We start from the raw sequence: 57,671 nt of genomic DNA, 5'->3' as shown, positions 1-57,671 counted from the left end.
GTGGGGGCTTCTCAACCAGTATGGCACCCAGACAAAGCTTTTGGCGCAGCTCGAGGTGACGTATGCCGACGGCCACGTTGATCGTGTTGCCACAGATACGGACTGGCAGTGGTCAAATGACGGCCCCATCCTCTTTGCCGACAACAAGGACGGCGAGATAGTCGACGCCACGCGCGCCCCCAGCTACGCCGGGCATGCCCGCGCTGCTCGCCATGACGTTGCCCCCACGGCCTCGAACAACGTGCCGGTCACGATGCACGAGCGCTTCTCACCTGCGCCCGTGACTGCCCCAAACGGACGGATGCTTTTTGATCTGGGCCAGAACATCGCAGGCTGGGTGGAGCTCGACTTCTTTGCCCACGAGGGAAAGCACGTGCTTCTGCGCTGCGGGGAGATGCTGGACAAGGAGGGCAACCTCACGCTCAAGAACATCCAGTGCGCTCGCGAGGGCTTTGCCACGCCGCTGCAGCAGGTGGAGTACGTGTGCCGGGAGGGCCACAACCACTACTGCACCACGTTTGCCGTGTTCGGGTTTCGCTACGTCGAGGTGGAGACAGACGCCAGGCTGGGCAAAGGCGACCTTACGGCCATTGCGCTCTACTCCGACATGCGCCAGACCGGGAGCTTCGAATGCTCCAACGAGCTCCTGAACCGCTTCTTCGAGAGCACCGTGTGGTCCACGAAGGGCAACTCGCTCGACGTTCCCACCGACTGCCCCACGCGTGAGCGCCACGGCTGGTCGGGAGACGCGCAGATCTTCTTCGAGACCCTCTCGTACCTCTTCGACTGCCGCTCGTTCGAGCGTAAGTGGCTGCATGACCTCTTCGACTGGCAGAAGAGGGATGGCAAGCTCCCCCAGGTGGCGCCTGCGGGCGGCGTCGACTCCTACATGCGCTTCCTTGACGGCTCGGTGGGATGGGCGGATGCCGGGATTCTCATCCCGTACCGCTACTGGAGGCACTACGGCGATGCTTCGGTGCTGGTGGAGCTCTACGACGGGATGCGCCGCTACGCGGAGTTCATGATTCGTCACTGCGGGCGGCGCGGCCCCTTCTCCAAGCGCGTTGGCATCCATGGCGAGGCAAAGAAGTACCTGGTCAACATGGGTCAGTGCTATGGGGAGTGGGCCGAGCCCGCAGACGTCCACAAGATGGACTGGAAGGACACCGTGGCACCGCATCCCGAGGTGGCAACCGCCTACACGGCCTACGTGCTGGGATGCATGGCCCAGATTGCCCGCGAGCTTGGGCATGAGGAGGACGAGGCCAGGTATCGCCGGTATTCCGAGGGCTGCAAGCTTGCCTACCAAGAGCTCTCGCGGCTGCCCGAGTTCTCGCTCGACACGGGCAGGCAGGCGCGTCTGGTGCGGCCTCTGGCCTTTGGCCTCCTGGACCCCCAGCAGACCGCATATGCGCGCGAGCGCCTGGTGAAGGCATGCGAGAGCTACGGGTGGCGTCTGGGCACGGGGTTTCTCTCCACGCCGCTCATCCTGGACGTGCTTGCCGAGTATGACCTGGATGCCGCCTACCGCCTGCTGGAAAACGAGGAGATGCCGGGCTGGCTCTTCATGCCCAAGATGGGTGCCACCACGGTGTGGGAGTCGTGGGAGGGCACACAGGCCCAGGGAGGCATCGCCTCGCTCAACCACTACTCCAAGGGTGCCGTGTGCGCGTGGCTCTTCCGCGTGATGTGCGGCATCACGCCCGACGGCGAGCGGCACTTCACGGTGGCATCGCGTCCGGGAGGCCGCTTCGCGTATGCAAAGGCAGGCTACGAGAGCCCCTGCGGGTTTGTCGGCTGTGGCTGGCAGCGTGTGGGGGACGGCTGGAGGTTTGCCGTGGAGGTGCCTGCCAACTGTGCGGCTACGGTGGTATTGCCGGACGGGTCCACCCGCGAGGTGGGTGCCGGTGTTCACGAGTTCGAGTGCGTCGCGCGTGCGGCAAGGGAGGGCTAGAAGATGGATTCCAAGTACACCAGGGCCGCCGAGAAGGCCGTGGGCGCACTGAGCGAAGAGCAGCTCGTGGACCTTGGCGTTGGCGCGGACTTCTGGAGGTCGAAGGGGTTTTCCCAGGCGGGGGTGCCAGCCCTCACGGTGAGCGACGGCCCCAGCGGGCTTCGCTACCAAAAGCCCGGCACCGACGCCAAGGGCATGACCGTCTCGGAGCCGGCAACCTGCTTCCCCGCGCTGGCGACGCTTGCCGCCACCTGGGACGCAGACGTTGCCGGGCAGGTGGGGCGCGCCATAGGGGCCGAGGCTCGTGCGCTTGGCGTGGGCGTTGTCCTGGGGCCGGGGCTCAACATCAAGAGAAGCCCGCTCTGCGGCCGCAACTTCGAGTACTTCAGCGAGGACCCGCTTTTGACGGGCACCCTGGCCACGCGCTACGTGCAGGGCGTCCAGTTCACGGGCGCGGGCTCGTGCATCAAGCACTTTGCCGTGAACAACCAGGAGTACAAGCGCTTCTCCAACGACTGCATCGTGGACGAGCGGACGCTGCGCGAGATCTACCTGCGTGCCTTTGAGATGGTGGTCCGCGAGGCCGAGCCCCAGATGGTCATGAGCGCCTACGTGATGCTCAACGGCATCTACTGCAGCGACAACAGCCACCTTCTGCGCGACATCCTGCGTGACGAGTGGGGCTTTGATGGCGTCGTGGTGACCGACTGGGGTGGCATGCACGATCGCGCTGACGCCTACGAGGCCGGCTGCGACCTGGCCATGCCCGGCGGTGGCAGGCACCTGCAGGGACAGGCGTCTGCTGCGCTGGCCTCGGGTAGGCTGCGCCGCGAGCGCGTGCTCGAGTCTGCCAGGCGTCTGGCCGCGCTGGCGATCGCGCATGCGAACGATGCGGAGGGAGCGCCTGCCGTGGACGTTGTCGCCAACCGTGCGGTTGCGCGTCGTGCTGCCGCCGAGGGGCACGTGCTTCTCGCCAACGATGGTGTGCTCCCGCTTGCGGCGGGCGCGAGCGTGGCGCTTGTAGGGCAGCTGGCTGAGAAGCCCCGCTATCAGGGTGGGGGCTCCAGCCACATCAACGCACGGCATGTTTCAAGCGTGCGCGAGCTGCGTCCTGGCTGGTCATACGCCGCAGGCTATAACGCCCGCACCGGGGAGACGACGGATGAGCTGGTAGAGGAGGCCGTGCGCACGGCCGGTGAGGCGGACGTGGCCGTTGTGGTGGTGGGACTGCCCGAGACCATCGAGTCCGAGGGCTACGACCGAGATGACATGCGCCTGCCCGAGGGGATGGACCGGCTCGTGGCCGCCGTCAACCCGCGCACCGTGGTGGTGCTGCAGTGCGGAAGCCCTGTCGAGATGCCCTGGGAGAAGGACGTTGCCGCGGCGCTGTACGCAGGTCTTGGCGGGGAGGCGGGTGCCGAGGCGACGGTCGACGTGCTCGAGGGCGTGGCGAATCCCTCCGGCAAGCTGCCCGAGACCTGGCCGCTGTGCGCGGGAGACGCTCCGTGCATGGGGTGGTGGGGCAACCCGCATCGTCAGTCGCAGTACCGCGAGGGCGTGTTTGTGGGGTACCGCTACTACCAGACCGCAGGCGTCCCCGTTGCGCACTGCTTTGGGCACGGGCTCTCGTACACGAGCTTCTCGTACGGTGACCTTGAGGTGGATGCCGCTAGCCGCACGGCGAGCTTTGCGGTCACGAACACCGGGGAGCGTGCTGGTGCGGAGGTGGCCCAGGTCTACGTTGGCGCGCCTGCGGATGGGGTGCCCCGGCCGCGCGTCCAGCTTGCGGGCTTTGCGCGCGTGCCGCTTGCGCCGGGTGAGACGCAGCGTGTGAGCGTGGAGCTGGACGAGAGGTCCCTCTCCGCCTGGGATGGTGGTTGGAAGATCTCCAGTGGCATTTACCAGGTCTTTGTTGGCTCCTCGGTTGAGGACGTACGGCTTTCGGGCACGCTGGAGGTGACAGGTGCCGGGGCCACTGCTCCCGATGCGCTTGCCGGCACGTGGTACCAGGCGCCCAAGGGAAAGCCCACCCAGGCAGACTTCGAGGCCCTGCTCGGGTACGCCATTCCCCCCGAGGCACGCCACACCAAGGGCAGCTACGACGAGACGGACTCGCTGCTCGAGATGGCCGAGACCTCCGGTGCCTGCCGCTTCTTCGCCGACCAGATCAAGGGCGCCATCGAGCGCGGCTATGAGGACAAGACCGACCCGCAGTGCCGCATGTCAATCATGTCCAGCGCGGGATGTGCGCTGTTTGGCCTGGTGAACTGCTCGGGTGGTGCCATGCCCGTGTGGCTGGCAAACGCGCTCCTGAACCTGGCCAACGGCCACGCGCCCTGGCACAGAAGGTAGGTGCAAGCGTATGGACCTGGGAAAGAAGATGGTGTTCGATGTTGCCGCAGGTGCCGTGGCGGTGCTTGTGGGTCTCGTGGTCACGGGGCAGCGCATAGGCTGGGGCCCGTTCGCGGGGCTGCGCGACTGGGAGCCCGACGTCAGGTCAATCGAGGACCGCTACGACGCGAGCTCGCGCGAGGGGGAGGTCGTCTTCTACGGCATGAGCAACTTCACGTTGTGGAGCCAGCTGGATGACGACTTCCCGCAGTACAGGGTCCAGAACCATGGGTTCGGCGGAAGTACGGACGAGCTTCTGGTCAAGTATGCGGACCGTCTGCTCTATCCGTATGACCCTGCGGTCGTGGTGTTTCAAACTGGGTCGAACGACTACACACAGATGGTGGGGACAGATGACGAGAAGCTTCGCAAGTGCATGGACTACAAGAGGGACATGTACGCGACGTTCCACGATAGGCTTCCCGATGCCAAGTTCGTGGTGATGAGCGGACTGCTGCTCCCGGGCCGTTCCGAGTACACTGCGCTGACGCAGCGTGTGAACGAGGAGCTTGCAAAGCTGTGCGAGGAGCACTCGGACTACATGACGTTCGTGGATGCGTCTGCGATGACGTATGACGCAGGCGAGTATCGTAGCGACCTCTTTAGGAGTGATGGCATCCACCTGAACCACGAGGGAGAGCTTGCGTGGCGTGACGGGTACATCCTGCCCGCTCTCGACGAGGTTGCTCCGCAGAGCTGCAGGAGGGGCTAGCCATGACCAGCGCGTTTGCACACCTGATGAACGTGGTCTTCCGGCTGATGCCGCAGGATGAGCCCGGCCAGTCCCACGATTACGTGGCCGAGAGGCAACGCAACGACCGCAAGCCGCCTCGTCCTCCCAGGGGCGTGGTGGTCGAGCAGATTGACCTTAACGGACTGGGTGGGGAGCGTGTCACGAAGCCCGGCAATCACCACGGTTGGGTGCTCTACATCCATGGTGGTGGCTTTACCGTGGGGTCCGCACGCGAGCGCCGCGAGATATGCCAATACATCGCCGACCGCTTTGGCTACAATTGCGTGAGCTGCAATTACCGGCTGGCGCCAGAGCATCTGTGGCCGTCACAGGTGGATGACGCGTTTGCGGCGTGGAAGGGCCTTCTCGCCCTAGGGGTCGATCCCAGCGAGGTTATCCTGGCAGGCGAGAGCGCTGGTGGCACGTTGGCGCTGTCGTTGGCGTTGCTGCTCAAGCAGCGGGGAATGGCACAGCCCAAGGGCATCGTCGCGCTCTCTGCCTCGGTGACGCAGGCTGAGGTGCTTGCCTCGCACAGGGCAAACGCGGATACCGACTACATGCTGCGGCACGCTGTCGAGCAGGGGCAGCTGCGTCTGGTCTACGGGAAGCACCGAGACGACCGGGCATTCCTGCGCGACCCCATCGTCTCGCCCCTGTACGGTGACTATGCGGGCTTGCCGCCGGTGTTTCTCAGCGCGTCAGACACCGAGGCTCTGCTGGACGACTCGCGCGAGCTGCACCAGCGGCTTTGCGACGCGGGGCACCCCTGCGCAATCGACATCCAGCACGGGTGTTGCCACGCGTTCCAGGTTTTCACCCGCATGCCCGAGGCACGTGCGGCGCTGGCTGCGGCGTTCGCGTTCATGGACGGTGGCGGCCGGTGAGTACTGGCTTGCGTGAGTTCGACGGGCTGCGGGGCCAGGCGGTGAACCCCTTCCTGCCGCAGGACGTCTACGTGGCTGACGGCGAGGTGCACGTCTTTGGCGGGCGCGCCTATCTCTTTGGCAGCCACGACGTCGAGGGCGGAAATGAGTTCTGCATGGGCGACTACGAGTTCTTCTCGGCACCGGTAGATGACCTCTCGGCTTGGACTAGCAGGGGCGTCAGCTACAGTCCGCGGCAGGACCCGCTGTGGAGCCCTCGGCGTCGCTACGCCTATGCCCCTGACGTAGTGCGTGGCAACGACGGCCGTTTCTACCTGTATTACTGTCTGGCCGGCTACCAGGGGCCAATCAGCGTGGCAGTGTGCGATGAGCCCGACGGCAACTATGACTACCTGGGGTTCGTTCGAAATGAGGATGGCTCGCTCCTGCGGCGCTTCGTGCCCTTCGACCCGGCGGTCATGAACGACGGCGGCACCATCCGCCTGTACTACGGCACGTGGTGGCCATTCGACCAGATGCCTGTCGTGCTGCGCCCGGTCTTCCGTCGCGTGGAGGCGGGCATGTTTGGCAAGACGCCGCAGCAGATAGCCGCGCAACCTGGTGGCGTCATGGGACCCGTCACCTGCACGCTGCAGGATGACATGCTGACGGTGGCCACGCAGCCCGTCCGGGTGCTACCCACAGACACCAGGCACACGCCGTTCGCCAGCCACTTCGCCATTCCAGCACTGTCTGCGGGGCATGGCATGGTGGGCCATGGGTTCTTCGAGGCGTCCAGCATACGGAAGGTGGGGGAGCGCTACGTGTTCGTATACTCCTCGGTGAACAACCACGAGCTGTGCTACGCCACAAGCGACCGCCCCGACGGGGGCTTCACGTATGGTGGAGTGCTGGTGAGCAACGGCGACGTGGGCGTGGACGGCCGCGACGAGCGCGACCGCGCCAATGCCACGGGCACCACGCACGGCTCCATTGAGCGCATCGGTGACCAGTGGTATGTGTTCTACCATCGGCTGACGCACGGCACTGACTGGTCTCGCCAGATGTGTGCCGAGAAGATCTTTCCACAGGCAGATGGCTCGATTGCGCAGGTGCCATTGACCTCGTGCGGACTTAGCGAGGGCAACCTGCGCGGGCGGGGCACCTATCCCGCCACCATCTGCTGCCACCTCACGAACGGGCACATGCCGCATACGGGCAACCGGGCAGTGCAAGGCATCCCCATGGTGACCCACGAGGGCGAGGGGTCAGATGCGGTGCGTTTCGTGGGAGGAATGTCTGGCGGCTGCTATGCGCTCTACCGCTACTTCGACCTGACGAGAACCCGTGGCGTCGGAGTTGTGGGGCGCGGCAGCGGATCGCTGGAGGTTCGAGTGGACGGTGCCTCTGTAGGGAGACTTCAGCTGGATAGTGCCGAGTGGCAGACCTCGCAGGTGGATGTGCATGGACTCGGCGCTCGCGTCTCGATTGAGCTTGCGTGCTTGAATGGGTGCCTGGACCTGCTGGCATTGGAGCTTGCCTAGGTGTTGCGGGTGCCCTTGGGGCCGTCTGGAACTGGTGCCTCTGAGATTATCGCGCGCAGCTTTTGGTCTCCTCGACGTTTGCCCAGTTGGGCGAGAAGCAACCGTAAAGTTACGTGCATTAATTGCTGCCGCCGAAGGTCTGGCGACACCAGGGCCACGGGGTGGCGTGCCGTGCTGGGAGTGGCGCACCCCGCTGGAGGCGGGTTGCCTTGCCCCATCACTCACTTGGTTGTGAGACAGGCTTCTCTCTACTCAGCCATGTCCGTAAGGCTTGCCTTGTCACGCGATGAGCTTCGAGGTTGGGGGCAGGCGATCTGGTCGGTTCCCATGGATGTGAACCCATCTGCTGCTCCTGCCCTTCGCTGGGCGGGAGGGGCTGTAGGTGGGGGCAGGGTCAGTTGGCGGCCTCAAAAGCCAGTGCGGCCGCGGTGCCGTGCTCAGCACGAGTTCGGCGCACCGTTCTTCTCCATAGGCAACAGGGCATCCACGCAAAACGTCACATCGCTAGCGGAGAAGCTGATGGTGCCGCCGTAGCGCTCTACGATGGCGCGCATGGAACGGGTGCCAAAGCCATGGTCTGCGGTAATGGCCTTCGTGGTCCGTGGGAGGCCGTCGTAAAACTCCAGGTCATGGGTACCCGGATCATAGTAATTCTCGACATGGACGCTTGCCATGCCAGCGCGCATGCGAACGATGAGCGAGATTGACCGGTGCGCTTGGTCGTCGAGCGCAGTCACCGCTCGTACCGCGTTGTCGAGGGCGTTTCCGAAGAAGGAGTAAATATCAGCGGGTGCCATCCCCGCTAGCGCCGTGCCATCGGCGATGCAGCTAAGTGTAATGCTGCTTCTCTCGCACACAAGGTTCTTCTCCGTGAGAATCGTGTCCAAGGCCTCGTTGCCCGTGCGCACTGCCGAGTCGTATACGCGAATCTCGCTGGCCACGCCGTCGAGCGCGGACCTGTCTACGGAGGTGCCACCGTCGGCGAGCGTCCTTATCTGGTGGCGCAGGTCGTGGCACTTGAGATTGATGGCCTCGATGTTCTCCCGACTCATGGCATATTGGCGTTCGCGCTCGGCGAGCAGGCGCTCTGCCGTGGCCTTCTCGCCCGCGAGCCGGTGTACCGCCACGACTTGCACCTCTGCGGCCATCACGAACGAGCAGACCAATATATGGATGAGACGCAGGCATATGACCGCATCCATGCGGAGTGCGCCAAGGACCACATACTTCAGGATGAGGTCGAAGCCAATCACGCCAAACACAACCACGGCAATCATGGGAAGAAGCGTTGGGTCGAGATGCCCGGCAAGCCCCGAGGGGTCAATGCGACGGATGAACACCTGCCATGCCATTGCATATACCAATGCGTAGTATGCAACGGTGAGAGCAAGGGGCATCGCTGTGAAGAGGCGATTCGCACCTACGGGAGTCAGGCCAATAAGCTCCCAGACGCTACTCGCCAGGTTTTGAAGCGCATACCCCGCTGTCGCGCAATAGGTCGCTGCGAGAAAGCTCATCTCGAAGCAGGAGGGCAACGCAGGTATGGTGGCAACGAGGGCCATGGCGCAAAACGCCAAGGGGGCGATGACCGCGGGGAGCTCCGCTCCGATTCTCCCAATCTCCATTGCGCACTGGATGTCCTCGGGACTGGCAACGAGAAACGTCACGCAGATCATGATTACAGAGATACCGAGAAAACCAACCACAATGGCCGCTGCGCGCACGGGCGCTTGAGATCTGCGTGGCTGCCCATGCGCAAACAGGCTGGATGCGCAGAGGACCTCCGCGAACATCGCGGTGGACGAGATGGCCTGGGCAACGATGTCTATGGGGATCGGCGTCATATGGTGCCACCCAGGTATCGTGCGAGCGTTTCCATGCCTGGACGCTTGCGCGATCGACTGAAGTAGAGCATCGTGCCGTCATCGAGCATGACCGCATCCCCGCGCACCGTCGCGATGTGCCCCATGTTTGCGATGCATCCCTGGCTCACGAGGAGGAACTTGTCCGTTGGAAGCTCATCTACCAGCGATTTTATGCTGCCTCGTCTCCGAAGGCCCCCTTGGATTCCGCACAGATGGAACACGAGGTCGTGCTTGGACAGCTCGACATAGATGATGTCATCAATCTCAACGAGTCGCATTCCGCCAGCGGTGGGAATCGCCACGGTCCTGCCTGCGTTCTTCTTCACGGCGCGCATGGCCCGGTCCATGCGCATCGAGAAGTCCCCATATGCGATGGGCTTGACCATGAAGTCCAGTGCATCGACCTGATAGCCGCGTACCGCATACTGAGCGAGGTTAGTCACAAAGATGAGTGGCGTCGTGGTGTCTGATTCGCGAAGCATCTCTGCCGCCTCCATGCCGTTGATGCCGGGCAGGTCGATGTCCATGAAGACGAGGTCTGCCTGAATGGCGTCGTTTACCAGCTCGAAGGCCGTGACCGAGCGCGTCGTGATGAAGCGGATGCCATGCACTTTCCCATAGTGCTCGAGGTGGTTGAGAAGGATGGTGGCCTCTTCATCGGAGTCCTCCACCATGAGTATCCTGCAGTCTGTCATGAGACACCCCTTCCATCCCCACCTCCTGTAGCGTACTAGATTCAACCGGTCCTGTCCTCACGGTCTGGCAGAGCGGCTTCTGTCGCGCAGCCGGCAGAATCAGTCAACACCCAAGCACCCAAGCCCAGCTGAAGCTATGTTTTCGCTGGTAAGGGCAGCATCGATACTCTGATGGGAGGGGCAATGGTCAAAAGGATCAGCACTGCCCGCAAGGTAGGGCGGGTCATAAAGAGCGTGCTAAAGACTGTGCTCGTGGTGCTTCTTTCCGTGCTTATGGTGGCGGGCAATACGGTGCTGCCGACCTATGCACGCATGTTGAACAACATGCTCGGCTACGAGCAGTCCTGGGACAACTCGAAGGTGGATACCGCAGGACTCGACCTCGAGTACAACAAGGCTGACTACACGACTGACACTATCAAAGACGCAGAGAAGTCGCTCGACGAGCAGATTGCTGGTGAGGGATACGTGCTGCTCAAGAACGACGGTAACACGATGCCTTTTGCGCAAGGCACCACATTCAGCTTCTTTGGCGAGTCGGGAAAGACGCTCTCTGGTCAAACGACCGCAAGCTCCTATCTGGGCACCAGCGGCTCGTATGACAGCCTGAACGAGGCGTTCGAAGCGGAGGGCATGAACGTCAATGCCACGCTCGAGGACTTCTACCTCACAGGTGCTGGCAAGGACTACAGCCTAGGCAACGGCTCCATCAGCTGGGGCGACGCAGAGGACTTCTCCATCAATGAGTGCCCGCTCTCTGTGCTCCAGGGTTCTGACGGCGTGCTCGACTCTGCCAAGGGCACGGTTCCTGTCTTCGTTCTGAAGCGCGTTGCCGGCGAGGGCAGGGATGCCGCACGCTCGATGTACAACCATGCAGGCAATGCAGAGGACCAAGCAAAGACGTACCTCGAGCCTGACCCCACGGAGCTCGAGATCCTGCAGTACCTCAATGACAACTACTCTGATGTCGTGCTCGTAGTCAATACCTCCCAGGCAATGGAGCTTGGCTGGCTCTCCCAGTTCCCGAACATCAAGAGCGTCCTCTATGTGCCGAGTACGGGTACGTATGGCGTGAACTCTCTCGCCGGCATCTTCAGTGGGCGCATCAATCCGAGCGGTCGCACGGTGGATACCTTTGCTGCAGATACGCTTGCAAGCCCGGCAGCCCAGAACTTCGGCGACTACGCCTATCTCAATGAGGATGGCACAGATACCGGCTACAACTACGTGAGCTATGCCGAGGGCATCTATGTCGGCTACTAGTACTACGAGACGCGCTACGAGGATGCTGTGCTCGGACAGGGCAATGCCGGAGACTATACGTATGCGGATGAGGTCGTCTACCCGTTTGGCTACGGACTTTCCTACACGACGTTCGACTGGTCTGGCTTCCAAACGAGTTGGGACGGCACAACCTGCACGGCAACGGTACAGGTGACGAACACCGGCGACGTTGCCGGCAAGGATGTCGTGGAGCTCTATGCACAGTCTCCCCATATGGACTATGACAAGGCAAACGGCGTCGAGAAGTCCTCTGTCGTGCTTGTGGGCTATGCAAAGACGGACGAGCTTCAGCCCGGCGAGAGCCAGGACGTGACCGTCACGTTCGACCAGAGCCAGCTTGCCTCGTATGACTCGAACGGCGCCAAGACCTGGATCCTCGATGCCGGTACCTACTACCTCACCGTCGCTCATACGAGCCACGACGCCGTGAACAATGTGCTTGCGGCAAAGGGTGCTACCCCTGCCGATGCGGCAGGGGACACTGTGATGGTTGCCACGTACGTCCCTGCCAACACCGAGGTCGACACGATGACGTATGCAACGGATACGCAGACCGGTGCAGAGGTCACGAACCGCTTCGACGATGCAGTAGGAGATGTGACCTATCTCACGCGCTCTGATTGGACGGGCACGTTCCCGAAGCACGATGGAGGGGTCACGGACGAGATCTCTACGTGGGGCAACGAGATCAACGATGCAGATGGCAAGAGCTATGTGTATGGCAAGGTAGCGAGCCAGTCACTTCTGGACAGGCTCAACTCGTACGATTCGGGCAACCCAGAGACGGAAAGCTCCGACTTCAGCGATACGCCCACGTATGGGCAGAAGAACGGCCTCACGCTCGCCGACATGCGCGGGCTTGACTACAGCGACTCCAAGTGGGACAGCCTCCTGGACGAGCTTACCGTCTCCGACTACGACATCAGCATCAACCGTGGCGGCTACGGCACCGAGTACCTCGAGAGCGTCGGCAAGCCCTTCGGCCTCGATGCCGACTCTGCGTCGGGCCTTATCTACGGAGGCTCCGGATCCATGGTGGCGGGAGGGGCCATGTCGTTCTGCAGCCCAATCGTGCTGGCGCAGACCTGGAACCAGGACCTTGCCACCTCCTTCGGCAACATGATTGGCAATGAGGCCATCCTCGGTGGCGCCTCTGGCTGGTATGCCCCATGCATGAACATCCACCGCACGCCGTATTCCGGCCGCAACAGCGAGTACTACTCGGAAGACCCGTTCCTGAGCGGCACCTGCGCATCGCTCGAGATCCGTGCCGCTGCCGAGAAGGGCATGTACTGCACGATGAAGCACTTTGCCCTGAACGACCAGGAAAACCACCGTGGTGACCGTGGTGATGGCGGAAGCCTCGTCACCTGGGCAAACGAGCAGTCCATCCGCGAGACCTACCTCAAGCCCTTCGAGATGTGCGCCAAAGCGGGCACCGTCGAAGAGAGCTATGTGAAGGACAACGGCGACGGCACCTACACGAACGCCACCCGCGAGCATCCTGCCTGCCAGGCAATCATGACATCGTTCAACAGGGTCGGTGCCACCTGGGCAGGAGGCAGCTATGCGCTTCTGACCGAAGTCGCTCGCAACGAGTGGGGCTTCGAGGGCTGGGTCATCACCGATGCAGCCAATGACGGCAAGTTCATGAGTGCCCAGCAGATGATCGAGGCTGGTGGCGACACGAAGCTCACGTACATGCCTACGACCGGCAACGAGTGGGCCTTCGATTCGAACGATTCCGAGCAGTACCACTATGCCCGCGAGGCCATGCACCATCTGCTCTATACGATCGTGAACTCCAAGGCCATGTGCGGCTCCATGCCGGGCAGCATCTATGTGCCGGGCGTTCAGTTCGCGATGAAGGTCCGTATCGGCATCAATGTCGTGGGCGTGGCCGGCATTGCCCTCATCGTCTGGACCGGCTGGAGGAACCACAAGAAGCGCGCAGCCGAGCGTGCCGCCGAGAAGGTACAGAAGTAGCGCCGGCGCCGAGTGCCGTCTTGGTAACGCTCTAAGTCAAGTAAGGCCTGGGATGCCGAACAAGCGTCCCAGGCCTACTCTCTAGCTATGTGGCCGCTTTCCTTGTCTCCTTGCTAGTCAGTTGTGTTGCGCTTGCGCCATTCGCTGGGGCTCATGCCGCACCACGAGTTGAATGCGCGCAAAAAGCTGTTGAGTTCAAGGTATCCCAGCAGGTAGGCAATCTGGTCGGTGCCCATGGACGTGGTTGTGAGGTAGTGCTTGGCCAAGAGCTCGCGCGTGTGGTTGAACTGCCTCTGGAACGTGGTGCCTTCCTCGCCCAGCTTGCGCTGCATGGTGCGACGGCTCATGCCAAGCCTGCGCGCTACGTCGTCCGCCCCGCACTCGCCGGCGGGCAGCATCTCTACCAGGGCGCTGCGGACGCGGGCGGAGAGGGACTCGTCCACCTCGAGCTCCGCCAGGCGCCGGCCCAGCTCGGGCTCGAAGTAGCTCCACATGGCATCGTTGTGGCTTACGAAGGGGACGTCCATGTCCGTCGAGACAAACGCCAGCACGTTGCGCGGGCCCTTCTGCGGCTCGCACCCAAGGAATGCCGAGAAGGACGTGCCCTCAGGCGGCTCCTGCATCTGGGCCTCGGCGGCGCCTATGTGCTGGCGCGTTGCCGTGTGCAGGAGGTTCACCAGGAAGGAAAACTCCACCTGCACGAGGAAGCCGGGCATGGTGAGGTCCGCATCGCCGCAGGTCATCTCGACGGAGAGGAGGCCGCCCTTCTCGTCCACGATGAACTCCATGGGGCCAATGAGGCGCTTGTAGCGCATGAGGCGCTCGATGCAGGCGCGGCCGTCACGTGCGCAATACGAGGCGAAGATAGGCGGGCTGAACTGCTCGATGCCCTGTGCGCTGGCCATGCGCACAGCGGCGTCCTCGCCGGCTGCCAGCTGGCCCACGGCTTCCATGAACGCGAAGTAGTCTTCGGCGGTCATGGTGGGCGTCTCCCGCACGAAGGTGTCCTCGGGAGCTCCCGCGCGGCGCAGGGCCTCCTCGGCGCTCACACCGAACGCCGCCAGCATGCGCGAGTACTCGCGGTCAAGGATGTATCGCTTCATGGTGGTCACCTCCGTCTGCCTAGCAGTTTACTTGTTGGCGCTGCCGGCGACCTGCTGGTCATACACAAAGTCCAGCATGGTCTTCTTGGGGAAGAGCGGTGCCAGTGCCATCATGGGACGCTGTCAGCCGGGCAGGCCGCTCGTCACGTTGAGTTCGCCCTTGAGCATTCCCTCGTAGCCGTCTCGTGCCACCTGCATGGGGTCGACCGCGTTTGCGAACAGCCTGGTGTCGGCAAGCCCGCCCGCGTTGGCGAAGCCCGTCTGCATGGCGCCGGGTATGAGGGCGGTCACGGTGACGCCGGTGCCCTTGAGCTCGCGCCAGAGGGCGTTCGACCAGCTGGTGACGTAGGCCTTCGTGGCGTAGTAGACGGCCTGCACCAAGCGGCGGGGTCTATCGTGACGGATGAGAGATCTGTGGGGTTAGTGCCGAGAGTGTCAGTCGACGCACCCGCCGTTGCAGCGCCTTCCGCGCCCTTGGCCGATTCCGAAGACTTGCTGTTGGAGCAGCCTGCAAGCGTGAGGGCTCCAAGCGCGCCACCAAGGACGAACGACCGCCTTGTGATTGCGTCAGCGGTAGTGCTGCTGTTGGACTTGGACATGGTATCCCCCAATCGCGTCACCGCGTCGCGCCAAGGTGTGAACCGGCTGTGGCACGTTCTTTGTCTGATGGGATAGCCTGCGGTTGTCTGGATTCTATCCAACAGCGGGGGCATCCTCTGCGGCTTCCTAGGGTGAACACGACAGGGGCATATGACTTAAGTTATCTGAAAATCTCGAGCACGATTGATGCGCCCAGGTACTGCGACATCCTCTCGACGCGATTCCCGCCTTGGCGTAAGGTTTGCCCATGGAGAAGAAACTAACATATCGTGACTATGCCCACTATGCGAACCTTTCATCGGCGGAACTTGCGCGCCAGTGCGAGGCGGAGGCATTTCGCGCTACGGGTCCGGGCGGACAGGGCGTCAACACGACAGACTCCGCCGTTCGCATGCGCCATGTGCCTACGGACATTACCGTGGTGAGCAGGGAGTCGCGTAGTCAGCTGCGGAATCGTGAGCGCTGCCTCGAGAAAATTCATGCCGAACTGGCCCGACGCTCACGCCGGCCAAAGAAGCGGCATGCGACCAAGCCCACGCGGGCGTCCGTGCGTCGGCGGCTGGATGAGAAGGGCCGACGCGCCGCAGTCAAGCGCCTGCGACGTCATCCTGGCATGAACGAGTAGCGAATCAAGGTCGCTCGCGTGGCCGGCGGTGGTGCGCCAAGCACTTCCTGCACAAAAACGTCCTATCGCTGGGAAATCTCGGGTACGGTGCACAAAAACGGGCTATCGCGGGGGCATTTGGGAGACCGATATCAGTGTTTGAACTTCTTGATACATAATAATGGAAATAATAGGTAAAATATTATAGAAACTGTATATGTAGTTGTAAATTTGATATTGGCTGGCTTTTAGTGTCCCGCGTTAGCGCGTTTTTGTGCAACGAGGTGCCGAATCCCCCGCGATAGGGCGTTTTTGTGCAGCTGCGGAAGTCTACCCATCCTCTTCGGAGAGGAAATCGAGCAGCCGTACGATGCGTAGGTCGGGCACAATCCACAGGAGGAAGGCCAGGGCAAGCAGCACAACGGCATAGTGTGAGCTGGGTAAAAGCAGCGTCAGCACCAGCGCTACCGTCTCAAATGCCAAGGTTAGCCGCTCCTTCAAGAGCGAGCGCTTTTCCATGGCGGCACGCTTTGCCATCTCGCTTTCGGTGGCTGCCGCAGCCGGAGTGCTCCCACTCAACTGGTGACGAATGATGCGCTCCAGATTCATATACGTAAGCGAAACAAGTATGTTGAGCAACATATAGCAGGTGGTGGGCAGTGCCGAGAATCCAGTCTTCTGCATCCAGTCGGTTGCGAGAGGGAAGAACGAGAGCATAAACAAGAAAGCGAGGTTGGCCCAGAGCATGCGGCCGTTCACGCGACAGACGAGCTTGAGCAGGTGATGGTGGTTGTTCCAGTATGTTCCCACGCCAACGAAGCTCACCGCATAGGCGCAGATGGCAGGGACAAGGCTGAGAAGGTCGGCGAGCGAATTGCCCTCCGGCGCAGAAATCCCAAGAACCATGATTGTAATGATGATGGCAATCACGCCATCGCTGAACGCCTCCATGCGATCTTTGTCCATGTGGTTCCCCTCGTTAACGCATGTGCGCACTCAGAATAGCGCAAGGAGCTCGCTTCCGCCGACGGTGCCCTAGGTTCGCGCCGGCGATGTCTCTCCTGGAGTCCTGGAGTTCTTTGGGTGCTACCCTAGAGTCCTATCCAGAGAGGGGAAGCCATGACAGGAAACGAGACCCGCGGAGGGGTCATCGACGCAATTCTGCAGCGCTACGAGGACCTTTCGGATGCCGAGAAGGCCGTCGCGGATTTCATTCTCAACCACAAGGGGACCGTCTCGTCGCTCTCGGCGGTCGAGATAGCCCGCCTCTCGGGCATCTCTAACACTACCGTTTCGCGTTTCGTCCGCTCGTTGGGCTACGCAAGCTTTGCGGACATGCGCTATGCCCTCGCGCGCGAGGAGACCGCGAGCAAGGAGCGCTCGTTCGATGACTCGCGCGGCATAGGCCTCTCCGATATCCGTGGCTCGCTCGACTATGTGCTCGAAACAAAGATCGAGGAGCTGAGAAGCACGTTCGCCGCCCTCAGCGAGGAAAGCGTCACCAAGGCGGTGGGCATGCTCTCGTCTGCGCGCATCGCGATGTTCGTGGGCGTGGGCAGCTCGCTTCCTATGGCGCAGAGCGCAGCCATCAAGTTTTCCCAGGCAGGCGTCAACGCCATTTCCCCCTCTACGAGCGACGGTGCCATGATTACCGCCTCGCTCATGCAGCCGGAGGACTGCCTGGTCGTGATCTCGAACTCCGGTCGGTCGGACCGCCTGCGTAAGATAATGAACAATGCCATCGACCGCGGCGTCTCCACCATCGTGGTCACGCGCAACGAGGGCTCACCGCTTGTCGAGCGCGCGGACGTCTTCCTCAAGGTTGCCTCCCGAGACTATCTGCTCGTAAACGACTTTGACTTTTCTCACAACTCGATCAACTACGTGCTCGAGTCGATCCTCCTGCTGCTCTTCCACAGCTCGCGTGACGCAAACGAGTACAACCTCCAGCTCTTTAACCGTACCATCGCTAGCGAGAAGAATGGCTAGCGAGAAGGAAGGCGGGCAAGCAGGAAGGCTAGCGAGAAGCGCCGGCCTTACCGGGCATCCGCTGTTTCATCGGGCGATGCTTCCCCGAGGGGAGTATCGCCCGCTTCTGTGCAATGGGGATAACGCCAATCCCTTCTATATCGCGCTCGCAGGGTCCACAGTACCATTGGCGGAAAATCATTTTCATATAATTTGATTTCTATGGCATTCTTTTTTATGAAAACGGCATGAGTGCCGCAGAGACTGGCCACATGAAGGGCCGCGTAAGCGGCGAACGAGTTTGCGGCCGGCAATCACGCATTTGGAGGGAGCAATCAGATGGGGATTGAACAGAAGCAGGTCACGCGCCGTGGTGCCGTTGCCCTTGCACTGTCTGCCGGCCTTGGACTGACGGGCTTGCACGGCGTTGTGGACTCCTGGAGGGGGACCATCGACTCCGCTCTGGGTACGACGAGCTCCGAGCAGACGGCGGATGACAAGTTCACTCCGAGCATCGCGACGACCGATGACCTGATTAAGGCACACGAGGATCTGGGGCGCCGCGTTGGCCAGGAGGGCACCGTCCTCATGAAGAACGAGGGCCAGGCGCTGCCGCTTGCAAAGGGTGCAAAGGTGACGCTCCTGGGGATGGGCTCCATGTACCCCTTCCTGGGCGGCAAGATGGGCTCAACAATTACCACTGACGCCGCGGTCGATCTGGTGACAGCACTCGAACAGGCGGGCTTTGAGCTCAACCCCACCATGACCGGCATCTACGAGACCCTTGGCGCCGTCGAGGACACCGCCGCCGCCAACCCGACGCCCTGGATGAAGTCCGTCTCCTACAAGTATCGCCCCGCTGGTTTTGCGACCCCCTACGTGCCTAACGAGCCGTCCTTCGACACCTACGTTAGCGAGGGTGGCGCAAGCGAGGACTTTGCCAGCAGCTTCGCTGAGTACGGAGACGCAGCGATCGTGGTGCTCTCCCGTCCCGGTTCTGAGGGCAGCGATTACTACCCCGGTGCCGCAGGCATCGACGCCGAGACCTATGGAACTAAGAACCCCTTGGGAATCTGCACCAACGAGCGCGCCCTCATCCAGCTCGCCGAGGAGCACTTCGACAAGGTGGTTGTGCTCGTCAATAGCGGCTCAACCATGGAGCTGGGCGACCTCAAGGACGCCTCCAAGATCACCGCCATCCTCAACATCGGCTTCCCCGGCGCGTATGGCATGCTCGGCGTGGCAGACGTCCTCGATGGTACCGTGAGCCCCTCGGCCTGCCTCCCCGACACCTTCGCTGTGGACACCGCCATGGCCCCCGCATCGCAGAACTTCGGTTCCATCAAAATCGCCGACACGTCCATGATCACCTGGCCAGGCTCGCTTATGGGCACCATGGGCACCGACATCGCGGGCGGCTTCCTCGGTGGCGAGAACAGCACGGCATCCGCCTACTACCTCATCGAGGCAGAGGGAATCTACACCGGCTACAAGTACTACGAGACCCGCTACTACGATGCCGTGGTCGGCGGAGGCAACGCGACCGGTTCTGCCGGAGCCTCCAACGGTGCCTCATCATGGGACTACGATAAGGAGGTCGCCTATCCCTTCGGCTATGGCCTGTCCTACACCACCTTCCAGCAGACGCTCGACGACGTCCAGGTGAACATGGACGAGAAGACCGTCACCGCAAAGGTTACCGTCACCAACAACGGCTCCGTAGCTGGCAAGCATGTCGTTCAGCTCTACGTCTCCGTGCCCTACACCGACTACGACAAGAAGGCGGGCGTCGAGAAGTCCGCGATCCAGCTCATTGGCATCGCGAAGACCGACGAGCTCAAGCCAGGTGACGACCAGCAGCTCACCATCACCGCCGACCTGTATGACATGGCCAGCTGGGATGTCTTCGCAAAGAGCGGCAAGGGTGGCTGGATTCTCGATGGGGGAGACTACTGCTTCCTCATTGCCGAGAACGCCCATGCAGCCGTGAACAACGTCCTGGCTGCCCAGGGCAAGGGCGCGGAGGGCGACGCGTCCATGGTGAGCATCAAGTCCATTGGCTCCGAGGGCACCGTCGATGACTCGACGCTCTCGAAGTCGAAGAATGGCACCGAGGTTACGAATCAGCTCGCGAGCGCCGACGTGAACTACTACAAGCCGGACTACGCCACCCAGCTCACGAGAAGCGATTGGAACGGCACTTTCCCCCGCACCTACGACGACCTGACAATCGACGGTGACAAGCAAGAGGAGTGGATCAAGAACCTCTGCTGCGAGCAGTACGAGATTACCCAGAACGGCGAGGTCACTGACATCGACGGCGCCTCGGCGGGCCTGACTCTCGCCGACCTCGCGGGAGATGACAACGTCGACGACTCCCAGTGGGACAGGCTCGTGGACGAGATCCCCGTGGACACGCTGTTCGCAAAGATCATCAAGGGCGGAAGCCAGTCCGACCTTATCCCCGAGATCCAGAATCCCGTCGTCTACCAGAACGACGGCCCCAATGGCTTCAACACTACGATCTCTGGCCGCGGCCTCCACACCGACGACGCAAATGCCTCCTATGTCCTCAATACCATGGCAAGCGAGACGGCCATCGCAAGCACCTTCAGCGAGGACATCGCAAAGAGCTGGGGCGAGCTGCTGGGCAACGATGGCCTCTGGAGTGGCAACTACCTGCTTTGGGGTGCCGCTGCCAACATTCACCGCTGCCCCTACAACGGACGCAACTTCGAGTACTACTCAGAGGATCCGGTGCTCTCGAGCGCCATGTCCGTCCGCACGGTTGAGGGTGCGCTCGAGTACGGCGTGATCATCGGCCCCAAGCACTTTGCCTTCAACGACCAGGAGTCGAGGCGCGGAGGCATTGCTCCCTACTTCACCGAGCAGAAGGCCCGCGAGGGCGAGCTGCGCGCCTTCCGCGCCTCCTTCGAGGATGCTGGCGCCCTTGGAATCATGACCGCCTTCGGTAGGGTCGGCGCGACGCCCGTCAACGGATCGTGGGGCCTCCTGCGCAACATCCTTCGCGGTGAGTGGGGCTTCAACGGTCTCATGTCGACCGACATGGTGAGCAACCCTGGCTACTTCCGTCCCGAGATGTGCATCTACGGTGGCGTGACGATGATGGCCGACTTCTCGACCGACGAGACCCTGGCAGACGTCCAGGAGAGCTGGCCTTACATGACCCACGACCTCATCGTCTCGGATGCGACGCTCGTCGAGTACGCCCGCCAGAACATGAAGTACCAGCTCTATGCGTTTGCCCAGAGTGCCGCCCAGAACATCAAGACCGTGAGGGTCACGCCCTGGTGGGAGGCCGCGCTCAACGGAGCCACGGTCGCCGGCTATGGACTTGCCGCCGTGTTCGGCGCGCTGTACGTGCGCGACGCCGTGAAGGGCGCGCGTGACGAGAAGGAAGCTAAGGAGGAGAACTAATGGGTTCTGAGAAGAAGTCTTTGGGGGCAGCGGGTGTGCTCTACGTCAGCGTCTGCCTGCTGAGCATCGTGACGTTCGTGCTCTATGTCATGAACGCGACCCGCGCGTACTATGTCGACCTCAGCCCCGTCATCGTCGTGCTTCTCGTCCTGGCAGTCGCCTGCGAGGTCCTGGTCATCGCGCTAGGGTGCGGCTCGCGAGGAGGCGCCAAGGCGGTCCTCTCCGACGTCCTTCGCGTTGCCGTTCCCGCCTTCGTCGCGGTCGCGGGCGTGATGTTCATCTCCGCACGCGTAGAGTCACTGGCCCAGGTCCTTGGCTCGAACCTCGAGCTTGGCAACGTTGAGGCCCACGAAGCCGCCATGCAGGCGGTTGCGATCATCGTGGTGTCCCTGGTAACCTGGCTCCTCTCTGTGGTCTCTGCCTTTGTGGGCAGGGGTAAGGGCACCAAGTAGCGAGCGCATGGCCGACGCCTTCGCGTCGGTGAGAATGGACAGCAGCGGGCGGGCAGGGGATGCGTCCCATGCCCGCCCTTCTTGAAATGGGGAATGGCATGCTGAGACTACGACGATTTGCCTGTGAGGGCCTTGAGAACGGCTGCGTGACAGACGAGACGCACCCGCGTTTCTCGTTCGCCTTCGAGAGCGACCGCAGCGGGGCGAGCCTGTGCGAGGTCACGCTCGAGGCCAATGGCTGGACATGGCGCGACACCGGTCGGGCGTCTGTGCGCTACGATGGTGCGCCTCTCTCGCCATGCACCACCTACCAGGCACGCATTTGCGCAACCGATGATGCTGGCGAGTCCGCGAAGGGCACGATCGAGTTCGAGACGGGGCTTCTCGGCGGTGCTTGGGAGGCAGAGTGGATAAGCGATGCCTCCTACCACTTTGGCGAGAGGGGCGTTGCGCCTGTGCCCATGGTCTTTCGGTATGGCTTCCCGCTCGAGGGCGGGGTGCGCCGTGCCCGCGTCTACGCCACGGCGCTTGGCATCTACGACATCTCCCTCAACGGCGAGCGCGTGGGCGAGCGCTACTTTGCGCCAGGCTTCACCTCGTACGCCTCTACGCTCCAGTACCAGGCCTATGACGTGACAGACCGGCTTGCTGCGACGAACGAGCTTGTGGTGACCGTCGCCGGCGGCTGGGCGGTGGGGCCGTTCTCCTACACGCGCGCGAACCGCGTCACCGCCGACAGGCAGGCGCTCCTTCTTGAGGTGCGCGTTGAGTATGAAGACGGGTCGACACAAGTCCTGGGGACCGGTGACGGCTGGGAGGTCACCGAGGACGGTCCGTGCCACATGGCCTGCTTCTACGACGGCGAGACGTACGACGCACGCGTGAGCTTGGACAACGCCGCCTGGCGCCCGGCCGCGCGCGAGACCCTGCACGTGAGCCCGGCGCTTCTCGCCGAGGATGGCGCGCCCGTCTGCGCCCACGAGCTCATGCGGCCCGAGAGCTGCACCAAGGTGGGCAACGAGCTGGTTTACGACTTTGGGCAGAACTTCGCAGGCGTCGTCGACCTCGTCGTGGATGGGCTCGAAGGCCAGACCATCGTCGTGCGCCACGCGGAGATCCTGAAGCCGGACGGAACGCTCAACACGGACTTCCTGCGCACGGCGAAGGCAACCGTCACCTACGTCTGCCGCGAGGGGCGCCAGGAGTTCTCGCCGCGTCTCACGTACATGGGCTTTCGTTATGTGTCGGTGAGTGGTGTGGACGAGGCGAACATCGAGGTGCGCGCCCGGGCGCTCTACTCCGACCTGCGCCAGACCGGCGAGTTCGTCTGCTCAGACGAGCGCCTTAACCGCCTGCAGGAAAACATCGTGTGGAGCTCGAAGTCCAACCTCATGGACATCCCCACCGACTGCCCGCAGCGAGACGAGCGCATGGGCTGGACCGGTGACATCGCGGTCTTTGCCCCAACCGCCTGCTTCAACTTTGACATGGGTCGCTTCCTGCGTAAATGGCTCCGCGACGTGCGAGTGGAGCAGTACCGCACGGGCGGCATCCCCGTGACCGTCCCGTCGCAGGGCTTTGGCTTCCCCACGACCATCCCTCCCATGGCGGTGGACTTCTGGGGCGACGCCTGCGTCCTGGTGCCGTGGGCGCTCTACCTGGCAGAGGGGGACGAGGAGGTACTGCGCGAGAACTTTGAAACCATGAGGCGCTATGTCGACGCATGCCGCTTCTGGGCTGGCTTTGGCGTGGGTGACTACCACTACATCTGGCACACGCCCGCGGTGCTCCACTTTGGTGACTGGGTTGCCCCCGACGTACCGAAGATGAGCCAGTGGCAGGGCCGCAGTAGGTGGACGGCCACGGCGAGCCTGCAGCACACGAGCGGCCTCGTTGCGCGCATTGCGAAGATTCTTGGCGAGAAGGACGCCGCCGAGAAGTACGGGCGTCTGAGCGAGCGCGTTGCCAGGGCGTATCGTAACGTCTTCACCGACGGCCACGGCAGGCTCAAGCGGGAGTTCCAGACCGCCTACGTCCTGCCGATTCAGTTTGGGATGTTCAAGGGCGAAGAGCTCAGTGCGGCGGTGGCTCGTCTCTCTCAGCTGGTCGAGCAGGGTGAATACCGCATTGGCACCGGTTTTCCTGGCACCCCGTACATCCTCTTCGCCCTTGCGGACCACGGCCAGAAGGACGTGGCCTTCAAGATGCTCGAGTGCACGGAGTGTCCCTCGTGGCTCTACGAGGTGGTCCACGGCGCAACGACGATCTGGGAGCGCTGGGACGGCCTGGACGAGAACGGCAGCTGCCCCATCGGCGACGACGGCACCGATCAGATGATCTCGTACAACCACTACGCGAGCGGAGCGGTGGGAGACTTCCTCTACCGGCGGGTGGCGGGCCTGGAGCCACTCGAGCCGGGATACCGCAGGTCCCGCGTGCAGCCGCTCGTCGGGGGAGGCCTCCGGTCTGCCAGCGGCACGGTGGAGACCCCGTTCGGCAGGCTTGGAAGCAGTTGGAAACTTGATGGGACGGCATTCTCGCTCGATGTCGAGGTGCCCCTGGGCACCTCGTGCGAGGTCGTGCTGCCCGATGGCAGCGCGCACGAGGTGTGGTGTGGTACGTACTCGTTCGTCTGCACGATGCCGGCAGCCAAGGAAGCGGGGGAATAGCGATGAGGGCCCAGTCGTTCAATGACGGATGGCAGTTCCGAAGGCTTGCCCTCGAAGGCGAGAAGAACGCGCCTCTCGAGGACGTCACGCTTCCCCACGACGCGATGATTGGCGAGAAGCGCAGCCCGCAGGCGGTATCGGCTCAGAACAGCGGCTGGTTCGAGGGGCGCGACTACGAGTACACCAAGACCTGGGTTCCGCCGGAGGAGTTGGCGGGCAAGTCGCTCGTTCTCGAGTTCGAGGGGGTCTACCACCTCGCGGAGGTGTGGGTCAACGACGCGCTCGTGGCGGAAAGGCCCTTCGGATACACGAATTTCTACGTTGACCTCGACGGGCTGGCAGAGCCCGGGAGGCCGTGCGAGCTGCGCGTTGTTGCAAGGAACTCGGACCAGCCCAACAGCCGTTGGTACTCCGGGGCGGGCATCTACCGTCCCGTCACGCTGTGGGTGGGTGAGCGGGTGCGGCTCCTGCCAAACGGCATCGCCGTGCGCACGCTCTCGCTGGACGGCAGCTGCGCCAGCGTCAGGGTTGCCCTCAGGGCGAGCGACACTGGGTTGGCAACGGTCGAACTGCTGCCGGAAGACTCCTCTGAGCCCGTCGCCGCTGGCAGCGTCGAGCTGGGTGCTGATGGCACCGGAGCGCTCACGCTCGAGGTGCCCCAGCCCCGCGTCTGGTCGCCGGAGCATCCGGACCTCTACCGATGCAGCGTCGCCCTTGCTAGTGAGGACGGCCGCATCGACCACGCCGAGACGCTCTGCGGCATCCGCACCCTCGAGTGGGGCGACGACGGGCTGCTCCTCAACGGCAATCGAATCGTGCTGCGAGGCGCCTGCGTCCACCACAACAATGGCGTGCTGGGCGCTTGCGCCTATGCCGACGCGGAGTGGCGCAAGGTCCTTCTCATGCGCGAGCAAGGCTACAACACCCTGCGCTCTGCTCACAACCCCTGCTCGAAGGCGCTGCTCGACGCCTGCGATCATCTTGGCGTCTTGGTGATGGACGAGTACGTGGACCATTGGTACATCCACAAGACGCTCCACGACTACGTCGAGCACTTCGACGCGTGGTGGCGCAAGGACCTGGAAGACATGGTCGAGAAGGACCGCAACCACCCCAGCGTCGTGCTCTACTCGATTGGCAACGAGGTTGCCGAGACGGCACAGGAGCGCGGCGTCCTTCTCACCCGTCAGATGGTCAAGCGCCTGCACGCGCTGGACCCCACGCGACCCGTCACCTGCGGCGTCAACATCTTCTTCAACCTGCTGAGCTCGCTGGGGCTGGGCCAGTACTCCGACGAGAAGGCACGTCGAGAGGCCGAGCGGGCCGCACGGCAGGACGTTGCTCCTCACCGCGCGGTAGGCAGCGAGTTCTACAACAGGCTGGCGGGACTTCTCGGTGCTGGGTTCATGAAGAAGGGCGCTGCGCTTCCCGCATGCGACCGAGTTACGCGCGACGCCTTCGCGCAGATGGACGTTGCCGGTTACAACTACGGCATCGACTGCTACAAGCACGACCTGCGAGCGTATCCGCACCGGCTCATCCTGGGGAGCGAGACCTTCTGCTCCGACGCGCAGCGATTCAGCGAGTTCGCCGAGAGGGAACCGCGGCTCATAGGAGACTTCGTGTGGGCGGGCATGGACTACCTCGGCGAGACGGGCGTTGGATCTTGGGAGTACAAGGACTACGCGCCGCGCGAGAGTGGTTTTGGCTGGCTCACGGCGGGGTCGGGTCGCGTGGATCTCACGGGCAAGCCCCTGGGCGAGGCACTCTACACGCGGGTAGCGCTTGCCGGAGAGGCTGGCCCCTACCTCGCCGTCTGTCCCGTGAACCACACCGGCGAGCGGCACTCGCCGAGCGCCTGGAAGATGTCGAACGCCATCGAATCGTGGAGCTGGGATGACTGCGAGGGGAGGGTCGCCAACGTCGAGGTCTACGCGCATGCGCACGAGGTGACGCTGCTCCTCAACGGCCGAGAGGTCGGGCGCAGGAGGCTCAGGGGCTCGTGCGTGGCCCGAATGTCCTGCAGGTTTGAGCCGGGAATGCTCGAGGCCGTTGCCTTTGACGAGGATGGACGCGAGCTGAGGCGGCATGCGCTGAGAAGCGCCGAGGGTCCAACGGAGCTTCGTGCCGAGGTCGAGTATGCCGGCGTGCCGGGCGGGTTTGTGCGCCGGGACGTGTGGCATGGTGGGGCAGACGAGAAGGTCGTCGGCGTTGGCGCTGGTAGGCTCGCCTTTGTCCGCGTGCGCTATACCGGGGCGGAAGGCGAGACGCGTCCACTTGCGAGGGGTGTGTTGAAGGCTTCCCTCAAGGGTGGAGACCTTCTCGGCTTTGGATGCGCCTCGCCCTTCAACGAGGGCAGCTTTGTCACGGGGGAGGCCCAGACCTACTTTGGTGAGGCCCTGGCGGTCGTGCGACCGACACCGGACTCGAGCGGCGTGCGCCTCTCGGTCACCGATGGCACGCTCTCAGCGACGCTGGAGGTTCCGGTCATTCGCTAGCGGGTTCGCCTCCAACTCCATCGATGCCGCCGCCGGAGGTGCTGCCGGCGGCGGTTTTAGTCGGCAGCAATCCCGCTCGGCTGCGATCCGGTTGTCGGCAATGCCGCGCGGTGGCAATATCATTCTTTTGCGAAATCCGTGAATCGAACTGGACGTTTCCGCAGTTCGTGAGTATCGCGATTCACGGATTCCGCAAAAGAAAGGCAGAGGGGGCTCCGAAAGGGGCCAGCGATGGGGGCTCCGGCAGGGGGCACAGCCGGCAGGGTTGCCTAGCGGCAGACGAAAAGTTCGGGCCCCGCAACTTGCCTGCGGTGCCCGGACTACTGCGCGATTCAATGAGGAGCTCTGCGCTATGCGCTCTCGGCCCCCGCTGCCACCCCCTCGTTGCGCCCCTTGAGGGTGGCCTGCTCCACCGGGAGGTTCTTCTCGACCGTGAAGAACAGAAGCAGCACCCCGCAGATAGCGAATGCCACGGTCTCGACCCAGATGTAGCAGCCGGCGATTGCCGTTTGGGCTGCGGCAGACTGGGCGGCAACGCCAAGCGCAATATCTGCCGCCTGGTCGTATCCCACACTGCCCAGGATGCCCGAGAAGATCGCGTTGCAGATGGGCGTGGCGGCAACTGCGATGCAGCTGTAGATGGACATGGTGAGGCCGTCGGTGCGGATGTGGTTCTTGTACTCGATGTGGTCAATTACATCAGCGAGCATGGCAAGGATCATGTAGCCAAGCGGAGCGGACCCAAGGCACTTGATGGCGACACCCGCTGCAACGGGCACGATGTTGCTTCCGCCAAGCCCGGCGATGATTCCGCCAATAACGCCGACCACCATGCCCACGATGCACACGCGCTGCTTGCCAAACTTGTTGCAGAGAGGGATTACGAAGAGGATGGCTGCCGCCATGGGAAGCGCGCCCATGATGCTGAGGAGCGACTGCGATGCACCCCATGCCTCTGCGGTCCCAAAGAACCCGTTGTCGAGGACCCACTTGCAGAAGTACACCATCGATCCGTTCTTGAAGGCACCGCTGAACTGGTAGAGCAGGTACGCGACGATGATGATCCACCACATGGGCTCGTGCGCCACGGAGGAGAGCTGGCGCGAGAGCGACGGCGCCTCCTTCTTCTCGCCTTCTGCCTGAGAGGCGCTCACCTCCTCGGTGATGCGTTCACGTGTAAAGCGAAACTGCAGGTAGACGGTGATGAGAGTAAAGAGTGCAATGGCGGACATCGCAGGGAGCCAGAGGCTCTGGTCTTCCTTGAGATAGAACGAGACGAGGATGGGGAAGACCATGGTGCCGGCGCCCATGACGCCAAATCCGGCGATGTTTGTGAAGGATGCCATGGTCCCGCGCTTCTCGGTGTCGCGCGTCGAGACCGCGACCAGCGTCGAGTTGGCAGTGTTGTAGATGGGATATGCCACCGAGTAATATAGGTTGAAGGCTATGGCAATCCAGACCATGCGCGCGGTGCCCTCAAACGGCACGAAGAACATGAGGACCGTGGACGCCGCAAGGGTAAGGGCGGAAAGCAGAATCCAAGGACGCGCTTTCCCGGCAAGGCAGTGCGTACGCTCTATGAGCTGGCCAACCATGAGGTTCGCTATGACGATGAGAACGGTCGAGACCAGCTGCAGCGCCGTGAGGAACGAGAGATCGAGGCGCAGGACGTCCGTGAAGTAGTTCTGCAGCTGGCTCGTGAAGATGCCTGAGGCGAGAAGTCCGCCAAACGGGCCGAGGAAGTATCCAAAGATGACCTCGGGCGGCGTGACGCGGTCGCGCTTCGCGAGCGAGCTGGTGAAGGGACTCTCCCAGAGTCCCTTCCTGGGCTTCTGGGACGTTGCTGTCTCTGCCATGTGCTTCCCCCTGTCAGGCGTTGTGGGCCACTGGCCCGAAATGATGACGAATCCAGCAAGTGCTTGGCTCGGTATGGAATATGTTAACAAGAATTCAGAAAAATATGAAAATAGTTTGCAGACGGTTGGGTTATGCCGGTGACAGGTTCCCTAGAGACGCTCGAATGCCGGTTGGAAAACAATTTCCAATGTTTAGCGAATTTATGGTATTAATTACCTAAGTCACAACCGAAAAGAGGGAACAGACAGGTATCGTAGACACCGACAGCGATATTCTGCCCAACACTCAGGGAGGCAACATGACTTCGCGCCACCTGGCAATAGACATCGGGGCGTCGAGCGGTCGCGCCATCGTGGGAGAGCTGGACGAGACGGGCCGCATCCGCCTCACGGAGGTCCACCGTTTTGAGAACGGCCTCACGCGCAAAGACGGGCATCTCTGCTGGGACATCGACGCCCTGTGGGAAAATGTCGTCGCCGGCCTTTCGGCCGCCCACCAGCGTGGCCTCACGCCTTCCACGGTGGGCATCGACACCTGGGGCGTGGACTTTGTGCTGCTCGACGACCACGACCGCCGCGTAGGCGGCGTGGTTGGCTACCGTGACCCCCGCACAGAAGGCGTGCGGGAGGAGCTGGGGCGCACGGGCGTGCTCGACTTCTCGGAGCACTATGCGCGCACGGGCATCCAGTATCAGCCCTTCAATACAGCCTACCAGCTGGTTGCCCTCAAGCGTGAGCATCCCGAGCAGCTGGTCTCCGCCCGAGCCCTCCTCATGGTGCCCGACTACCTCAACTTCCTCCTTACAGGCGAGAAGGCCAACGAGTACACTAACGCGTCTACAACCGCGCTAGTTGGGGCTACGTCGCGCGATTGGGACCGCGAGCTTCTCGCCCGCCTGGGCCTGCCGGCAGACATCTTCCAGCCTGTCCGCATGCCGGGCTGCTCGCTGGGCCGCCTTCGCCCAGAGGTCGCCCGTCGCGTGGGCTTTGACGCCGAGGTGGTGCTTCCCGCCACGCACGACACGGGCTCGGCCTTTTTAGCTGTCCCCGCGCGGGACGACCACGCCGCCTTCTTAAGCTCTGGCACCTGGAGCCTTTTGGGGACGGAGCTTGTGGCGCCTGTCACCACGCCCGTCAGCGCGGCGGCAAACTTCACGAACGAGGGTGGTTACCAGGCAAGGTATCGCTTCCTCAAGAACATCATGGGCCTCTGGATGATTCAGCGCGTGCGCCGCGAGTCCGCACGCCCGGATGGGACCCTCCCCAGCTGGGGCGAGCTTGTCTCTGCCGCCAGCACCGCTCACGAGCAGGGCTTCCGTGCGGTTGTGGACGCCGAGGACGCGCGCTTCCTCTCGCCAGCCTCGATGGTGGGGGAGGTGCGCGCCGCCTGTGAAGAGGCTGGCCTGCCCGCACCCAAGACAACGGGTGAGGTGGCCTGCGTGGTCTTCGACTCGCTTGCCGCGGACTACGCGCGCACGGTGCACCAGATGGAGGCGCTCACGGGTACGCCGTTTACCAGCGTGAACATTGTGGGCGGAGGCGCTGCCAACGCCTACCTCAACCAGGCTACGGCCAACGCCTGCGCACTTCCCGTCTACGCCGGCCCCACGGAGGGCACCGCCCTAGGGAACTTGATCGTGCAGTTCATCTTTGCGGGGGAGCTTCCAGACCTTGCCGCTGCCCGCGCGGCAATCGCTCAAAGCTTTGATATCAAGGAGGTCACACCACATGAGTAACACATCCACCGTCGCCGCACCCGCCGCCTACGAGGCGGCCCGCGCCCGCTACGCCGCCTACGGCATCGACACCGAGGCCGCTCTCGCGCGCCTGGCTGCCAAGCCCATCTCCATGCACTGCTGGCAGGGCGATGACGTGCAGGGCTTTGACCAGGGCGACAACCCCGCATCGGGCGGCATCATGACCACGGGCGACTACCCCGGTCGTGCCCGCAACTTCGAGGAGCTCAAGGCGGACTTCGCCTACGCCGCGAGCCTCGTCCCGGGTGCCAAGCGCGTGAACCTGCACGCCAGCTACGCGGTCTTCTCGGACGAGAACCCCTGGCACGACCGCGACAAACTCACCTACGAGGACTTTCGCCCCTGGGTCGAGTGGGCGCGCGAGCACGGCTTTGGCATCGATTTCAACCCCACGTTCTTCTCGCATCCGCGTGTCAACCATGGCCTTACGGTGAGCTCGCCAGACGAGGAAACCCGCGAGTTCTGGATTCGTCACGCCATCTGTTGCAGGCAGATCTCCGAGAGGATCGGCGAGGAGCTGGACGACGAGGTTCTTCTCAACTTCTGGATTCCCGACGGCCTGAAGGATACCCCCACCGACCGCTATGGCCTGCGCAAGAACCTGGTAGACGCGCTGGATCGCATCTATGCCGAGCCCGCGCCGCACGTGGTTGACTCCTTCGAGCAGAAGGTCTTTGGCATCGGCGTCGAGGGCTTTACGGTGGGCGACCAGGAACTTTACGAGGGCTGGGCAGCGCGCCACGGCGGGAGCGCCTGCGTGCTTCTCGACACCGGTCACTTTAACCCCACCGAGAATGTGGCAGACAAGCTCTCGGCACTGGCGCTCTTCTTTGACCACCTGCCGCTGCACGTCACGCGTCCCATGCACTGGGACTCGGACCACGTGACCCTCTTCAACGACGACCTGCGCGAGCTTGCGGGCGAGATCGTGCGCGTGCCGGGTGCCTGGGAGAAGTCGATGATCGGCATGGACTTCTTCGACGCCGCCATCAACCGCATTGGCGCATGGGCGTGCGGCATGCGATCCATGGAGAAGGCCCTGCTCTTCCAGCTGCTCCAGCCAAACGACCAGCTCAAGGAGATGCAGGACACGTTCCAAGACTCGCGCAAGATGATCGTGCTCGAGCAGTTCAAGTGCATGCCCTTCGGCGACGTGTGGGACGAGTACTGCCGTCGCGAGGGTGCGCCGGTCGAAAGCGAACTGTGGGACAAGGTCAAGGCATACGAGGATGAGGTTCTGAGCGCCCGCGCGTAGGCGGGTGGTCTGGCGAGAAGGGAAGCAGCGATCATGGCTATGGTCGATCTGGACTTTGTGCAGGGGTTCGCGCGCATGTGCAACGACGGCTGGCTGCAGGGCTGGCACGAGCGCAACGGCGGCAACCTCACGTATCGCCTGAGCGAGGAGGACGTGGAGGCCGCGCGACCGTTCTTTGACGAGCCGCGCAGATGGCACGAGATTGGCGTTGCCCTGCCCAACCTGGCGGGGGAGTACTTCGTGGCGACGGGCTCGGGGAAGTACCTGAGAAACGTCGCGCTTGACCCCGCGGCTAACATCGGCATCTGCGAGCTGGACGAGAGGGGCGAGCGCTGGCGCGTGGTGTGGGGCCTTCTCGGCGGCAGCGTGCCCACGAGCGAGTTCCCCACGCACCTCATGAACCACAGCGTGCGCAAGCGCGTGACCGGCGGAACCAACCGCGTGATCTACCACTGCCACGCCACCAACGTGATCGCGCTCACCTACGTGCTGCCGCTCACCGACCGCGACTTTACGCGGCCGCTCTGGCAGAGTGCCACGGAGTGCCCGGTGGTCTTCCCCGAGGGCGTGGGCGTGGTGCCTTGGATGGTTCCCGGCGGCGTTGACATCGCGCGTGCGACGAGCAAGAAGATGGAGACCTACCAGGCCGCGGTCTGGGCCATGCATGGCCTGTTCGTGAGCGGCGCAGACTTCGATGCCGCCTTTGGGCTTGCCCACACCATCGAGAAGAGCGCGGGCGTCTACGTGCGCGTTCTCTCCTGTGGCGGCGCGCGCCAGACGATTACCGACGATGACCTACGTGCCATCGCGCGCGACTTCGGCGTGATGCTCAACCCTGCGATGCTGGACTAGGGGAGGGGCTGGCCCTGGCTTGGCCAGCCGTTTGGCCAGCCCAAGGGAAAACTACGGCTTAATTGCAGGTCGTGGCTCCGCCAGGGGTGCAATTGAGTCGCAGGTTTGTCCCGACGGGCAAATAGTCTCAATCGTGCGTACGCATGAGTAAGTAAATCTGCCGGGACTCTGGTGTTTGCCCAGTTGGCCGAGAAGAACATGGTAACGAATCGAGGTCGTGCGTACGCACGATGGCGATTTTCTGCCATCACGGGACCTCTGGCAGGTGAAATTGACAGATAGTCGAGGTCGTGCGTACGCACGACCGCGATCTTCTGCCATCGGGGCGGTTGCCTGTCGGGCGGCATTGATGGTCGCTCTGATGGCTCCGCCCGCCTACCTCCTCCCTGTGTCCTTTGGGTCGTCCTTCGCGCCCTTCTCCGCAACATGCCGCGCGTTCTCCTCGAGCTCCCTTGCGGCGCCCTCGGCCTTGCGGCGCCACTCTTCGACCTTGGGCTTTCTCTTGGCGTTCTCGTACTGGGTGGCGATCAGCAGCGCAAGCCTCATGCGCTCCTGCGCGCTCTTGGCCTTCTCGTACTGCACTTCCATCTCGTCGATGTGGCTGTAGTCGCTCTCGGCAAAGATGTCCCACATGAGTCGTGACTCATCCGCCACGGACTTGTCGGCGGTCTTCTCAATCTCTTCCAGCAGGGGCTTGGCGTCCTTGTAGCGCTCGTGCTCCATGTAGTAGCGGTACGCCTTCACGACGAGGTCGGCGCGCTGCTTCTTGGAGGGCCGCATGGAGAACAGCAGGTCAAACTGCTTGGCGGCGCTCTTCTCGTCGTCATTCATGAGGTAGGCGTTGAGCTTCATGTACTCGCGGTTGTACGGCGGGAACAGCCACTTCGAGCCTGGGGTCTCGAGCAGGTCGAGCGCCTCGTCGTACTTGTCGGAGCGAAGGAGCAGCGCAAACTTCCCAAGCCTTGATGTGCGTAGCACCTGCTCGATAATGAAGTAGGCTGCGGCGACGCAGATGAGGACGATGGTGACGATATTGAACTCCATGGGGTCTCCGGTAGACGTAGGGTTACGGCTGCTAACAGTGTAGCCCGAGCGGAGTCAGCCCGCACGCAGATGCGGGGTGGTCCCGCAGTGACGGGCTCCGCAGCCCAAGATCCCAAATTTGCGAGCCTGGCTCGCGTGGAGTTTGTTCTCAGGCTATCTTCTATACCGACATGCGGGCTTACTACTTGCGGCGGGATGTGGCAATGGCAAAGGTGACGCTCAAGGATATCGCACGCGAAGTGGGACTCTCGTCTGCCACGGTGTCGCTCGTTCTCAACAACCGACCGTGCCGCGTGAGCGAGGAGAACCGCCGCCGCATCAAGGAGGTCGCGCTGCGCAAGCACTACATCCCCAACCAGATTGCGCGCAGCCTGGTGATGCAGCAGTCGCACTCGTTTGGGCTGGTCGTGCCTAACATCCAGAGCCGCTACTTTGCGTCTCTCGCCAACAACCTCGAGATTCTCTGTCGCGAGCGGGGCTACCTGCTGCTGATCACCAATTCTGTAGGCTCGTCCGAGAGCGACGCCGAGTTGGTCCGCCTGTTGGTGAACCGCGGGGTCGACGGCATCTTCCTCGTGGTTGCGGACGAGTTCACCACCGACCAGGAGCTTATCGACGCCCTTGCGCAGCTGCCGGTGCCGCTTGTGATGGTTGACCGCTTTATCGAAGGCGTGAGCCGAGACCGCGTGCGCTACGACAACGAGCTTGGCGGTTACCTGGCTACGGATCACCTTTTGCGGCATGGGCACCAGCGGGTGGCATGCATCATCAACCCAGGCTCCAACACGGGTCGACTGCGCCTTGCTGGCTATAGGCGCGCGCTGGCCGAGCATGGGATTGACTTTGACCCCAGGCTGGTCTTCGAGAGCGACTACTACATTCCCGACGCCTGGCAGGCGGCCGAGGGCCTTCTTGCCACCGATGCCACAGCGGCATTTGCGAGCAGCGACAACATTGCGTTGGGGCTGCTCAAGCGCGTGTACGAGCACGGCCTGCGTGTGCCGGACGACCTTTCGGTGGTGAGCTACGACAACAGCGCGGCCGACTCTCTCTTCGAGCCGGCGCTTACGTCTATCGAGCAGAACGTGCCCGCGATCTCCAAGGTTGCGGCCGACATGATGCTCGCGCGCGTGGGGGAGCACGGTGACGATGCAGAGGTTGCGCCGTCGGTCGAGCGCATGCTCACGCCACGGCTGGTCGAGAAGGACAGCGTCCGGTGGTTGTAGGCGGTGGGTTCATGGCGGTCGGCTGGCCGCGGGTGGCGTGCGTGGGGAACGGTGCGCATCCTTGCCGCTCAAGCGGGTTGACGACGCATGATTGCGCTGCCGTAAATTCCGACCGGTTACGACCGTCTAACCGGCGATGTTTTACGGAGAAGGTCTCTCTCGCCGCAAATCCCGAACGTTTAGCGCTGCCCGCCTGCCTCGCACTCCCCAATTGTGCAGACCTTACGCACCGCTTGAGAAATCCGATCTGTTCTCACGATGATAAAACGTTTTACCTACTACACTGTGAAATGTGCAGACAGTAGTAGTCGGTGGGTGAGCGGCACAGCATGCCGCCAGCGAGAGGAGAACGAGTATGGCTCAGCCCGTGTTGGGAACTCCCTGGAAGAAGCTCGACGGACCGGTGAGCGAGGACGAGATCGCGTGGGTCGACAAGTATTGGCGCTGCGCCAACTACCTCTCCGTCGGCCAGATCTACCTGCGCTCCAACCCGCTCATGCGTGCGGACTTCAAGAACCAGGACGGCCCCGTCGGCTTCACGCGCGAGGACGTCAAGCACCGTCTCGTCGGCCACTGGGGAACCACGCCCGGCCTCAACTTCCTCTTTGGCCACGTGAACCGACTCATCCGCGACCACAGCCAGAACGCCATCTTCCTCATGGGTCCCGGTCACGGCGGACCCGCCGGCACCGCGCAGTCCCTCCTTGACGGCACCTATCGCGAGATTCGCCCCGACATCACCAACGATGAGGCTGGCCTCCAGAAGTTCTTCCGCCAGTTCTCCTACCCCGGCGGAATCCCCAGTCACTACGCTCCCGAGACCCCTGGCTCCATCCACGAGGGCGGCGAGCTGGGCTATGTCCTCTCGCACGCCTATGGCTCGGTGCTCGACAACCCCAGCATGCTCGCGGTTGCCGTGGTGGGCGACGGCGAGGCCGAGACCGGCCCTCTCGCCACCAGCTGGCAGACGAACAAGTTCATGGACCCTCTCACCGACGGCATCGTGCTGCCGATCCTGCACCTCAACGGCTACAAGATTGCCAACCCCACCATCCTCGCCCGCATCTCCGATGCCGAGCGCGACGAGTTCTTCCGTGGCATGGGCTATCACCCCTACAACTTCGTCGCCGGCTTCGACGAGGAGGACCACGCCTCCATCCACCGTCGCTTTGCGGCGCTGCTCGAGGCCGTCTTCGACAAGATCTGCGACATCAAGCGTCGCGCGGCCGCCGGCGAGGCGTCCCGCCCGTTCTACCCCATGGTCATCTTCCGCACCCCCAAGGGCTGGACCTGCCCCAAGGAGATCGACGGCAAGAAGACCGAGGGCTCTTGGCGTGCGCACCAGGTGCCCCTGGCGTCCGCCCGCGACACCGAGGCCCACTTCGAGGTCCTCAAGGGCTGGCTCGAGTCCTATGGCCCCGAGGGCCTCTTCGACGAGAAGGGCGCCATCCGTCCCGAGGTCACCGAGTTCATGCCCGAGGGCGAGCTGCGCCTGGGCGCCAACCCCAACACCAACGGCGGCAAGCTCCTTGAGGGCCTCGACCTCCCCGACACCTCCAGGTACGAGATTGACGTCAAGGGCGGCGGCCACGGCTTTGGTGCCACCGAGGCGACCCGCGTCCTGGGCGAGTACACCGCCGAGCTCATCAACAACAACCGCGACAAGTTCCGCATCTTCGGTCCCGACGAGACGGCCTCCAACCGTCTGCAGCCCAGCTACCAGGTGACGGACAAGCAGTGGTTCAACGGCGACCTCAACGACGACCCTGCCAACGACGAGCACCTTTCGCCCGTGGGCAACGTGATCGAGCAGCTCTCCGAGCACCAGTGCGAGGGCCTTCTCGAGGGTTACATCCTGACCGGCCGCCACGGCCTGTGGTCGAGCTACGAGAGCTTCGTGCACATTGTTGACTCCATGGTCAACCAGCACTGCAAGTGGCTCGAGGCCACCGTGCGCGAGATCTCCTGGCGCAAGCCGATCTCCGGCCTCAACATGCTCCTCTCGAGCCATGTCTGGCGCCAGGACCACAACGGCTTCTCTCACCAGGATCCCGGTTTTGTGGACGTGCTTCTCAACAAGTGCTTCAACAACGATCACGTCGTGAACATCTACTACCCCGCCGACGCGAACCTGCTCCTGGCCGTGGCCGAGCGTTGCTATACCTCGGCCAACTGCGTGAACGCGGTCTTTGCCGGCAAGCAGCCCGCCCCCACGTGGCTCACGCTCGACGAGGCCCGCGAGGAGCTCGCGGCTGGCGCCACCGAGTGGAAGTGGGCGTCCAACACCGCTGACGACGAGGAGCCCGACATCGTCCTTGGCTGCTGCGGTGACGTGCCCACGCAGGAGACCATGGCCGCGCTCGAGCTCCTCGACAAGCTGGGCGTCAAGTGCCGCCTGGTGAACGTGGTTGAGCTGCTCAAGATCCAGAACGCCTCCGAGAACGACGAGGCCCTCACCGACGAGCAGTTCAAGGCGCTCTTCACCTCCGACAGGCCCGTCCTCTTTGCCTTCCATGCCTATCCCGGCACAATTCGCCGTCTGATCTGGGGCCGTCCCAACCACGACAGCTTCCACGTCCACGGCTACGAGGAACAGGGCTCCACGACCACGCCCTACGACATGCTGCGCCTGAACCACATGGACCGCTGGGCGCTCGCGGCCGACGCGTTGCGCATTATCGACGCCGAGAAGTGGGCCGACCAGATTGCCAAGTGGGAGAAGTTCCGTCAGGATGCCTTCCAGTTTGCGGTTGACAACGGCTACGACCACCCCGCCTTCACCGACTGGGTGTGGCACGACGCCAAGGACGCTGCCACTGCGGTCAGTGCCACCAAGGCCACGGGCGGCGACAACGAGTAGGCGTCTCTCTCGTTGCCGCGTGTTTTGTCTGGGTCCGTCGGCTTGCGTCGGCGGGCCTTTTCTTGTGCGGGGGCGGAGAGTGGGATCCCGTTTGGCACGAATTTACGGTTGGTGGCAGTTTTTCGGGATCGCTCCGAGTACAAAGCGGTTCTAGGTTTGATGAAGCGCAGGTCAGGGGTTTGCGACTGGCATCATGACATATAAGTAATGCAACGGATTCTGCCACCAACCGTCATTTCGCAAAACGGGGCTCGTGGCGATTTGGGCTCGGCGGCGGTGCCGCCCCTCCTGGTGGCAGTTTGTTGTCGTCGTGCGTACGCATAAATGCGGTTATCTGACGGCTGGGCCCTTTGGGGACCACACCCTGCCGAGAAAGCCGCATTGTGCGCACGCACAAGCCCCGCCTGTTGCCATGGGCCTCTCGCCCAACTGGGCGAACGCCGGGGCTATGCCGGGAATCCACGGTCGTGCGTACGCATGATTGCACCTTTCTGCCAGGCGGGGTTCCCGGGGGGCCCATTTCGGCGGAAAGTCGGCATCGTGCGTACGCACGAGCGTGCTTCTCGGCCAAGCAGGGTCTTGAAGAGGGCAGGCTTACTGGTTAGCGATCGTCCCACAGTGGAGTTATACAAGATTGCACAGGCCCCATTTGGGGTGGTTCTCGGGTTTGCCGTATCCTTCTTGCATAACCGCACGAAAGGATTAATATGGCCCGCAAGCTGACGGACGAGGAACGCAGGAACCTGGACCTTCTGAGGGAGGCCCTGTGCGCCGTCCTTGAGCCCTCGCAGAAGAACAAGGCTGCGTCGGTGGCAAGCGCGCTCGTGCGCGTGCGGAGCGAGGTTGTGACCGAGGAGGACCTGGCTCCCATCTTCAAGCGCTGCGGAAAGGATGCCCAGGCCATCGAGGCAGCGGTGAGGTCTCGGGCACTCAATCCCGTCGAGGGTCAGGAGGGCGTCTACACACTACGCGTTCCCGAGGGAAAGCCAATGGAGGAGGACTCGGAGGCCCCGGTTGCCCCGGCAGACGCCGCGCCAGAGGCAGGGCTCACGTCCGACCCAGCGCCAGAGCCTGCGGAGACACCAGAAGCCCCAGTTGTCGCGGCACCCGATGCGACTGAGCCTCCCGTCGAGGCTGCAACGCTCGCACCGCGCCACACTGCTCGCCGCCGTATCTCGAAGCGGAGGCCAGTGGCCGAGCCAGACGATGCTGCGGTTGTGCCAACAGAGCCCAGCGCGCCCGAGCCTACCGCGCCTGATTTCGTTGCGCCACAGGAGACGAAGCCCCCTGCGCCCGACGCACCTGCCAGGCCGCCCGTTCGCCAGACGCACGGTCGCGTCCGCCGCATGGGGAAGGGCTCGCCCTCAAAGCCGGTGCAGCTCTCGGACGTCCCCTACGTCCGTCGCGGTGGCCCTGCCGAGACCGAGATGCGCGCCAAAGTTCTGGAGCTTGACCAGCGCTTCTGGATGAACGGTTGGCTTCTCAGCCACCCCGGTGCCTACACGCTCTTCGAGCGCCAGCTCACCGCGCTCAACGACGCGCTGGTCAACGGCGCGCTGCCTGGCGACATCACGCGCCGCCAGCTTGCCTACCAGATGGGCGGAGACGAGAAGTTCTTCGAGTACGGCTCGGATGGTCACCGCCTCCTGCGTGCCATGGGCATGGAGGACGTCATTCGCCACAGGCCCATGCCCAAGCCGGACCTTCTCTATCACGCGCCGCGCCGCAGGAAGCACATGCGCGTGCTGGTGACCGAGAACCTCGACCCCTGGCTTGATGTGCATGACCTTATGTACGAGGAGGGACGAACCACCATCCTGGGCGAGCGCATTCATGCCGTGGTTCTGGGCGGAGGCACGCCCATCCTGGAGCACAACCGCCTGGCGCTGCTGCTCGACACGCTAGGCGCGGACTCGGTGGAGGTTCTCTACTGGGGAGACATCGACCGCGCGGGCATCGACATCATGGTGCGTCTGCGCGATGTCTTGGGCGAGCACTACCCGTTTGCGCCATTCATCCCCGCCTACCAGCTCATGATTGACAGGGCGCAGGAGCGCTACCCCAATCCCGCCGACAACGAGCAGACCTGCCAGGTGAATATCGGCATGCCTGACATGTCGCCTCTCCGTGACGGCCTCACCGAGGAGGCCGCGGTCTATGCGCGCACCGTGGTGGAGGGCTGCCGCCTCATCCCGCAGGAGATTCTCACGCGGAGAGATTTGTAGGCGGCGGATGCTGGGCGTTGAGCGGCATGCATCATTGATCAAATCTACAAGGAGAATACCATGTCCGACCTGCTTTTCGTTGAGTACCCCAAGTGCACTACGTGCAAGCGCGCAAGGGCGTGGCTGGACCAGCACGGCGTTTCTTACACCGACCGTCACATCGTGGAGGACAACCCCACCGCAGTCGAGATCGCAGAGTGGCAGGCCAGCTCCGGCCTTCCCGTGCGTCGCTTCTTCAACACGAGCGGTCAGCTCTACCGGCAGATGGGCGTGAAGGCCCGGCTTGACGCAGGGATGAGCGACGAGGAGGCCTTTGCCCTTCTCGCCACCAACGGCATGCTGGTCAAGCGCCCGATTGTGGTGGGGGATGACTTCGTGCTTGTCGGCTTCAAGGAGCCTGAGTGGTCTGATTGCCTGCTGTGAGACAAGGGGACAGCCCCCTTGGCTCATTCGAGCGGATGGCCCTTGGCCAGCTCGTCCACAAGCTTGTCCAGCACGCGGACTCGGTGCATGGTCGGGTCCTCTATCTGGGAAACATCGATGCCGCAGGCCTTGCCGCGCACGAGGCTTGCCGCCGGGTTGTACGCCGGCGCGTCATCGAGCCACGCAGCAAGGCTTGCCGCCGCCAGCCTCTCGTCAGCAAGGTCTGACGGCACATAGCCGAGAAGCCACTCGATCACGGCCCAAAGCTCTTCTCGGCTGCGGCCCTTTCGCTCGACCTTTGCAAGGTAAAGGTCAACGTAGCGCCTGGCGGGCCCGTCTATCTGCGCGCAGACGAGAGAAACGTCCACGCCACCCCCCGGTCCTTGCCAATAGCAGCGTGAACCTTGATGCTCCCCGCTCCAAATGCCTTAGGGAGATCGAGAGGCACCTGCACAAACGCACCGTCGATTCCCTCGACCTTCTCGATTGTTGCGGTAAAGCTGTAGGTCTTCACGGCCTTCTCCTCCACAATGAGACAAAGGGAAACTCCCCCTGCCCCATTGTGGAGCAGATGTGACGCTTGCGCCGTGGCAATCGCGTCGGGAAATAACTACTCACTCTGTGTAATACTTCACAAGGCGTGAAATAGTACTCACGGTGTGAAGAATCGGGGGCAAAAGACTTGAGCCAGACTGTCAGCGACGTCCCGCGAGGGGCTGCAACCGACCTCCCGCAGGTCACCGACCGCCGCACGCGCAGGACGCGCCTCGCGCTCCGCGACGCGCTCGCGGAGGAGATCTGCTCCGCGGGCGACCTCAGCCGCGTCACGGTGACCGCCGTGACCAACCGCGCGGGCGTCACGCGTCGCACGTTCTACTCGCACTACAAAGACATCCCAGACCTCGTAAACTGCATCGAGAACGATACGGCTGCAGAGCTTCGCCCGCTGGTGGCCAAGCTCTCCCAGGTCCACCTCGACGAGCTTGCCGAGGCAATCAACCACCAGGAACCCTGCCCGGGCTCGCTGGAGCTTCTCTCGTACTTCAAGGAGCGTGGCTCCTACCTGCGCCCGCTTCTGGGCGAGGGGGGAGACCCCGCGTTCTCGCAGCGCATCCGGTCCATGGTCCACACGGTCGTGGCCGACCGCGCGCTTGACGGTATCGACGTGCGCGCGGTGGGCGCGTTCTTCGACTACTACCTCACCTTTGCGATATCCGCCGAGGTCGGCGTGCTTCTGCGCTGGCTCGACGGTGGCATGCGCGAGAGCGTGCGCACTATGGCGCGTATCATGACCGCCCTCATGTTCGTGCGTCCCGGTGACCTGTACGACAGTCCAATCGAGCTCGACCTGCCCGGCTTCGCGCTGGCAGTCATGCTTCCCGATGAGGAGGACAACAACTGATGACCGAGAACAACTCAACCGCCGAGCCCCTCGAGCTTACCCAGAACGGCGCCGAGCTCTATCCCGCAATGCCACAGGACCTCACCGGCACACGCCTGCGCCTGGGCATCGACGTGGGCTCGACTACGGTCAAGCTTGCCGTTATCGATGAGTCCGGAAGCCTGGTCTATGCCAACTACGAGCGCCACCACACAGACATCCGCGCCACGGCCAAGGAACTCTTCGCCGGCGCCCAGCGCATCGTTGGCAACGTCCCCATGCGCGTCTCGATCACCGGCTCCGGCGGCATGCTGCTTGCCAAGTGGCTTGACCTCGAGTTCGTCCAGGAGGTCATCGCCTCCAAGCGCGCCGTCGAGGCGCTTATCCCCCAGACCGACGTAGCCATCGAGCTGGGCGGCGAGGACGCCAAGATCATCTACTTTGACAACGGCATCGAGCAGCGCATGAACGGCACGTGCGCCGGCGGCACGGGTGCCTTCATCGACCAGATGGCAACGCTGCTCAAGACCGATGCGATGGGCCTGAACGAGCTGGCCAAGGGTGCCACGCAGATTCACCCCATCGCAAGCCGCTGCGGCGTCTTTGCCAAGTCAGACGTCCAGCCATTGCTCAACGAGGGCGCCCGCCCCGAGGACGTGGCCGCCTCGATCTTCCAGGCCGTGGTCACGCAGACCGTCTCGGGCTTGGCGTGCGGACACCCCATCAAGGGCTATGTGGCCTTCCTCGGCGGACCGCTCCAGTACCTCTCCGAACTGCGCCACCGCTTCTACGTCACGCTCAACCTCGACGAGGAGCACCGTGTGGTGCCCACCAACGCGCACCTCTTCGTGGCCACGGGTGCGGCGCTTGCCGGCGAGTCCGACAAGCTCGTGACCTTCGCGGACGTCATCCGCTCACTCGAGCAGCTCAAGGACGTCCAGGGCTCCGAGGTCCAGCGTCTGGACTCGCTCTTTGCCACTGAGAAGGACTACCAGGAGTTCAAGGAGCGCCACAACAGGGAGGTCGTGCCCAAGGGCGACCTGGCCAGCTACCACGGCCGCGTCTTCATCGGCATCGACGCCGGCTCCACCACCATGAAGTGCGCCGTTGTGGGCGATGCCGGCGAGCTTCTCTACACCTGGTATGGCAGCAACGACGGCGACGTCCTGGGCACCGCTCGCCACATCATGGACGGCATCTACGACGTGATGCCCGAGGGCACGACCATCGGCCACGTGACCACCACCGGCTACGGCGAGGGCATCCTCATCGAGGCCCTGCGCGCCGACTCCGGAGAGATCGAGACCGTCGCGCACCTGCGCGGCGCGAAGGCCTTCGTCCCCGGTGTCGAGTTCATTCTCGACATCGGTGGCCAGGACATGAAGTGCCTGCAGGTGAGAAATGGCGTCATCGAGCACATCATGCTCAACGAGGCGTGCTCCTCGGGCTGCGGCTCGTTCATCGAGAGCTTTGCCAAGTCCATGGACATGACCGTCCAGGAGTTCGCAAAGGTGGCCGTTACGGCCAAGGCCCCCGTTGACCTGGGCAGCCGCTGCACCGTCTTCATGAACTCGCGTGTCAAGCAGGCCCAGAAGGAGGGCGCGACCATCGGCGACGTGGCCGCGGGCCTCTCGTACTCCGTGATCAAGAACGCGCTGTTCAAGGTCATCAAGCTGCGCGACTTTGACGAGATTGGCAAGTACTGCGTGGTCCAGGGCGGCACCTTCATGAGCGACGCCACCCTGCGCGCCTTCGAGCTGCTCACCGGCCGTCAGGTCATCCGTCCCGACATCGCCGGCTGCATGGGCGCCTATGGCGCGGCCCTCCTCGCCCGTGACCGTGCGGGCGCCACGGGTACCTCGGCGGTCCTCTCGCGCGAGGGCGTCGACAACCTCAAGGTCAAGCACACCAACGTCCACTGCGGACGCTGCTCGAACAACTGCCTGCTCACCATCAACGACTTTGGCGGCGACCACCGCTTCATCACGGGCAACCGCTGCGAGAAGGGTGCCGGTCGCTCGGGCAAGACCAAAAACGACGCCCCCAATCTCTTTGAGTACAAGAACAAGCTGCTCTTTGACCGTCCCGTGCTCGACGCCGACACGGCACCGCGCGGCACGGTGGGCATTCCGCGCGCGCTCAACATGTACGAGAACTACCCCTTCTGGCATGCCTTCTTCACCAAGCTGGGCTTCTCGGTGATGATCTCGGACCAGACGTCGTCGAAGACCTACGATGACGGCATCGAGTCCATGCCGTCGGAGTCTGCGTGCTACCCGGCCAAGCTCAGCCACGGCCACATTATGGACCTCCTTTCCAAGGACCCGGACTTCATCTGGATGCCCTGCATCCGTTGGGAGCGCAAGGAGGACGACACCGCCACCAACCACTACAACTGCCCGATCGTGATGAGCTACCCGCAGGCTCTGGGACTCAACGTGGACGAGCTCTCGGACCCGAGCGTTGAGTATCTCGCCCCCTTCGTGCCGTATGACGACAAGCGCGAGCTCAAGCGCCGCCTCTACGAACTCATCTCGGTCCAGCGCGAGGAGGACGCTGCCAAGGGCAAGGGTCGCTTCCGCGGTCCCCACATCACACGCTCCGAGATCGACGAGGCCGTGAACGTTGCCTGGCAGGCGGACCTCGACTTCAAGAGCGCCATGCACCGCGCCGGTGACGAGGCCCTGAGGTGGATGGAGGAGCACAACGCCCATGGCATCGTGCTGGCGGGTCGCCCCTACCACAACGACCCCGAGGTCAACCATGCCATCCCCGAGCTGGTGCACTCCTTTGGCTTTGCCGTGCTCACCGAGGACTCGGTGGCGCACAAGATGGGCCCCGAGCGACCCATCCGCGTGGTTGACCAGTGGATGTTCCACAGCCGGCTCTATCGCGCCGCGCGCTTTGTAGCGACGAGAAACGACCTTGACCTCATCCAGCTCTTCTCGTTTGGCTGCGGCCTTGATGCCCTGACCACCGACCAGGTCCAGGAGATCCTCGAGGCCTCGGGCAAGATCTACACGGTGCTCAAGATTGACCAGGTCTCGAACCTTGGCGCCGCGCGCATCCGCATCCGCTCGCTCATGGCGGCACTCAAGGAGCGGCAGGAGCAGCTCGAGGAGGAGACCGCCGAGGGCGAAGCGCACGAGATGGAGCCCGTGGGCGTGCACCTGGCCGACGGCTCGCTCGAGCACGCCCGCAGGACCGACCTCTCACGCCGTACGCCCGTCTACCGCGGTGCCAAAAGCGCGGCCTTCCAGAAGGTGCGCTACACCAAGGAGATGCAGGACGCCCACTACACCATCCTTGCTCCGCAGATGAGCCCTGTGCACTTCGACCTTGCCGAGGCGCTGCTGCGCGACTATGGCTACAACCTGGTGCTTCTGCCTTCCGTTGACCAGGGCGCGGTGGATGCGGGCCTTAAGTACGTGAACAATGACATCTGCTACCCGTCCATCCTCACGGTGGGCCAGATCATGGAGGCCGTCGAGAGCGGCGAGTACGACCTCTCGCACACGGCCGTTCTCATCTCCCAGACGGGCGGCGGCTGCCGAGCCACCAACTACATCGCCCTCATCCGCAAGGCCCTGCGCGAGAGTGGACACCCCGACATCCCCGTGATCTCCATCAACATGGCAACGGGCCTCGACGAGGACAACCCTGGCTGGTCCATCAAAGACCCCGCGCTTCTCACCAAGGCAACCTACATCCTCCTCTACGGTGACCTCATGATGCAGTGCGTCTATCGCACCCGTCCGTATGAGGCCGAGAGGGGCTCGGTTGATGCGCTGCACGACAAGTGCATGGCCCGCATGAAGGAGGCCGTGCACACGCTCAACAGGCGCAGCTTCGAGGCAATCTGCCGGGATACTATCACCGCCTTCGACCAGATTCCCCTGGTGAATGACCGCTCCAAGCCACGTGTTGGCGTGGTGGGCGAGATTCTCGTCAAGTTCCATCCCACGGCCAACAATCAGTTGGTCAAGGTCATCGAGGCTGAGGGCTGCGAGGCAAACGTGCCTGGCCTTGTCGACTTCTTCCTCTTTGGCCTCATGGGCCCCATCAACATGAAGGGCGAGCTTGGCTCCAAGGCCTCCAAGCGCTTGACGCACATGGCGGGCATCAAGCTCATCGAGGCCGCGCGCAAGCCGATGGACCGCATGCTGGCGCAGTCGTCGCGCTTCGAGCCCTACGAGGACATCTTCGACCTTGCCGACAAGGCCGAGCAGGTCCTGTCGCTGTGCAACACCATGGGCGAGGGTTGGCTGCTCACGGCCGAGATGGTCGACCTCATCGAGCATGGCACGCCCAACATCGTGTGCGCCCAGCCGTTTGCGTGCCTGCCCAACCACGTGGTGGGCAAGTCCGTGATCAAGCGCCTGCGCCAGATGCACCCCGAGAGCAACATCGTGGCTGTGGACTACGACCCCGGTGCGTCCGAGGTGAACCAGCTCAACCGCATCAAGCTCATGATCAGCGTGGCCAAGGAGAACTACCGCAACGACCACTCGCGCGGTTTCCGCCTGGAGAACCCCAACGACCCTACGGTGAACGATGCCGTGACACCGTACGTGGACGAGTCGCGCTACCGCCACGACTCCATCGTGAACGGGGGCGGCATGGGGTACGACCTGGGCCACGATGTGTCGGCGATTCGCCTCACGGACGAGCAGCTCGCCCAGATCGAGGACGCCAAGCGCCGCGCCGGCGTGAAGTGAGACAAAGGGACAGCCCCTTTGTCTCATCCGGTGTTGCGCGCTGCTTCCGCGGGCGCGTAGGTGCTGGGCGTGCCGTAAATCCCGAACGGTTATCTGGCCCTAACCGGCGAGAATCCACGAGTTGGGCCACGGGCTGGCGAGAAAGTCTGGTCATGCGTACGCACGAGCCCCGCCTGTTGCCAGGCCCCTCTCGCCCACCTGGGCGAACGCCGAACGGCTGTCAGAAAGCCTCACTCGTGCGCACGCATGAGCCGTAAAACCTGCCAGACCGGCCTCCTTGGGGGCCCTTCTCGGCAAAAGACCCGACTAGTGCGTACGCACGACCGCACGCTTTTGCCGGGGTTCTCCGCCCGTCCCTCACTCGCCGCGCCACCGAGACCCGCGCCCCACAACGGTGTAGACTTTCGCCTGATGAGAAATCGGGCCCACGGGCTGCGGGCCGTCACACGCAAGCCGAAAGGAAGACCGCATGAGCGATGTCCTCGAGCGCTTCTTGCGCTACGTGCAGGTTGACTCCCCCTCCGACCCGGACAACGAGGAGGAGGTGCCCTCGAGCCCACTGGAGCACGGCATGGCCCGTCTTCTGGCGGACGAGCTCATGGAGATGGGCTGCCAGGACGTGAGCGTCGACGAGCACGCCTACGTCCTGGGCACGGTACCGGCGTCTGAGGGCGCCGAGGGGCTGCCCGCGCTTTGCCTCTGCTCGCACCTTGACACCACCACCGACGCACCCTCGCTGGGCGTGCGTCCGCACGTGGTCCGCTACGAGGGCGGTGGCCTCGTAGCCGGCATCGTGGACGGCCAGCCTGTCGTGACCACGCCCGAGCAGGTGCCAGATCTCGAGGACTTCGCGGGTCAGGACATCGTGTGCTCTGACGGCACGACGCTTCTGGGTGCAGACGACAAGGCCGGCGTCGCCGAAATCTGTGCGCTTGCTGCCCGCCTTCTCGCAAATCCAACCATCCCTCACCCCACCCTCAGGCTGGCCTTTGTTCCCGACGAGGAGATCGGTCACGGTGCCGCCCTGCTCGACCTCGAAAAGCTCGGTGCCGCTTGGGGCTACACGGTCGACGGCGAGGCGCTGGGCGAGTTCAACTACGAGACGTTCAATGCCGCCGAGGCCCTGGTGCACGTGTACGGTGTGATGGTCCATCCGGGCATGGCCAAGGACGTGATGGTGAACGCCATCGCCTTGGCTGCCGAGTTTGACCAGCTTGTTCCCGCCGCCGAGCGCCCCGAGCACACAAGCGGCCGCGAGGGCTTCTACCATCCCACGGTAATTCGCGGCACTGCAGCCGAGGTCACGCTTGCCTACATCGTGCGTGACCATGACGCCCAGGCCTTCGAACGTCGCCAGCAGACGCTGCGAGACATCGCTGCGTTCCTGAACGAGCGCTACGGCGAGGGCACCGTCACGGTGACGCTGCGCGAGCAGTACCGCAACATGGTCGAGGCCTTTGGCGACTGCCCGTTCCTCATCGACGATGCTCTCGAGGCAAACCGCGAGGCTGGCGTGGAGCCCGCAGTTGTCGCTGTGCGTGGCGGCACCGACGGCTCGCAGCTCTCGCTGCGCGGCCTGCCGTGCCCCAACATCGCGACCGGTGGCTACAATGCGCACTCGGTGCGCGAGTTCATCCCGGTCTCCTCGCTTGAGACCACGGTCGAGATACTCCAGAACCTGGTTGCCAAGTTCGCCGTCCCGCAGAAGGTAGTGCGATGAGTCCCCAGGTGGCAGACCTCTTCTCCGTGGCGGCTGCGGTGTTGCCGGTGCTCGCAGGCCTTGTCGAGTGGGTGGGCAGCGTTGATATCTCGGAGCGGCACCACAGCCATCACGACACCTTTGTGATCTCCTCGGCGCTTTTGCGTTCCCTGGCGTTTGCGATGCTGCTCATGGGGGCCATCGGGCTCATGTTGGGCTGGCTCTGCAACGTTGGCGCATTCAACGCCAGCGCAGACATCGTGGTGCCGTTCTTCTCGTCATTCGTGATCGTGGTCTTTGCCCTGTGGGCGTTCATGCGTCGCTACCGGGTCTCGCTCTACGACGACTTCATGGACGTGAGGCCCTACATTGGGCCTCTCCGCACGGTGCGATACGACCAGATAGAGCGCATGGAGTGGCGCGGCGTGCGATGCGGCACGGGCTTTAGGAGCCTCGAGATCCGCCCGGCAGGGGAACGTCCGGTAAGGCTTCCCGGCGTGCTCGACCTGGAGCACATCCTTGTGCGCATCAACCGCGACGACGCGCTGGTGGGCGGCATGTCGCAGGTCCGCTAGGCGAGAGGCCCGCCGTGTCCTGATTGTCTGCGCCCTCTCGCCACGGTACGCCTCCAGCGACCCGCTTGCGCGGAGCTTGCCTGCTCCTGATATCTGTCGTTCGTTCTGCGGCCGCGCACCCCTATCATGGTACGTAGTTGCACAATCGCGTTTTCGGGGGTTATCGCCGTGATCAAGCTCGTTCTCTCCGACATGGACAACACGCTCGTCCCGTTTGGGGCGCAGCACGTCTCGCCGCGCACGCTTGAGGCCATCCACGACGCCACCAACGCCGGCATCCATTTTGGTCCTGCTACCGGCCGCGACTATGTTGAGCTCATGCGCTTCTTCCATATGGACGAATCGTGCTTCATGACGGGCATCATGTCCAATGGCAAGCGCGTGCGCGTGGACGGGCGAGACGTGTGGACCTACGTCATCCCACACGAGTGGCTGTGCCGCATCGCGGATGCCCTTCGGCACGAGCGCGGGATGTTTCTCGTGTGCTTCCCTATGGACTCGAACCTCATGAACCCCGCCTATGCCGTGCACGCCACGGAGGAGGAGATGAGCAAGTACGAGCGGCTCATCCACTTCAATGGCGGCCGCGTGGACGAGGTGCCCGAGATCGACTTCATTGCCGCGGCGATTGCCTGCAACGGGGACGAGAAGCGACGCGCGTATTGCGAGAAGCTCATCGCCGAGGCATGTCCCGAGATGGAGACCGTGATGGCGGTTCCCAACTGGTTTGACGTGCTGCCCCGTGGGATTAACAAGGCTTCGGCGCTCGATACCATTCTTGATGCCGTGGGGGCGACGCGCGACGAGGTCGTGGTCTTTGGTGACTCCGGCAACGACATCGCGCTCTTGAGCGAGGTTCACTACTCCGTTGCCGTGGCCAACGCGACGCCCGAGGTCAGAGATGTTGCGAACTTCTCCTGCGGCGCGTCCGCGGACGAAGGCGTGGCAGATGCGCTCTTCGAGATTGCCCGTGCGGCGCGGTCGCACGAGATGCCGGCGTTTTTGAAGGAGAGACAATGATACGACTCATCGCGACCGACATGGACGGCACGCTGCTCGACGAGAACTCACAACTTCCGGTGGAGACGTTTGAGCTGATAGAAGCGCTGCGCGAGCGAGGCGTCATGTTCTGTGCGAGCTCCGGGCGCAGATACGACACGCTGCGCTGGATGTTCGAGCCCGTGGCGGACAGGGTTGACTACGTGGCGTCTCTCGGCGGGCAGGTCTATGCGGATGGGCAGCTGCTTGGCCGCGAGGTCTTCTCGACGCGGGCGGTGCTGAGGCTCTTCCGCACCTGCCAGGAGTTCGACTGCTTCCACCTGGTGCTTTACGACCGGACGCACACTTTCCTGTTGAATGACCAGAGCAGCTACGTGCGCGAGCTGGACAAGGACCTGCCCAACGCCGAGCGCGTTTTTGACCCGCCGTCACCGGACGTGAGCATCATTAAGGCCGCAATCTGCTACGACCGCCCGCGCGAGATCATGGACATGGTCTATGTGCTCGAGCGCGAGCTGGGCGATGTCTTCTCGTTCATGCCGTCGGGAAACACGTGGATTGACGTGACGCCAAAGGGGATAAGCAAGGCCACGGGCCTGGAGACGTTGATTGGCTATTACGGAATTGACCGTGCGGACGTGGCGGCGTTTGGCGACTCGATGAACGACTACGCGATGCTTCGGTATGTGGGGCATCCCTACGTGATGGGCAACGCGCGCTACGCCGTGAAGCAGATTGCCGAGAAGGTCGTGGGGACCAACGTCGAGCACGCCGTGCAGAAGGAGATGCGCGCGATTCTCAAGGGGTTGGAGTAGGGGAGCGATGATGGTGTGCGTCTCTCGGCTCTCGGTTCAGCTGCGGCGTTTGTCCAATCTGTGAAGATGCTGCATTGCGTTGACCGTCTGTTCCTGCGAGCTTATAGTTACTTCTTGCGCTGAGGCGCAACCCATTGCGGGGTGGAGCAGTTTGGTAGCTCGTCGGGCTCATAACCCGAAGGTCGTAGGTTCAAATCCTACCCCCGCGACCATAAAACACTTGGTAGGGACTCGTGAGGGTCCCTACTTTCTTGGTACTACATTGGCCCTGCGAATGAGGCCGGAACGGCCTTGGAATGAACCTCGATTTGGCTGGGCCCATTTTGTGTGGCGGCCCAGCATCTGGGAATTGGACATGAACACCGAGGCGAGGCTGCGCCCTATTGGGGGATGGCAGGTGCGATCGCTCCGTTTTCTTTGGTGTCGCCAGGAACCGGACGCAGGTGCTGCGACTATCTCCTCGGGGGGCGAGACGCCTCGGAAGCAATCTCTGTACCTTTGTGACCTTAGAGGTTGGACACCCTGTCCACCTACTCGTCAAGCGCGGCGACAATCGGTCCTACGATAGAAGAATCCTCAAGTTTGGTTATTGCAAAGCTCTTCTTGCCTGCGTCCTTAAACGAGGCGCCGACGAAGTAACCCTCGGCGCCGTCCAGGATCAGGTAGCGGTCGTGGAACGTCGTGGTCCGGTGGACTCCCAGGTTCGGGTACTGCGCGTTGAAGGTCGCGGCATCGCCCTCGGTGAGGCTGGTCTTTGGGTGCGTCCACACGGTGGCGGCAACTCCTGACGCCTTCTTGGCGAGGATGTTGAGGCCCCCCGTGCCCACGTAGCCGTCGATCAGGACGATCTCGCGCCTGGCCCTCTGCACGAGGGAGGCCAAGAGCCCGAACGCGTCATAGACCTGGCCCTCGAAGAAGACCTTCTGGCTCGGTGCCTCGTGGGCCTCCATGTAGTCGAAGACGCGCTCGAAGCGCTCGTAGGTCGAGCGCTCGAGGTCGCTTATGCGATGTCCCATCTTCGCCTGGAACTCAACCTGCCTGCGGTCGATGGTCCTAATTTGTTTGAACAAATGAGCGTTATCGGCGATGAAGTGGCGCATTTCTACGAATGCACGCATGATGCGGACGCTCGTATCGACTGCTACTTTGCTGCGGAGCACGCCTGAGAGCATCGCTACGCCTTGTTCGGTGTACACGCGGGGGAGGTACGTGCGGCCGACTGAAGAATCGGTGCCCTGCCCTGCTAAGGTGCCAATCTGGCACCTTAGATTGTCCAGCTCCTCTCTTGTAAGCCGGAAGCGGAAGTCCTCGGGGAAGCGGTCCTCGTTGCTCTTGGCAGCGCGATTGAGTGCCTTCGTCTCAACTCCGTATAGTTCGGCAAGGTCGCTGTCGAGCATGACCTGCCGGCCCCCCGCACGGTGTAGATCATGTCCCTGATATGCGCATCGCTGGAAGCGATGATTGCCGTTTCGTTCCCGTCGAGTTCTCTGTCGGGCGTGGCTTTAGTCTTTCTCCTCGAACCGTTGATGCAATTCTATCAAGCGCGCTCACATCCACCGCGAAACGGCGCGGAAGAGCCAGCGCACGAAGCGCCAGACGAGCCTAAGGACGCCCATGGGAAGCCTCCTATCTTTTAGTTGTTGCATTTGAGAGCTGAATATCGAATGCTTCCAGATGCAATGCAGAATCTGGCGGGTAGGGATGCCGACATGTCAGCTAAGGCTACAAGACCTCGCGAAGGAGAGTGGCATCCTACCCCATCTAGAGCAGGCCGCGAATGAGCTGGATGAGGAACTTCGCTTCTCGTTACCTCGGATCTCTTTTAGGAGGTTGCGGTTCTAGGTGCTGGGTAGGCCCGCCGCAGTCACAGGAGGAGGTCAGGATGATCTACGCAGGTGTGGATATCGCAAAGATAGACCACGTGATTGCGGCAGTGGACGAACATGGAAAAGAGCTTGGCAAGCCAATGGGCTTCAAGAACTCGGTCCAAGGCCTCGAGCGTGCTGTAAGCTGGCTCGAGGGGGTGGCCGAGGAGCCGAAGGACGTGGTCATCGGCATGGAGGCCACCGGCCACTACTGGATGGCCCGCTACGCCTACCTTTCGTCCCGCGGCTATGCGGTCTGCGTCATCAACCCCATGCAGGACAGGGCCGTCCGCAGGCTCAAGGGGCTTTCCGGCGCCAGGAACGACCGGGTGGACAGCCGCCTCATGGCCGAGACCCTGCGCATAGGGCAGTTCGACACGACCAGACTCGCCACCGACGAGGTGCAGCCGCTGCGCACGCTCTCGCGCTACCTGCAGTCGCTCAAAGCAGAGCTTGCTGAGATAAAGACCCAGTGCATCTGTCTTATGGACTCCTACTTCTCCGAGTTCGACGGCGTCTTCCCGGACATGTTCTCCCAAGGCGCCAGGGCCGTGCTCTCAAAGTCACCTTTGCCCTTCGGGCTCAGGCGCAGAAGGCAGGGCTCACTTGCCCGAAACATCCAAGATGCCTCGAGGCGGGGGGAGGGGGGCCGCCCGTAGCAAGGCAGAAGAGCCCAGACGACGCGCCAGGGCATCAGTGGGCATTGCGCTGGGACAAGAGGCCGCATCGTTTCAGGTGCGCTCCCTCGTGCGCCAGATGGACTTCCCGGACGAGGAGTGCGCCAAGGTCTCAAAGCTTGTGAGGGGTCTCCTCGAGAAGGGTCGAGCCCCTCATTTTGACCATCCCCGGCACCTCCTACGCGACCGGTGCCCAGATCGTCTCAGAGACCGGCGACATCTCCAGGTTCAAGAACGCCTTCGCCCTCGTGAGCTACGCAGGGCTGAACTCACAGGTGAGCCAGTCGGGCAAGTTCGACAGTGGGGGCGCCCTATCACCAAGCATGGCTCGCCCTACCTCAGGAGGGCAATCTGGCTTGCGGCCAGCAGAGCCTACCAGTACGACTTGAAGCTCAAGGTCTCCTGCGACAAGAAACGCCGCGAGGGAAAGCCTCACAGGGTGGCTGTGACGGCAGTAGCAAGGAAACTGTGCAATATCGTCTTCGCTGTCATGCGCGACCAGGCTCCCTACGACCCCGATCGCTAGGAACGGTCTCTGGAAGCATTCGATATTCAGCTCTCAAGGTGCAGTAAACGCCTGCTTGTCTAAGATTGGAAATTTAGTATTCAGGTCTTGACTTCATATAGCTGGTCTCCTTCGGTTCCGGCCCGCCCCCGTGACGAGCCTGCGAAGGTCCGAGGAAAGTCCCGGGAGGGACGCGGCAGGGGAGGCCAACCGGATGCAGGGCATGGCAGGCGATAGCGGCTCCGGAGTCCTGGCAGCGCAGGGGACCCGGGGGATGGACGCTGGCGCCTCGACGTTGCATGCGATGTCGCATGGAGGGCGGCGCTCACCACCCTTGCCCACCGCGCCGGCCGGCTATGGGCTACGGAAGGGCCCTCCGCCGCCCGTCGCGGTGGAAAGCGCGGGGAGCGCGTTTCTCGCAGCAGCCCTAGCCGATATGACGGGCAGACGGCCCGACGAGCGTCTCAAGTTGGCTGCGAGGTACTGTAGAATGTGCGTACCGAGCTATTTGGAGACGTGCATGCAACAGCCAATAAACGAGAACAACCCCGTGCTTTTCTCCACCGAGAGGGAGAACCAATACTTCGACCGCAAGAGCGCCCGCCTGAACCCGAAGGAAACGGCCCGGCACATTTGCGCCTTCGCCAACGCCTCGGGCGGCAAGCTCGTCATCGGCATCGAGGACAATGGGGAAATCACGGGCTTCAGGAGGGATGGCGCCCGCAACATCGAGGAGTTCGAGCAGGGGCGCTCATGGGGTGCGAGCCAGTGCCCGAGGTCCATCCCATGCGCATCCCGGTCGTCAACTCGCACGGCGAGGACGATTGCATCCTCGTGCTTGAGATAGGTCCCTCATCGGGCCATGTCATCTCCAGGCGCAGCGACAGGGCGGTCTTCCTGCGCCAGAAGGACAGCAGCGTCGAGCTCGAGCGCGATCCGGTGCTGGCGCTCGAGTACGACAAGAACCAACGCCGCTACGAGGACGAGGTGCAGGAGCGCTCCTCGATGGGGGACGTGGACCCCGAGGTGATGTCTCGCTACAAGACCGAGCTTGGCACGGAGGCGAGCGACGAGCTGGTCCTTCGGAGCTACGGCTTCCTCCAGGATGGTCACCTCACCAACGCGGGGGTACTCCTCTTCTCGGAGAACCCCGCCAGGTTCATGCCATGGGCTCGGGTGCGCGTCATCCGCCTCGACGGCAGCAAGATGGAGACGGGTCGCAGGCTCAACATCGTAAAGGATCGGACCTTCGACGGGCCGCTCCCCAAGACGATCGAGGGTGCGAAGGAGTTCATCTCGAGCCAGCTGAGGGAGTTCCAGTACCTCGGGGCCGACGGGAGGTTCAAGGTCATACCGGAGTGCCCGGAGTTCGCCTGGTTCGAGGGGCTCGTGAACGCGGTCACGCACCGCGACTACGCGATGAGTGGCGACCATATCCGCGTGATGATGTACGACGACCGCCTCGAGATAACGAGCCCGGGCAGGCTCCCCAACATCGTGACGCTCGAGAACATGAAGTTCACCCGCCGGTCGCGCAATCCCACGATCGCGCGCGCCCTGGTGGAGTTCGGCTGGGTCAGGGAGCTCAGCGAGGGCGTGCAGCGCATTTACGATGAGATGGCGAGCTTCTTCCTGAGGGAGCCCACCTTCTCGGAGCCGAACGGCGCCTCGGTGCGGCTCACCCTGGAGAACAGCGCGACCTCGCGCGTCCTGCGCCGGGGCGATTCGATTGCGAGTGACCTCGGCGAGGACGTGGTCGGCGCCCTGGGCGAGTACGAGCGTGCCGCCCTCCAGTACGTGTACGGGAGGGGGAGGGTGACGGTCAAGGAGCTCGCCGGCCATCTGGGTCGTAGCGCCAAGGGTGGCACGCGCGGCGCTGAAGTCGCTCTCGAAGAAGGGTATCCTCGGCTGGCACGGCACGAGTCCGACGGACCCATCCCAGTACTATGACCTCTACAGGGCATAGTAGGGCAGAGCTCGGTCATAGCTTCCGGGCGTTTCGCAGGTAAGGGCAGGCGCAGGGCTATTACCAGAAGGGCATAGTGGGTTAGAGTAAAAACGGCCCGCCCGAGGGGCCCGCAGGTCCGGTAGCCCACGGAGGTCGAACCTCGGGTTCGAGCAGGTTCAAGTAGGTTCGAGCAGAAGCCTGGTTGCATGAACTTGAGCGCTATGCGCGCGACGGCCTTCAGCAACTGCAGCAGTGCTCTAAGCGCTCTCATGGTCGGCTTCCCTCCACTTGGCTTCGGCGAGCATGGCCTCAAGCTGCCCAACGGTGAACGTGGGGCCCTCCGGCTCGGCGACTGGCTATGCAGCCTGCGGTCCCCAGAGCGCCGTCGAGCTCATGTCAATGCCGAAGCTCTCGTCCGCCTTGCCCACGGCGGCGTGCTTGGCCTCCGAATCAAAGCCTGCGTATATGTCGAGCGTCAGTATTACCTCAGGGTTTTTGCGCTTATTGTGGTAGTGGTTGTTGCAATGATTGTGGGTAGTGTCGAGAATGTTGGTGTATCGGACATTTCGTTGAGACCTATGGCTACCGTCCAGAATTCGCAACTAGGCCAGAAGCTACTCCTCATCGCCGATGCAATCAAGCATTTTCTGCTCTGCCTCCTCCCAACGGCGCCGGGTCGCATTGGCATCGCAGATCCCGCCTACAAGTCCGTAGTTGCCGGGCAGGCCAACAAAGTCCTCGCATCGCAGGTCCGCCCTCAGCGTGAGCGTGCTTGTGAAGTCATCGGCGTCGGCGCCCGTTACCTCCAGCCAACTGGCGCTCAGCCCCGCGTCCGGCAGCCGGATCTCTATTTTCACCTCGGCATTCGGACCCGCCCCCTCGATAAGCCGCGCAAGCTCCCTGACGTTCATTACGCCGCCTCCCTCTCCATCTCGACCTCAGCTGCGGCGAGGATGCTATCCGCGAACCTGGAGGCGACCGTGAGCTCGACCTCCGTCGGCAGCGAGGTATCCCAGCCATCCTCGCCTCGTTTTTCGACGAGTGCCCATGACTCGCCCACCTTCTCCTGAGAGAAGCAGCGCGACTGCTGCCACGTATCGTCCGCGTCGGCCATGATCGCGCCCGCCAGGCGTATGAGCGACTCAGGGCTCGGGAACACCTGCACCACGCGCGACCTGCGCGTTAGCTCGCGGTTCGTGCGCTCCTGCACATTGTTGGCGCGCAGGCGCTTCCAGTGGCTGGGCGGGAAGTCGAGGTAGGCCAGCGCGTCAGCTTCCGCCTCGTCTAAGATTTCGGCCGCGGCTGGGCAGAAGGTGTCCGCCATCTCAGCTGCCTTGTGGTAGGCGGCGCGCACCACCAGCGCATCTTTGGCCTTAAAAACCGGCGAGAGGAGCCTCGCGACACGCTTTCCTTTGCTTTTCGACTTGGCGACCGCACAGCAGTCTCGCATCAGGCGGACAGCGCAGCGCTGCCAGGCCGCACCCCGAGAGACCTCAGCGATCGCCTTGGTCAGTCCGCCATGGGCGTCGGAGACGACAAGCAGCACGCCGGGTACACCGCGGTCGCGCAAACCCCTCAAAAACGGCAGCCACGACTCGTACGACTCGGTGTCTACCACGTCGAAGCCCACTACATAGCGGTTGCCGTTCTCGTCGCAGGCAATTGCGGTAACCACCGCGGTGGAGGCGACGTGGCCCTCGCGGCGGCACTTCGCATACGTGGCGTCCAGCCATGGGTAGGGGAAGTGCACATCGGGGCCGAAAAGGCGCCCGTTCATGTCCTCGACCTCCCTGTCCAGCCGCTCGCATATGCGGCTGGCCTGGTCCTTGCCGAGCTCACCGGCACCGAGCGCCTCAGCGACCCCCGACACCTTGCGCGTACTGACGCCGCTGCGGTACATCTCGACCACTGCAGCCAGCATCGCACGGTCCGTGCGGCTGTGGCGCCCCATCACGTCCCCTGGGAAGAAGCTGCCAGCTCGGAGCTTGGGTATGCGCAGCTCCAACGTGCCGACGCACGTGTTGAGTGTGCGGTCGCGGTAACCGTTACGGCTGGGGCCCGCGTCCTCGGCGGCCGCCGCGGCCACCGTGTCCCTCACCTCGTTTACGACCTGCTCGATCAGCAGGCGTGCCAGCTCCTGCATGTTCACGCAGCCGTCGTCGAAACGTGGCATCTCTGCCGCCGCCACAGCGGCGTCAACCGTTACACTTTCCATCGTGGCCATCGTCCTTTCCTCGAATCCGTTACCTTAGGCAGTACGAATTCTAGGACGGTGACCACACCTTTGTTCAGATGCCCATCAACGACCCGTTTTTGGGCTTACACCAACTTTCGCGACACGATC

General features: G+C 63.0%; 42 protein-coding genes and 1 tRNA gene (1 of these 43 only partly in view). 31 read left to right on the top strand and 12 right to left on the bottom strand.

What is annotated here, in order from left to right; all coding sequences use genetic code 11:
• The 5 genes in view from E0E00_RS01635 to E0E00_RS01615 are tightly spaced (at most 10 nt apart) and all read left to right on the top strand, a layout consistent with a single transcriptional unit that may run on beyond the window.
• Positions 1–1,954 carry the 3' portion of a family 78 glycoside hydrolase catalytic domain gene (locus E0E00_RS01635; RefSeq protein WP_130810802.1) on the top strand. It extends 719 nt beyond the left edge of the window, so only the last 1,954 of its 2,673 coding nucleotides appear in the window; the start codon falls outside the window, past its left edge; it ends in the stop codon at positions 1,952–1,954.
• Between the two features lie 3 nt (positions 1,955–1,957).
• Complete coding sequence (locus tag E0E00_RS01630; RefSeq protein ID WP_130810800.1) at positions 1,958–4,306, top strand: glycoside hydrolase family 3 C-terminal domain-containing protein; 2,349 nt, start codon at positions 1,958–1,960, stop codon at positions 4,304–4,306.
• A 10-nt stretch (positions 4,307–4,316) separates the two neighbouring features.
• Complete coding sequence (locus E0E00_RS01625) at positions 4,317–5,057, top strand: GDSL-type esterase/lipase family protein (RefSeq protein WP_130810798.1); 741 nt, start codon at positions 4,317–4,319, stop codon at positions 5,055–5,057.
• A gap of 2 nt (positions 5,058–5,059) precedes the next feature.
• Complete coding sequence (locus E0E00_RS01620) at positions 5,060–5,962, top strand: alpha/beta hydrolase fold domain-containing protein (RefSeq protein WP_130810795.1); 903 nt, start codon at positions 5,060–5,062, stop codon at positions 5,960–5,962.
• The gene (locus E0E00_RS01615; protein ID WP_165443498.1) at positions 5,959–7,485 is read left to right on the top strand and encodes a family 43 glycosylhydrolase; all 1,527 of its coding nucleotides are present in this window, start codon (positions 5,959–5,961) and stop codon (positions 7,483–7,485) included. The genes E0E00_RS01620 and E0E00_RS01615 overlap by 4 nt, the downstream gene beginning before the upstream one ends.
• Before the next feature lie 437 nt (positions 7,486–7,922).
• On the opposite strand, the gene E0E00_RS01610 is transcribed toward E0E00_RS01615, so the two are convergent.
• Positions 7,923–9,329: an ATP-binding protein gene (locus E0E00_RS01610; protein WP_130810791.1), complete on the bottom strand. Its 1,407-nt coding sequence runs from the start codon at positions 9,327–9,329 to the stop codon at positions 7,923–7,925.
• Entirely contained in the window at positions 9,326–10,045 is a 720-nt protein-coding gene (locus E0E00_RS01605; protein WP_130810789.1) for a LytTR family DNA-binding domain-containing protein, read from the bottom strand. Before E0E00_RS01605 ends, E0E00_RS01610 begins: the two co-directional genes overlap by 4 nt.
• Before the next feature lie 183 nt (positions 10,046–10,228).
• Here E0E00_RS01605 and E0E00_RS14575 point away from each other — a divergent pair, with 183 nt between their 5' ends.
• Together E0E00_RS14575 and E0E00_RS01600 are read left to right on the top strand one after the other, a co-directional pair.
• The gene (locus E0E00_RS14575; RefSeq protein ID WP_207302607.1) at positions 10,229–11,308 is read left to right on the top strand and encodes a glycoside hydrolase family 3 C-terminal domain-containing protein; all 1,080 of its coding nucleotides are present in this window, start codon (positions 10,229–10,231) and stop codon (positions 11,306–11,308) included.
• Positions 11,309–11,335: 27 nt separating this feature from the next.
• The gene (locus E0E00_RS01600; RefSeq protein ID WP_207302606.1) at positions 11,336–13,315 is read left to right on the top strand and encodes a glycoside hydrolase family 3 N-terminal domain-containing protein; all 1,980 of its coding nucleotides are present in this window, start codon (positions 11,336–11,338) and stop codon (positions 13,313–13,315) included.
• A 113-nt stretch (positions 13,316–13,428) separates the two neighbouring features.
• On the opposite strand, the gene E0E00_RS01595 is transcribed toward E0E00_RS01600, so the two are convergent.
• On the bottom strand, positions 13,429–14,418 hold the full coding sequence (locus E0E00_RS01595) for an AraC family transcriptional regulator (RefSeq protein ID WP_130810787.1): 990 nt from the start codon (positions 14,416–14,418) through the stop codon (positions 13,429–13,431).
• 123 nt (positions 14,419–14,541) lie between these two features.
• Positions 14,542–14,796 (bottom strand): SDR family NAD(P)-dependent oxidoreductase, encoded by a 255-nt coding sequence (locus tag E0E00_RS01590; RefSeq protein ID WP_242622152.1) that lies wholly within the window; start codon positions 14,794–14,796, stop codon positions 14,542–14,544.
• A 469-nt stretch (positions 14,797–15,265) separates the two neighbouring features.
• On the opposite strand from E0E00_RS01590, the gene E0E00_RS01585 reads away from it, so the two are divergent.
• Positions 15,266–15,643: a peptide chain release factor-like protein gene (locus E0E00_RS01585; protein ID WP_130810785.1), complete on the top strand. Its 378-nt coding sequence runs from the start codon at positions 15,266–15,268 to the stop codon at positions 15,641–15,643.
• A 309-nt stretch (positions 15,644–15,952) separates the two neighbouring features.
• Here E0E00_RS01585 and E0E00_RS01580 read toward each other — a convergent pair whose 3' ends face one another.
• On the bottom strand, positions 15,953–16,588 hold the full coding sequence (locus E0E00_RS01580) for a TMEM175 family protein (protein WP_130810783.1): 636 nt from the start codon (positions 16,586–16,588) through the stop codon (positions 15,953–15,955).
• Between the two features lie 153 nt (positions 16,589–16,741).
• Here E0E00_RS01580 and E0E00_RS01575 point away from each other — a divergent pair, with 153 nt between their 5' ends.
• The 5 genes from E0E00_RS01575 to E0E00_RS01555 all read left to right on the top strand — a co-directional run bounded on the left by E0E00_RS01575 (position 16,742) and on the right by E0E00_RS01555 (position 26,647).
• Entirely contained in the window at positions 16,742–17,611 is an 870-nt protein-coding gene (locus tag E0E00_RS01575) for a MurR/RpiR family transcriptional regulator (protein WP_130810781.1), read from the top strand.
• Positions 17,612–17,929: 318 nt separating this feature from the next.
• Positions 17,930–21,028, top strand: a complete 3,099-nt coding sequence (locus E0E00_RS01570; RefSeq protein ID WP_130810779.1) for a glycoside hydrolase family 3 C-terminal domain-containing protein — start codon at positions 17,930–17,932, stop codon at positions 21,026–21,028.
• Positions 21,028–21,480 carry a hypothetical protein gene (locus tag E0E00_RS01565; RefSeq protein ID WP_130810777.1) on the top strand — a complete coding sequence of 151 codons (453 nt, stop codon included), beginning with the start codon at positions 21,028–21,030 and terminating at the stop codon, positions 21,478–21,480. Before E0E00_RS01570 ends, E0E00_RS01565 begins: the two co-directional genes overlap by 1 nt.
• 98 nt (positions 21,481–21,578) lie before the next feature.
• Positions 21,579–24,149, top strand: a complete 2,571-nt coding sequence (locus E0E00_RS01560; RefSeq protein WP_130811636.1) for an alpha-L-rhamnosidase — start codon at positions 21,579–21,581, stop codon at positions 24,147–24,149.
• Between the two features lie 2 nt (positions 24,150–24,151).
• On the top strand, positions 24,152–26,647 hold the full coding sequence (locus E0E00_RS01555) for a glycoside hydrolase family 2 TIM barrel-domain containing protein (protein WP_130810775.1): 2,496 nt from the start codon (positions 24,152–24,154) through the stop codon (positions 26,645–26,647).
• Positions 26,648–26,997: 350 nt separating this feature from the next.
• Here E0E00_RS01555 and E0E00_RS01550 read toward each other — a convergent pair whose 3' ends face one another.
• Positions 26,998–28,503, bottom strand: coding sequence for an MFS transporter (locus E0E00_RS01550; protein WP_130810773.1), 1,506 nt, complete (start codon positions 28,501–28,503; stop codon positions 26,998–27,000).
• Positions 28,504–28,802: 299 nt separating this feature from the next.
• Here E0E00_RS01550 and rhaB point away from each other — a divergent pair, with 299 nt between their 5' ends.
• From rhaB to rhaD, 3 genes are read left to right on the top strand one after another with little or no spacing between them, the layout of a single operon-like run.
• Positions 28,803–30,239, top strand: a complete 1,437-nt coding sequence (gene rhaB, locus E0E00_RS01545; RefSeq protein WP_130810770.1) for a rhamnulokinase — start codon at positions 28,803–28,805, stop codon at positions 30,237–30,239.
• Entirely contained in the window at positions 30,232–31,515 is a 1,284-nt protein-coding gene (locus E0E00_RS01540; protein ID WP_130810768.1) for an L-rhamnose isomerase, read from the top strand. Before rhaB ends, E0E00_RS01540 begins: the two co-directional genes overlap by 8 nt.
• 33 nt (positions 31,516–31,548) lie before the next feature.
• The gene (rhaD, locus tag E0E00_RS01535; protein ID WP_130810766.1) at positions 31,549–32,367 is read left to right on the top strand and encodes a rhamnulose-1-phosphate aldolase; all 819 of its coding nucleotides are present in this window, start codon (positions 31,549–31,551) and stop codon (positions 32,365–32,367) included.
• Between the two features lie 375 nt (positions 32,368–32,742).
• Here the strand turns inward: rhaD and E0E00_RS01530 are convergent, their stop codons facing one another.
• Complete coding sequence (locus E0E00_RS01530) at positions 32,743–33,411, bottom strand: hypothetical protein (protein ID WP_130810764.1); 669 nt, start codon at positions 33,409–33,411, stop codon at positions 32,743–32,745.
• 203 nt (positions 33,412–33,614) lie between these two features.
• Here E0E00_RS01530 and E0E00_RS01525 point away from each other — a divergent pair, with 203 nt between their 5' ends.
• From E0E00_RS01525 to E0E00_RS01510, 4 genes are all read left to right on the top strand, one after another.
• Entirely contained in the window at positions 33,615–34,637 is a 1,023-nt protein-coding gene (locus E0E00_RS01525; protein WP_130810762.1) for a LacI family DNA-binding transcriptional regulator, read from the top strand.
• A gap of 355 nt (positions 34,638–34,992) precedes the next feature.
• On the top strand, positions 34,993–37,497 hold the full coding sequence (locus E0E00_RS01520) for a phosphoketolase (protein WP_130810760.1): 2,505 nt from the start codon (positions 34,993–34,995) through the stop codon (positions 37,495–37,497).
• 707 nt (positions 37,498–38,204) lie between these two features.
• Positions 38,205–39,722 (top strand): Wadjet anti-phage system protein JetD domain-containing protein, encoded by a 1,518-nt coding sequence (locus E0E00_RS01515; protein WP_130810758.1) that lies wholly within the window; start codon positions 38,205–38,207, stop codon positions 39,720–39,722.
• A gap of 60 nt (positions 39,723–39,782) precedes the next feature.
• Positions 39,783–40,145, top strand: coding sequence for an arsenate reductase family protein (locus E0E00_RS01510; protein ID WP_130810756.1), 363 nt, complete (start codon positions 39,783–39,785; stop codon positions 40,143–40,145).
• 23 nt (positions 40,146–40,168) lie between these two features.
• On the opposite strand, the gene E0E00_RS01505 is transcribed toward E0E00_RS01510, so the two are convergent.
• Both E0E00_RS01505 and E0E00_RS01500 read right to left on the bottom strand, forming a co-directional pair.
• Positions 40,169–40,513, bottom strand: coding sequence for a DUF2200 family protein (locus E0E00_RS01505; protein WP_207302604.1), 345 nt, complete (start codon positions 40,511–40,513; stop codon positions 40,169–40,171).
• Complete coding sequence (locus E0E00_RS01500) at positions 40,483–40,659, bottom strand: DUF1905 domain-containing protein (protein ID WP_165443497.1); 177 nt, start codon at positions 40,657–40,659, stop codon at positions 40,483–40,485. Before E0E00_RS01500 ends, E0E00_RS01505 begins: the two co-directional genes overlap by 31 nt.
• Positions 40,660–40,827: 168 nt before the next feature.
• Between E0E00_RS01500 and E0E00_RS01495 the strand changes: the two genes are divergently transcribed.
• The 7 genes from E0E00_RS01495 (at position 40,828) to E0E00_RS01465 (ending at position 50,544) form a co-directional block, all read left to right on the top strand.
• Positions 40,828–41,547: a TetR/AcrR family transcriptional regulator gene (locus E0E00_RS01495; RefSeq protein WP_130810752.1), complete on the top strand. Its 720-nt coding sequence runs from the start codon at positions 40,828–40,830 to the stop codon at positions 41,545–41,547.
• A complete protein-coding gene (locus E0E00_RS01490) occupies positions 41,547–46,244 on the top strand; it encodes a 2-hydroxyacyl-CoA dehydratase (protein ID WP_130810750.1) in 4,698 nt (1,565 codons plus the stop codon). Before E0E00_RS01495 ends, E0E00_RS01490 begins: the two co-directional genes overlap by 1 nt.
• A 469-nt stretch (positions 46,245–46,713) precedes the next feature.
• Positions 46,714–47,964, top strand: a complete 1,251-nt coding sequence (gene pepT, locus E0E00_RS01485) for a peptidase T (protein ID WP_130810748.1) — start codon at positions 46,714–46,716, stop codon at positions 47,962–47,964.
• On the top strand, positions 47,961–48,518 hold the full coding sequence (locus tag E0E00_RS01480; RefSeq protein ID WP_130810746.1) for a hypothetical protein: 558 nt from the start codon (positions 47,961–47,963) through the stop codon (positions 48,516–48,518). Before pepT ends, E0E00_RS01480 begins: the two co-directional genes overlap by 4 nt.
• A gap of 168 nt (positions 48,519–48,686) precedes the next feature.
• A complete protein-coding gene (locus E0E00_RS01475; protein ID WP_130810744.1) occupies positions 48,687–49,538 on the top strand; it encodes an HAD family hydrolase in 852 nt (283 codons plus the stop codon).
• Positions 49,535–50,332 carry an HAD family hydrolase gene (locus E0E00_RS01470; RefSeq protein ID WP_130810742.1) on the top strand — a complete coding sequence of 266 codons (798 nt, stop codon included), beginning with the start codon at positions 49,535–49,537 and terminating at the stop codon, positions 50,330–50,332. Before E0E00_RS01475 ends, E0E00_RS01470 begins: the two co-directional genes overlap by 4 nt.
• Positions 50,333–50,467: 135 nt before the next feature.
• Positions 50,468–50,544, top strand: a tRNA-Met gene (locus E0E00_RS01465).
• A 318-nt stretch (positions 50,545–50,862) separates the two neighbouring features.
• Here E0E00_RS01465 and E0E00_RS01460 read toward each other — a convergent pair.
• The gene (locus E0E00_RS01460) at positions 50,863–51,729 is read right to left on the bottom strand and encodes an ORF6N domain-containing protein (RefSeq protein WP_207302603.1); all 867 of its coding nucleotides are present in this window, start codon (positions 51,727–51,729) and stop codon (positions 50,863–50,865) included.
• Positions 51,730–52,214: 485 nt separating this feature from the next.
• Here E0E00_RS01460 and E0E00_RS01455 point away from each other — a divergent pair, with 485 nt between their 5' ends.
• The 4 genes from E0E00_RS01455 (at position 52,215) to E0E00_RS01440 (ending at position 55,329) form a co-directional block, all read left to right on the top strand.
• Positions 52,215–52,856, top strand: coding sequence for a transposase (locus tag E0E00_RS01455; RefSeq protein ID WP_165443496.1), 642 nt, complete (start codon positions 52,215–52,217; stop codon positions 52,854–52,856).
• 176 nt (positions 52,857–53,032) lie between these two features.
• Positions 53,033–53,263, top strand: a complete 231-nt coding sequence (locus tag E0E00_RS15275) for a transposase (RefSeq protein ID WP_165443495.1) — start codon at positions 53,033–53,035, stop codon at positions 53,261–53,263.
• A 636-nt stretch (positions 53,264–53,899) separates the two neighbouring features.
• Entirely contained in the window at positions 53,900–54,226 is a 327-nt protein-coding gene (locus tag E0E00_RS14250; protein WP_165443494.1) for a helix-turn-helix domain-containing protein, read from the top strand.
• Positions 54,133–55,329 carry an ATP-binding protein gene (locus tag E0E00_RS01440; RefSeq protein ID WP_242622088.1) on the top strand — a complete coding sequence of 399 codons (1,197 nt, stop codon included), beginning with the start codon at positions 54,133–54,135 and terminating at the stop codon, positions 55,327–55,329. The genes E0E00_RS14250 and E0E00_RS01440 overlap by 94 nt, the downstream gene beginning before the upstream one ends.
• A 612-nt stretch (positions 55,330–55,941) precedes the next feature.
• Here E0E00_RS01440 and E0E00_RS01435 read toward each other — a convergent pair.
• Both E0E00_RS01435 and E0E00_RS01430 read right to left on the bottom strand, forming a co-directional pair.
• Positions 55,942–56,238: a hypothetical protein gene (locus tag E0E00_RS01435; RefSeq protein ID WP_130810735.1), complete on the bottom strand. Its 297-nt coding sequence runs from the start codon at positions 56,236–56,238 to the stop codon at positions 55,942–55,944.
• Positions 56,238–57,542, bottom strand: a complete 1,305-nt coding sequence (locus tag E0E00_RS01430; protein WP_165443492.1) for an IS256 family transposase — start codon at positions 57,540–57,542, stop codon at positions 56,238–56,240. Before E0E00_RS01430 ends, E0E00_RS01435 begins: the two co-directional genes overlap by 1 nt.
• Positions 57,543–57,671: the final 129 nt, after the last annotated feature.

Source organism: Olsenella sp. Marseille-P4559 (genome assembly GCF_900605015.1).
Classification (GTDB): Bacteria; Actinomycetota; Coriobacteriia; order Coriobacteriales; family Atopobiaceae; genus Tractidigestivibacter.
Note: the sequence above shows the minus strand (reverse complement) of the source record. Positions and strands in the feature narration are given on the sequence as shown.

Coding starts and splice junctions, on each gene's coding strand:
- E0E00_RS01630 (WP_130810800.1), top strand. CDS start 1,958: ATGGATTCCAAGTACACCAGGGCCGCCGAGAAGGCCGTGGGCGCACTG.
- E0E00_RS01625 (WP_130810798.1), top strand. CDS start 4,317: ATGGACCTGGGAAAGAAGATGGTGTTCGATGTTGCCGCAGGTGCCGTG.
- E0E00_RS01620 (WP_130810795.1), top strand. CDS start 5,060: ATGACCAGCGCGTTTGCACACCTGATGAACGTGGTCTTCCGGCTGATG.
- E0E00_RS01610 (WP_130810791.1), bottom strand. CDS start 9,329: ATGACGCCGATCCCCATAGACATCGTTGCCCAGGCCATCTCGTCCACC.
- E0E00_RS01605 (WP_130810789.1), bottom strand. CDS start 10,045: ATGACAGACTGCAGGATACTCATGGTGGAGGACTCCGATGAAGAGGCC.
- E0E00_RS14575 (WP_207302607.1), top strand. CDS start 10,229: ATGGTCAAAAGGATCAGCACTGCCCGCAAGGTAGGGCGGGTCATAAAG.
- E0E00_RS01595 (WP_130810787.1), bottom strand. CDS start 14,418: ATGAAGCGATACATCCTTGACCGCGAGTACTCGCGCATGCTGGCGGCG.
- E0E00_RS01585 (WP_130810785.1), top strand. CDS start 15,266: ATGGAGAAGAAACTAACATATCGTGACTATGCCCACTATGCGAACCTT.
- E0E00_RS01580 (WP_130810783.1), bottom strand. CDS start 16,588: ATGGACAAAGATCGCATGGAGGCGTTCAGCGATGGCGTGATTGCCATC.
- E0E00_RS01575 (WP_130810781.1), top strand. CDS start 16,742: ATGACAGGAAACGAGACCCGCGGAGGGGTCATCGACGCAATTCTGCAG.
- E0E00_RS01570 (WP_130810779.1), top strand. CDS start 17,930: ATGGGGATTGAACAGAAGCAGGTCACGCGCCGTGGTGCCGTTGCCCTT.
- E0E00_RS01565 (WP_130810777.1), top strand. CDS start 21,028: ATGGGTTCTGAGAAGAAGTCTTTGGGGGCAGCGGGTGTGCTCTACGTC.
- E0E00_RS01560 (WP_130811636.1), top strand. CDS start 21,579: ATGCTGAGACTACGACGATTTGCCTGTGAGGGCCTTGAGAACGGCTGC.
- E0E00_RS01555 (WP_130810775.1), top strand. CDS start 24,152: ATGAGGGCCCAGTCGTTCAATGACGGATGGCAGTTCCGAAGGCTTGCC.
- E0E00_RS01550 (WP_130810773.1), bottom strand. CDS start 28,503: ATGGCAGAGACAGCAACGTCCCAGAAGCCCAGGAAGGGACTCTGGGAG.
- rhaB (WP_130810770.1), top strand. CDS start 28,803: ATGACTTCGCGCCACCTGGCAATAGACATCGGGGCGTCGAGCGGTCGC.
- E0E00_RS01540 (WP_130810768.1), top strand. CDS start 30,232: ATGAGTAACACATCCACCGTCGCCGCACCCGCCGCCTACGAGGCGGCC.
- rhaD (WP_130810766.1), top strand. CDS start 31,549: ATGGCTATGGTCGATCTGGACTTTGTGCAGGGGTTCGCGCGCATGTGC.
- E0E00_RS01530 (WP_130810764.1), bottom strand. CDS start 33,411: ATGGAGTTCAATATCGTCACCATCGTCCTCATCTGCGTCGCCGCAGCC.
- E0E00_RS01525 (WP_130810762.1), top strand. CDS start 33,615: ATGGCAAAGGTGACGCTCAAGGATATCGCACGCGAAGTGGGACTCTCG.
- E0E00_RS01520 (WP_130810760.1), top strand. CDS start 34,993: ATGGCTCAGCCCGTGTTGGGAACTCCCTGGAAGAAGCTCGACGGACCG.
- E0E00_RS01515 (WP_130810758.1), top strand. CDS start 38,205: ATGGCCCGCAAGCTGACGGACGAGGAACGCAGGAACCTGGACCTTCTG.
- E0E00_RS01510 (WP_130810756.1), top strand. CDS start 39,783: ATGTCCGACCTGCTTTTCGTTGAGTACCCCAAGTGCACTACGTGCAAG.
- E0E00_RS01490 (WP_130810750.1), top strand. CDS start 41,547: ATGACCGAGAACAACTCAACCGCCGAGCCCCTCGAGCTTACCCAGAAC.
- pepT (WP_130810748.1), top strand. CDS start 46,714: ATGAGCGATGTCCTCGAGCGCTTCTTGCGCTACGTGCAGGTTGACTCC.
- E0E00_RS01480 (WP_130810746.1), top strand. CDS start 47,961: ATGAGTCCCCAGGTGGCAGACCTCTTCTCCGTGGCGGCTGCGGTGTTG.
- E0E00_RS01470 (WP_130810742.1), top strand. CDS start 49,535: ATGATACGACTCATCGCGACCGACATGGACGGCACGCTGCTCGACGAG.
- E0E00_RS01460 (WP_207302603.1), bottom strand. CDS start 51,729: ATGCTCGACAGCGACCTTGCCGAACTATACGGAGTTGAGACGAAGGCA.
- E0E00_RS01455 (WP_165443496.1), top strand. CDS start 52,215: ATGATCTACGCAGGTGTGGATATCGCAAAGATAGACCACGTGATTGCG.
- E0E00_RS14250 (WP_165443494.1), top strand. CDS start 53,900: ATGCAACAGCCAATAAACGAGAACAACCCCGTGCTTTTCTCCACCGAG.
- E0E00_RS01440 (WP_242622088.1), top strand. CDS start 54,133: ATGGGGTGCGAGCCAGTGCCCGAGGTCCATCCCATGCGCATCCCGGTC.
- E0E00_RS01435 (WP_130810735.1), bottom strand. CDS start 56,238: ATGAACGTCAGGGAGCTTGCGCGGCTTATCGAGGGGGCGGGTCCGAAT.
- E0E00_RS01430 (WP_165443492.1), bottom strand. CDS start 57,542: ATGGAAAGTGTAACGGTTGACGCCGCTGTGGCGGCGGCAGAGATGCCA.